Source organism: Candidatus Borkfalkia ceftriaxoniphila, from assembly GCF_004134775.1.
Classification (GTDB): domain Bacteria; phylum Bacillota; class Clostridia; order Christensenellales; family Borkfalkiaceae; genus Borkfalkia; species Borkfalkia ceftriaxoniphila.
Window position 1 is genome coordinate 1 of sequence record NZ_SDOZ01000005.1, and the last position, 57,091, is coordinate 57,091.

Below are 57,091 nucleotides of genomic sequence, written 5' to 3' on the forward strand. Positions count from 1 at the left end.
TATATTCCCACCCGTCGGGCAATTCAAAGTCTATTTCTTCGGTTATATCTTTGATTTCATTCCCGACCTTCTCATAATGGCGATTATCATCACCCTTAAAGATGACTGAATCGACTTTATCTTTTTTGATTTTACCTTCTTTAATAAGCTGTTGTTTTTCGGCACGGATGCGTTCGAGCAACACGGAAGCAGGCTCGTCGTTCGGATTTTGCGGGACGAGCTTGCCTTGAATGGCTAATTGAAGGATTGATTTTCTTAATTGTTCTGCTTTCATTCTTTATTCCCCAAAAGCGTCATAATTTCGGCAAGCACTCGGTCAATGTTCGCATCCAAACTTGCGCGTTTTTCACGATATTGTTGGATCAAATCCTGTGGAGCAAGAATTTCTTCCTCTTCGTGGGGGAATCCGCAAAGGTCGATATTGTAACCGAGCGCAGCAATCTCTTCAACCGTATATTTCTTTGCCTTCGGAGCATCATCAACAATAATTTCTTCACGGTTGTTCCACCATTCCATGGCAGGGGTGAAATGTTCCAGCTTCATCGGCTTAGTCTTGGAAAAATGCTTATACCCTTGAGGCATATCCAAACGGTAGAACCAAGTTTCTTTGGTCGGGCGAGTCTTATCGAAGAAAAGAATATTCGTTGTAATAGAAGTATAGGGGGCAAATACGCTGCCCGGCATGCGAATCACAGTATGCAAATTGAAGTCTGACAGTAACTTCTTTTTGATTGAAACTTTCGCATTATCCGTACCGAATAAAAAGCCGTCAGGTAAAATCACTGCAGCACGGCCGTTTTCTTTCAGCCGATACATAATGACCGACATAAAAAGATCGGCTGTTTCGCTGCTCGCCAAATCGGACGGAAAGTGATTTTTTACATCTGCCTTTTCATTCCCGCCATATGGGGGATTCATTAAAACGACATCAAATTTATCCTTGTCGGTATAATCTAAAATGTTCTGTAGCAATGAATTTCCATAGTAAATTTGCGGGGTATCGACATCATGCAAAAGCATATTGGTTACGCACAAAATATACGGGAATTGCTTCTTTTCAATGCCGTAAATAGAATTATAAATTTTTTCGACATCGTCCGTATTTTTCTTTTTCGTTTCCAGCTCTTTCAGCCAGCTTATCAAAAAGCCGCCTGTTCCGCAGGCAAAGTCCGCACAGTGTTCTCCGACCTGTGGATTGATCATTTTCGCCATAAAATCGGTAACTGCACGTGGCGTGTAAAATTCGCCCGACGAACCGGCGCTCTGCAATTCGCGCAGGATCGTTTCATAAATTTCGCCGAATGCATGGCTTTCTTCATAATCGCTTAAATCCAACTCATCAATTACGCTAATGACCTGACGAAGAAGAACGCCGTCTTTCATATAGGTGTTTGCATCTTCGAATGTGGTTTTAACGATTGCTTTTTTAATCGGAGTAGTGGGGTCGACTTGAATTCCTTTTATAAGAATATTACCGTTAGGATCTTTAATGTCCTTACCTTTCAGCACGGAGAATAAGATATTATTCACAAAGTTCATCAGCGCATCGCCGGTCATTCCTTTACCCGATTCTTCGTGCGCCCAATTTCGCCAACGGCAAGGCTCGGGAATAATAGACTGATATTTTTCATCTTCAAATTCCCAGTCCTGCTCCTTAGTGTCATAGACCTTTAAGAACAAAAGCCAAGCGATCTGTTCGATACGCTGTGCGTCGCCGTTGATACCTGCATCATTGCGCATAATATCGCGCAAACGTTTGATAAATCCTGAAATGTTACTCATTTGTTATGCCGCCTTATAAATTTCATTTTCGAGTTCTCTTACCGCCCGTATATAACCTTCTCTTCCTCCGAAGAGTTGAGCGATTTTTGCGGGCTTGCCAAACTTGACAAACGGATCGAGTTTGAGAATATCCATATCCTCAATTTCATAGATACCGCTATCTGCGTATTTTTCCAGCAATGCTTCAAGTATCGCCCGTGCTTCGCCACCGTATTTTGCAAATACGTTACGTTTTTTAACATTCTCGGCTCGTTCCCGCCGCGTCAAAGGTTTTTGATTAAAGGCAATGTGACAGATGAAATCAAAGTCATCAACATCACTCATACCTTCATTCGCTTTGACCTGTTCCAGGTCAATACCGTGTTCGCTGAACAATTCTTGAATTTTAGCCTTTTTCTCTTCTGCAGACCATTGCAAAATAAAATTGTCCAAAGAAGAGAATGTTCCATAGATATTTGCCTTTGTATAATCAATGATACTTTCTTGCCGCAATAGTTTTCCGTCCGTATCATAAACGGAAACCATTCGCTGCGAAACCGTTACTTTACAACCTCGACTATCAACCACATATTTGTGTTCAGGCTCTACAGGGGGTGTAGGCATGATGACCGGTTCGCCGTCAGGTTCTTTGGGGTCGACGTGGCGAAATTCTTCGTCTTGTTCAATCGGACCATCCCAATCGGGATCGGCGAACAATCTGGTTACGCCACGGAAATCCATAATTACAAAGTGCGTTTTCCCGTCTTCATAGCGTAATCTTGTACCGCGACCGATAATTTGCTTAAATTCTGTCATTGAACCGATCATTTCGTCAATGACGATCAGTTTTACCATTTTGCAGTCTGCGCCGGTAGAAAGGAGCTTTGAAGTAGTGGCAATCACCGGGTATTTGGCAGATGCGGAAATAAAATATTTCAACTTGCTCTTTCCATACTCGTCGCTACCTGTGATCCGCACGATATAATCCGGATTTTCGGCGCACATATCGGCGTTCAACTTTCGGAGAGCAACACGCATCCGTTCCGCCGCGTCTTCCGTTGCGCAGAATACAATCGTCTTTGCCATTCTGTCGGTCGCTTTGAGATAATTTGTAATCTCATTTGCGACCATGTCGATTCGATCTTGAATGATAATATTGTAATCGTAGTCGCTGTTATTGTAGATACGATCTTCGATTTCATACCCATATATATCGCATTGGCCTTTCCGAGGACGCCATTCATCGTCGATATCGGTTATTATGCGTATGACCTTGAATGGCGCAAGGAATCCGTCGTCAATGCCTTCTTTCAAACTATACTTATAAATCGGTTCGCCAAAGTAGTCAATGTTGGAAATATACGCCGTTTCCTTCGGCGTGGCAGTCATACCAATTTGCGTTGCGGAAGAAAAGTATTCCAACACTTTACGCCAACGGCTTTCTTCTTTTGCGCTGCCGCGGTGACACTCATCTACAATAATTAAATCGAAAAAGTCTTTGTCGAATAGTTGCTTATAGTGAGCAAGCGTTTCCTCGTCCGTTTCTTCTTCGGTTGTTTTATTCCCAACAAGTTGTTGGTAAAGAGAAAAATATACCTGATGAGAAGTAATTGTGGTGCGGTTATCCTTCGCAAAATTGATTTTGTGGATAACTTTTTCAAGCGGCTTAAAATCTCCGCTTATTGTCTGATCGACAAGATTATTACGGTCGGCAAGATAAAGTATCTTTTGTTTTATGCCACTCTGTAGCAGCCGATATACAATTTGAAATGCCGTGTAAGTTTTACCCGTGCCCGTTGCCATAACAAGCAAAATGCGATTTTGGTTTTTTGCTATCGCGTCCATCGTGCGATTTACGGCAACTTGCTGGTAATATCTAGGGGGATAGGTGCTTTGGCTGGTATAATACGGTTGGTTAATGAGAGTGCGCTCCGCTTCCGATAATCCTTGTCCATCGTTTATTTCTTTTTGATAGCGCGCAAACAATTCTTCTGGGGAGGGAAACTCGTCCAACGCAATTTCGCGTTCAACGCCGGTAATAAAATCAAATTCTTGGAATGCATCGCCGTTAGAGCTATATGCGAACTTGACGTCGAGCATTTGAGCATAGAGCATTGCCTGTTGCATGCCGAAAGATACGCTGTGGTTATTGTCCTTTGCTTCAACCACGGCGAGCGGATTGTTTTTGTTATAGTAGAGTATGTAGTCGGCTTTTTTAGGAGCTTCGCGGCTGACTTTATTTCCTCGTAGATTTACCTTACCGTCAGTAAAATTGACTTTAGTTTCCATAGTGATTTTATCCAGCCAGCCTTTTGCCAAAATCGCCGGTGTGATAAAATTCAATTTGATGTCTTCTTCAGTCATTTGTTTTTTATCTATAATGCCCATAGTGCTCTCCTATGTTCCTATAATTCTGTATTATCGGAAGTTGATGGGAAAATTATAATTATTTTCTTATAGGTATAATGGCAATAGCCTCTTCCGTATTTTGTTGTTTTTTCTTGTCAAAAGACTCAACTATAACAAAATCCACATTGTCTCCAACTTTAGACAAATCAGATTTTCCAAAGAAATTTTTATATTGAAAATAATACGGTTTATCGGCTTGTATAAAACCACCGCGGTGCCCTGGGAATATTTTTAGTATGCGGCCATGTTTTACGCCGACCTTATTATGTAAGATGGTTATCCAATGTTTTCTAATATCGACAAACCGAATTGGCGTCATTGCGCTGATTTTATTATTTAATGTTTGGCTTACGGTCCAATCGTTTTCTTCTCGTATTTGTCTGGCAAAATTATAATTTTCTTGAGCTAAATCTATTACCTGTATGCTAGTAAAAATATCGCCAATAGATTCGATCAACTTTACTTTCATTTTTTCAGGATCTTTTGTGCAGGCAGCGCGCAACATAAAAATTAGCGCCTGATTTGTTTCATTTTTTCTTAAATAGAATTTTCCAAGTTCATATAATAAAAACCATTTATCACTAATCACAATTAGTTTTTTTAATGTTATTATAGCATCATCAATATGCCCTAGATTGTCTAATGCTAAAGCAACTCTGCGTTCCAGCCAAATATTATTGTCATAATGAAAATTTTCTATTTCATCAATTGCTGTTGTACAACATAAAATACAATCTTCATATTGCTTATCACGAAATAATAAATCCGATTTTAACTGAAAATAGGTTTCTTTATCTGAAGCCGTTTCGCGTTCTTTGCCTGCATGATCCGTATATTGAGTGGGAATAGAGGACAAGTCCTCAGGATCTATCAAATTGATAATAGAAAGCATTTTACCATTATAACTTTTGTTTGTTTTGATTAAAACTCTTATCACTGATAATGCGCAATAGTTAAATGAAGGGAGTTGACTATCTTGTTCTGCGAATTCAATAATTTCATGAAGTAAAAATAATTTATCCAGGACTATATCTTCATATGGATAATCAGGTTTTCTTATGGACTTGACATATTTATCATTTATAACCCATGTGTATAGATTTAATATGTAGGAAAAAGGACGCTTTTGATATGAGGGTAGATTTTGATTGTGATATGTTTTATATATATAACTGCAAACATTTTCTGCCTCATCAAGTTCTCCTAACTTTTTTGAGCAATTTGCGTATTGATGAGCGTCCCAAAATTCCTGAGTATCGGAAAAATGTGCCCATAATTCCTTACATAAAGGCAGAGCTTCATTGTAATCTTCAATTGAAGGATTTCTATCACGAAGAAGAGACTTCGTTTTTTGTCGCAATTCAATTAAATTTTCCATAGATTAGTCCTTTTAATTAATAATCTTTTGTGTTGTTTTAAAATGCAGTTTAACAAAACATTTTAGTTTATCTATTCCACCCAAAAAATAAATTTTCTTTGCGGCTTCTTCAACGACGGGATTAACTCCTTTTGCAATTGGTATTTTAACAGTTTTTTCTATTTTATCTAACTCTTCTAAAAAACGAGCTCTTGCAAGAATTGATGCTGCAGCAACTCCTATGTCACGTTCTCCTTTTGGGGTCTGCAATAACTTAACTTGTTTCCCTTTTTCCATTAAAGCATTATTTATTATAGTTTCATCACCAAACTGATCTGCTATTGCATGCTCACACGTATTAAGAGCAAGTAAATTTTCGATTGCTCTAGCGTGTCCCCATCCGAGCACGCGATTTAAATTTTTTCCCATCTCTTCATATAAACTGTTATACCTTTCTGGTCCAATACATATTATTGAAAATTTATCTTTTCCTAATAATTCACGTATTTTTTGAGCCAATCCTAAATTTTTACTATCCGAATTATTTTTACTATCTCTAACACCTAACTCTGCAAGTATTTTTTCTTCATGTTTAGATACATATACTCCTGCAATAACTAAAGGGCCAAAATAATCCCCCTTGCCAGATTCATCCGTACCAATATGACAATCTAATATGGGAATTTCTTTAATCTCATTGTTGCTTGTTGAAACAGAGGATTTATGTACAAGCATTTGTTCTTCGGAATATCCATTTTTAATTATCACCTGGTAAGCCGTAGTAATAGCATCGCATACCGCTCCAATTTTCATTTCTGCTTGCTCAATAGTAATAAGATCTGAAATATCATTATTCCTGGCTGGATCTGAATGCATTTCCAAACAGCGAATTCCTTCCCATGCCGCAATTAATGATTTATTGATTGCCCCATCCCTTCGTATATCTTTAATATACTTTGAAAACTTTTCGCCTCTAAGCCAATTTCCGATATTAGCAATTTCTGGATTTTTTTGATATTCTTCTAATGTAAACGCCCGTTTATCCATCATCATTTTTAATATAAACCCCTCAAAGGCTTTAGCAACAGGGTAAACTATAGGATTATACACAGGAAGTTCAATAGAATTTTCTTTGATTGCTTGCAAAAGACCAAATGCCGTTACTATTTGTTTTTTATCTGTTAAAGATAGATAGTCATAAGCATCTGTTGATAACGCCTTTTTTGCTTTATCGCAATATTCGTCAAACCCAATAATTTGTTCAATTGCTTTTTGAGTTTCCGCTTGTTTTTCTTTCGCAACATAAGTCAAGGCTTCTTCTTTGTTAGAAATTGGAGCATAAATATTTATAATTTCTTTTATCTTATCTACAAGTAAAGAATCAAGCCCTTGTAGTAACAATTTTCCTGAGTTAAACTGAGTAACTGTTATATGATAATTTTCTTCTGTTACATCTAAAATATAAGTAATTGTATCTTTTTTTGCTGGTTTCTCTGTAGTAACAAATGAACTTATGATTGCTTGTTTAATATCTAAAAATTTATCAGAATGGACAGTAAAACTAGCATAGATAGGAATGGACTCAATTCGTTTTTCTTGCATACACAAGTTTTCTAGAAAAGCAATTATTTCAGTGGTTTCTTTTTCAACATAAATTTTTGAAGTTTTAGACTTACTACAATAAAGTATTATTGCAGCGCCATTTTGGAAAATAAATTTTGTTCCATGTTGAATTGATGTTTCTTTGAGAATAATAATACCCGCAGTACTCAAAGCATCCTTTAGTTTACTTATGCCAATTGCTTCTTCATAACAATATTCATACGTTTTTCCCATAATCATTCTCCTTATCTTAATAGCTATTTCTAGGTTCAAGCCTTTTAAGCATTTAATCCTTTCGTAATCTCCATAAAGAATTCCGTACTCCAAATGTTCAACTTGGTTTTATCTTTGATAAAGGGGATTACGTCTTGTTTGGCTTGTTCGTAGTCGATTGCGGCGAAGCGTTCGTTCAGCATGGAAATCAGAGCTTCGCAGGTAAGGTTAAAATCCTTATCGATAAATCCGGAGTCCACGAGCCTTGCCTTTAGGTGCGGCATATTGACCGCAACGTTTCGCGAGAGATAGAAAATATAGTCGTACAAGTCCCTGCCTTTGACACGGGTTTTCCACGCACGGCAGATGACGGCGTGGAGTTTGCCCGCAAACAGTGATGGCATATCGTACAGTTTTACTTGATAGGGCGACGGCAGCAATCGGTACTTGTTTTCAAACGTCGCAAAAGCAGGGGGATTAGTATCGACCTCGAACTTGATTTTAATTACCTCGGACGGATTGATTTTCGTCGCGTTCTGTTCGTCTTTGTAAACGCTTAAAATATGTTCCTTGGTGTTGCCTTTCAGGAAAGCCGATTTGATATTGGAGTCTGCTGTCTTGACCTTTTCTTCCACCTTGAAATTCAGTCCGACGGCATGCAGTTCGCTCTCCAAAACCGAGAAATATTTTTTCAGTTCAAAATCGGCGTCGGGCGCTATTAGCGAAAAGTCTAAGTCTTCGGAAAATCGGTCAAGTCCATAAAAGATACGTAATGCCGTTCCACCGTAAAACGCGGCGTCTTTGAAAAATCCTGCGCGTGAAAGTCCGCATAGTGCGACTTCCTGTATGACTTCGGTCAGTGCGTTCTTTTCGTCGCTTTGCGACTGCGTGGGATATAGGGCAAGCATTTGGCTTAAAATTGTCTGCATTTATTTTCCTCCGTCGATCAGCTTTGCAAGATATTTATGATTAGTCGATTTGTAAAGCGGCGCAAGCTGTCTGATGTCGTCCAAGTTCAACTGCCAAAAGTCGCTCTCATCGACGCGCAAATCGTCGAACAGTAACACCCGCATTGCCTTGATTGAACCTACGGGTGATATGGTGTACAGTTTGTCGCACAGCGCTTTTTCAGGCGTGGCGATCTGATAGGAATAACCGTTTTCTTCACGAATTTTCACGCCTAAATTGTAGACGGCGGCAGGGACGTCCCTGTATATGAATACGCCGAATGCGTTGTCGTACTGCTTTGCTTTGCCTTTACGGAACGTTGCGGACGTGTAAGTCCGGAAAATCGCTTCGGGAATCAGTGAACACATCGACAGCACATAATCGAAAGAAAGATAAGACGGACCGTAGATTGCGCCCGCAAGATATTTGCCGTCCGCACGCGCGTCGGTTTCGTATAACCCTCGCGTGATTTGCGTCAATCGCCCGGATTGTACTTCGCGGCGTATCTTCCCTTTCACGTCGGTGTAATCCTTGAATTGTAATGCTAAACTGTCAAACGTTAAAACCATTGTTTTCTCCTATTGGTTTTATTATATCAAACTTTTCGGCGAAAATCAATACCTTTGGGGAAATTTGTTATAAATATTTCGATAAAATGTAAGAATTGAGATGCTATCGGGATATTGACGCCTTTGCATTCGGTAAATTTAGGACAACGAACAATTTTTTCTTTGTTTTTGTTTTCCTAAAACACGCTGCAATCCAATCGGCTGATACTCATCAAGAACGCCCTGAAACTGTTCGAAACGGTCTAAAAAATCTAAAATGGTGGTAAATGGTAGTAAATGCGGCGAAAAACCGTTACTACCATTTTTCTTTGAATTGTGGTCAAATAATAAAAAAACGGCGGAAAGGCACAAGATATTGTGTCTTTTTCGCCGTTTTTATCTTTTTAGAACACTTTCTCTTTTTGCGGTAGAGCACGTCCTTGGTAAGGACGAGGTCGCGGGTTCAAATCCCGCTAACAGCTCCAAAAAGCGCCTATCGAACCGATAGGCGCTTTTTCATCTTACCATTAGTATAAAATACCGCGGGAAAAAAATTGTTTGAAAAGGTTGCCATTCCTCTTGTTTTATGGTAAAATGTAAACACTTACTTTTATAGTAACAGGAGGAAATTCATATGAATAAAAGTGATTTCATCGCAAAACTTGCCGAAGATACCGCTATGAAAAAGAGCGATGCGGAAAAGTTTCTGGACGCGTTCGTTGCGAACGTCAAAGAGATTCTGATCAGCGGCGACAAATTGCAACTCGTCGGGTTCGGCACGTTCGAGACGAAAGAGCGCAGCGAAAAAGAGGGCGTAAATCCTGCTACGGGTGAAAAGATTACCATTGCAGCCTGCAAAGTTCCCGCTTTCAAGCCCGGGAAAATTTTTAAAGAAGAACTCAATCGCTGAAACCTGTAAAAAAATGAAAAACCGCCGCAACGGTGGTTTTTTTCATGTGGCGGGAAAATGATTTGACAGAACCGTGACAAAAAAACTATAATATTGCCAAGGAAAACGCGCGCGGAATCGGCGCGGCGGGAGTATTTATGATCGAGCTCAAAAATGTGTGCTATTCCGTCAAGGACGAGAGGACGGGAGAAAAACAGACGATTCTGGAAAACGTAAATCTGACTTTTCCCGAAAAGAGCATTACCGTCATCACGGGCCCGAACGGGAGCGGTAAATCCACCCTCATCAAATTGCTGATGGGCATCGAAAAGCCGACTTCGGGTAAAATATATTTCGGAAACGAAGAAATTCAAAACAAAACTATTACCGAACGCGCGAAACTCGGCTTTACGATCGCATTTCAGCAGCCCGTACGTTTCAAGGGCATCACCGTAAAAAAACTTCTCGACGTTGCGAGCGGCAAAAAACTGACGCAGAACGAACTGTGCGACTGCCTCTCCGTTGTGGGGCTCTGCGCGCGCAATTATATCGACCGCACCGTAGACGGCACACTGTCGGGCGGGGAACTCAAACGCATCGAACTTGCCATGACCATCGCCAAGGGCGGCGAGGTGTTTTTGCTGGACGAGCCAGAAGCGGGCATCGATCTCTGGAGTTTCGAAGATCTCGTGACCTTATTCAAAAAATTGCACGACAAGACGGTCATCATCGTCAGCCATCAGAACCGTATTTTGGAAACCGCGGATAAAATAGTGCTGTTCGAGGGCGATAAAACTTTCCTCGAGGGCGGGCGCGACGAAATTTTATGCCGCATTACCGACCGTCCCAACGGATGCTGGAAAAACGTCAAGGAGGCTGACAATGGACAATCTCGATAAAGAACTGTTGGAAACCATTGCGGATCTGCACGGTATTCCCGAGGGAAGTTTCAATATCCGTAAAAACGGGCAGTTGTTGGCGCGCAATTCCACCGCAGACATCGAAATCGTTCCCAAAACGGATAAGGACGGCATTGATATCATCGTAAAGGCGGGCGTCACGAACAGATCTGTGCATATACCCGTATTGTTGACCGTTGGGGATTTCCATGACACCGTATACAACGATTTTTATATCGGCGAGGGAGCGGACGTGACTATCGTCGCGGGGTGCGGTATTCATAACGACAGCGCGTGCGCATCTGAACACGACGGCATCCACACCTTTTATCTTTCTGAAAATTCCAAAGTGCGCTATGTGGAAAAACATTACGCGTCGGGAAACGGTGAAGGAAAAAAGGTGTTCGATCCCGTGACCTATATTTTCTTGAAAGAAGGCGCGGAGTTCGTGATGGAATCCACGCAGTTGGGCGGCGTCACCTATACCGACCGCAAGACGGTTGCAACCGTAGGCAAAAAAGCGCGGCTCGTCGTCAAGGAGAAACTTCTCACAGACGGCGAAGAGGTGGCGAAAACTTCCTTCCGCGTTTTGTTGAAAGGGAGAGAGAGCAGCGCCGATATCGTCAGCCGCAGCGTAGCGAAGGGGAACAGTTCGCAGTTTTTCAAATCGGACATGGTGGGGAAAAACGCCTGTTTCGGGCATGTGGAATGCGACGGCATTCTTTTGGGCGGAGCGCGCATCGTTTCCACGCCGAAGATCGACGCGGTCAGCCCCGAAGCGAGCCTCGTACACGAGGCCGCCGTGGGCAAGATCGCGGGAGAACAACTTTTGAAACTGATGAGCCTGGGACTTTCCGAACAGGAAGCCGAGGACATGATCATTCAGGGTTTTTTGAATTAATCAATATATAAGCAGCCCCCGTACGGTAAACCACCGTGCGGGGGCTGCTTATAAAATCAGGAAATAGAATTTCGGATAAACCGAAATGAGGTGAGCGTTTTAAGGTTTGCGATGGCTTTTCAATATCGAAAAGAAAAGCGCTTCGTTCGCGTTGACGAGTAAATTTTCGGGAAAAGCGCATTCGCGGATCAATGCCTCTGCGTAGGTAAAATTTCCCACGTGCGCCGCGCCGTGACTGTCCGATCCCATAGCAACGACCACTTTATGCTTTTCGCACAACGCCAGAAGTTCGGCGTCGCGCTCTTTCGCGTTGCCGCGGTAGCCGCCGGGCGTCAGGGAAGCATTATTCAATTCGATCATCGTATTCGCGTCTGCGCAGGCTCTGACGAGTTCTTCGGCAAAAAGGGGATATTTTTCGTCGTCGGGATGTCCCACGATGTCTATTTTACCCGTGCGCACCGCCGCCACGAGCGCCGCCGTGTTTTCCTTCGCGCTCCTGGGCGCAAAGCAGGGCGGGTGCTGGCTCACAATGACGATATCCATTTCTTCCAGAATATCGCTTCGAAGCCCGAGCGTGCCTTCGGTATCGAGCACGTCCGCTTCGGTGCCGTAGAGGATGCGCACGCCGAAGCGCGTTTTTTCACAATATTTGAGATTGCGGAAATAACTTTCCTTTGCGGAGCCGGGAACGGAAGGCGAATGATCGGTGATCGCAAGGACGCTCAGTCCCGCCGTTTTTGCGGCGCGGGCAAGGTCCGTCGCGGTATCCGTCGTAAAATGACCGCTCGCGATGGTATGGGTATGTGTGTCGATCTTCGCTTTCATGATACTATTATAGCGCGTGTTTTCAGAAAAAACAACAATTTTACACACATTTCTCAAAAATAAATTCAGATAATCCACACAAGTCAACAAAAAATATTCAAAAAACCACAAATTTTTCACGTGAACCTATTGACAAGCGAAGCAATGTATCGTATAATAAAAACGAATGAAAAAGAGAGGAAGGGAAGTATTATGGCTAAGTATTATTCTGAAACGATAGCGATGAGAGACCGAATCGCGAGGCTGAAAGACGATCTCTTCAAAAAAATGCCCGAAATCGAATCCGCGCGAGCGCGTCTGATCACCGAATCCTATCGAATGACAGAGGGCGAACCGATGATCACCCGGCGTGCGAAGGCGTTTTTGCATATCTTGCAAAACATTCCCATCATCATCCGCGACGAGGAACTGGTCGTGGGCAGTACGACGCTGGCGCCGCGCGGGTGTCAGACCTATCCCGAGTTTTCCTATGAATGGCTGGAAGCGGAATTCGACACGGTAGCGACGCGTTCCGCCGACCCTTTCTATATTTCCGAAGACGCAAAACGCGAGATCGCGGAGGCGGACAAGTACTGGAAGGGCAAGACGACGAGCGAACTTGCCACTTCCTATATGTCGCCCGAGGCGATACGAGCCATCGACCACAATATCTTCACGCCCGGAAACTATTTCTATAACGGCGTGGGGCACGTGACCGTACATTACGACTGGATCCTCGCGGTCGGTTTTAAGGGGATCGCCGCGAAAGCGAAAAAGGCTTTGGAAGAGGCCGACTTCGGCGACGCCGATTATGCAAAGCGTTCGCACTTTTTAAACGCGGTCATCCTGAGTTGCGAGGCTGCGATCATCTATGCCGAGCGTTACAGCGATCTCGCAAGGAAAATGGCGGAAAAGGAAACGGACGCCGAGCGCAAGCGCGAACTTTTGCAGATTTCCGAAAACTGCGCGAACGTTCCCGCGAACGGCGCGAGATCGTTCTGGGAAGCGTGTCAGGCATTCTGGTTCGTACAGCAACTTTTGCAGATCGAATCGAGCGGTCATTCCATTTCGCCGGGAAGATTCGACCAATATATGTATCCATATTATAAAGCAGATCTCGAAAAGGGTGCGATCACGCGCGAATTCGCGCAGGAACTCATCGACTGTATATGGGTCAAACTCAACGATCTGAATAAATGCCGCGACGCCGCGAGCGCGGAAGGCTTTGCCGGGTACAGCCTGTTCCAGAACCTCATCGTGGGCGGACAGAATGCCGAAGGACTGGACGTCACAAACGATCTGTCTTTTATGTGCATCAGCGCGTCCATGCACGTGATGCTGCCGCAGCCGTCGCTCTCCATCCGCGTGTGGAACGGAAGCCCGCACGATCTGCTCATTCATGCGGCGACGCTTACCCGTACGGGCGTGGGACTTCCCGCGTACTATAACGACGAAGTCGTCATCCCTTCGCTGATGAGCCGCGGTCTGACTTTGCAGGACGCGCGCGAGTACAATATCATCGGCTGCGTCGAACCGCAGAAAGCGGGCAAGACGGAAGGTTGGCACGACGCGGCGTTTTTCAATATGTGCCGACCGCTTGAACTCGTGTTCTCCGACGGCATGGAGAACGGTGAACTCGTCGGTATACATACGGGCGACGTGGCGCAGATGACTACTTTCGAAGAATTCTACGACGCCTACAAAAAACAGATGAATTACGCGATCTCGCTGCTTGTCAACGCAGACAACGCCATCGACGTGGCGCACGCGGAGCGCTGCCCGCTGCCTTTCCTTTCGGGCATGATCGAGGATTGTATCGGGCGCGGCAAGACGGTGCAGGAAGGCGGCGCGATCTATAACTTTACGGGGCCGCAGGGCTTCGGCATCGCCAACATGGCGGACTCTCTGTACGTCATCAAAAAATTGGTGTTCGAGGAAAAGAAACTCACTCTCGCCCAGTTCCGCGAGGCGCTCGCCGAGAATTACGGCAAGGGACTGCCTGCCTCGAAGACGGCGCAGGTCGTTGCGGAAACGGTCAAAGAACTGCGCGCGGCGGGAAAACAGGTTTCTCCCGAAGAGATCGCCGCGGCGGTCGCTCAGTTGACGAAACCTACCGACAAATACGATAAACTTTTGGAAATGATCGAGGAAGTGCCGAAGTTCGGCAACGATATCGAGGAAGTGGACGCGTTCGCACGCGACGTGGCGTACACTTACACCCGCCCGCTGGAAACTTTCAAAAACCCGCGCGGCGGTATGTTCCAGGCGGGGCTGTACCCCGTTTCGGCAAACGTACCGCTCGGCGCGCAAACGGGCGCGACGCCCGACGGCAGGCTCGCGGGAAGACCCGTGGCGGACGGCGTTTCTCCCTCTGCGGGAAAGGACGTGCACGGTCCGACCGCGGCGGCGAATTCCGTTTCCAGGCTCGACCATTATATCGCGTCCAACGGCACGCTGTTCAATCAGAAGTTCCATCCGTCCGCTTTGAGCGGACGCGCGGGACTGGAAAATTTCGTGGCACTCATTCGCTCCTATTTCGATCAGAAAGGCAGCCATATGCAGTTCAACGTCGTTTCGCGCGAAACTTTGCTGGACGCGCAGAAGTATCCCGAAAAATACAAGCACCTCGTCGTGCGTGTCGCGGGATACAGCGCCCTCTTTACCACGCTGTCGCGCAGTTTGCAGGACGACATCATCAACCGTACCGAACAGGGATTGTAAATCATGGCTGAAAAATACTTGGACACGAAGGGACGGATCTTCGACATACAGAGATTTTCCATTCACGACGGAAAGGGGATACGCACCATCGTATTTTTAAAGGGATGCGTGCTCCGATGTAAATGGTGCTGTAATCCCGAATCGCAGGAATATCGGATCCAGACGATGACCGTACAGGGCAAGCCCAAGGTCATAGGGCAGGACGTGACCGTGCGCGAAGTGCTGGAAACGGTGGAAAAAGACCGCACGTACTACCGCCGCAGCGGCGGGGGGCTCACCTTATCCGGCGGCGAGAGCCTGTGCCAGCCCGATTTTTGCGAAGCGCTTTTGCACGGGGCGAAAGATCTGGGGCTGACGACCGCGATGGAGAGCATGGCGTGCGCAGAATATTCCGTCATCGAACGTATTCTCCCGTATCTCGACACCTATTTAATGGATATCAAACATACGGACCCGCAAAAGCATCGCGAATTCACGGGTAAGAGCAACGAACTGATGCTGGAAAACGCGAAAAAGGTCGCGGCGAGCGGCATGACCGAACTCATTATCCGCGTCCCCGTGATACCGACCTTTAACGCGACGGTCGGAGAGATTTCTTCCATCGCGGAATTTGCGGCGAAACTTCCCGGGGTGAAACGTCTGCATTTACTGCCGTATCACCGTTTGGGACAGGATAAATACGAAGGACTGGGAAGGGAATACGAACTCAAACATATTCTTCCGCCCGCAAACGAAACCATGCAGGAACTTCTGCGCGCGGCGCAGAGAGTATCGGGCCTGGATTGCCAGATCGGAGGTTGACATTGAAACTCGACGATATGTTAAACGACAAGAGCGGAAAACTGCGCATCGTACAGGAACTTGTTCCCGGCAAACAGATCACCATCGCGCACGTCATCGCCAATCCCGATAAAGTGCTGTATCAGAAACTCGGGCTCAACCCCGCCATCGATTACAGTAAATCCGCGATCGGTATCGTGACGGTCAGCCCTGCGGAAACGGCGATCATACTGGGAGATATCTCCATCAAAGCCGCGGGCATCGAACTCGGGTTCGTAGACCGTTTCAGCGGCACGCTCATCGTGACGGGTACCGTTTCCGAAGTCGAGGCGGCGCTCTCCGCGCTCATGGATTACGCCGAAAATATTCTGGGCTTTACCTGCTGCAAAATAACAAAGACGTAATATGCGCAAGATATTACTGATAGGACGCACGGGCGCGGGCAAGACCACGCTGACGCAGGCGCTGAAAGGGGAAAAACTCGACTATAAAAAAACGCAGTATATCAACTTTCAGGGCGCTCTCATCGATACGCCCGGCGAATATATCGAAACAAAGCATCTGGGCTACGCCATCGCCCTGTACGCCTACGAGGCGGACGTGGTGGGGCTGCTGATGTCGTCCACGGAACCCTTCTCGCTCTATCCGCCCAACGTGACGGGGATGGTCAACCGAGAAGTGGTGGGGATCGTGACCAAGATCGACGATCCCGAGGGCGATCCGGAACGCGCCGCCGCCTGGCTGAGGCTGACGGGCTGCGAAAAAATATTCTACGTTTCCTCCGTTTCGGGAGAGGGGATCGCCGAAATTTTCGACTATTTGAAGGAAGATGGCGACGTTCTTCCCTGGGAAACCGAAAATAAACAGTAATCAACAAAATCCCACAAAAATATTTTCATTATTTTGTATTAAAGTGTTGACTTGTGTGGGATTTGGTTGTATAATGTACATGAACAATAAATAAAAACCAATATTAGGAGAGGTAAAAATGGTAAACGAGTTCGAAATCAAAAAAGAGATTTGCGACATTGGCAAGCGTATCTACAACCGCGGCATGGTTGCTGCAAACGACGGTAATATTTCCGTTAAACTCAACGACCACGAATTTCTTTGCACCCCCACGGGCGTGAGCAAAGGTTTCATGACTCCCGAATACATCTGCAAAGTCGACGAAAACGGACAGGTCATTCAGGCGAATAAGGGATTCAAGCCTTCTTCCGAGATCAAAATGCATATGCGCGTTTACAAAGAGCGCCCCGACGTGCAATCGGTCGTGCACGCGCATCCCATGTATGCGACCGCTTTCGCGATCGCGGGCATTCCTTTGACGCAGCCCATCATGCCCGAAGCCGTCATCGCTCTGGGATGCGTTCCCATCGCGGAATACGGCACGCCTTCCACCGAGGAGATCCCCAACGCGGTTTCCAAATACCTGCAGTATTTCGACGCCGTCCTCTTGGAGAATCACGGCGCGCTCGCTTACTCCGACTCTCTTTTGAACGCTTATCATAAAATGGAATCCGTAGAATTCTACGCGCAGCTTCTTTTCCTTTCCAGACAACTCGGCGGCCCGAAGGAACTCTCCAAAGCGCAGGTCGAAAGACTGTATGAGATCCGCCGTCAGTTCGGCTTGAAGGGCAAGCACCCCGCCAACGTGTGCCTCAACGCGAAGGACGGCAAACCCAGTTGCCATTCGTGCGGCGGCTGTGCGAACACCGAAAAATCCTGTGCCGCTTCCGATGAGGACGTGGTTGCCGCGATCACCAAAAAGGTGATGAAGGAACTCGGCCTGTAAGCGTATGAATGAAAAAGAGATAGCCGCGGCGGTCGAAAAGATCGTCCGCTCGTCTCTTGCCGAACCGCAAAAAGAAGAGCACGTCTGCCGCTGCGGCAGTCACAAGATGACGCTGGAAAAGGCGAAAAAACTTGCCGAGGCCGTCCGTGAGCGCGCGCGCGAAATGGGCGTCAAGGCGGTCGTCGCCGTGGCGGACAAAGGCGGGAACCCCGTCCTCGTCGAGTCCATGGACGACGCGTATCTCGCCAGTTGGGATGTCGCTCTTCAAAAATCGTACACGGTCGTCGCTCTGAAAATGTCCACGCAAAAACTGGCGGCGCTTGCGGCGCCGGGCGGTTCTTTGTACGGCATACAGTTTACGAATCAGGGCAAAATCGTCATTTTCGGGGGCGGAGAACCTCTGGAGATCGACGGTAAGATCGTCGGCGGTTTGGGCGTCAGCGGCGGATCCGCAGAACAGGACACCGCGCTCGCCGCATTCGGCAGAGATAAATTTAAGGAGATTTCGGAATGTTGAACGAAAAAGCAGTTCAGGACATTGTGAAAGAAGTCGTAGCCAAGTTGAACCTCGGCGCGGAAGTCGAAACGGGAATGGGAATATTCACGGATATGAACGAAGCGATCGCGGCGGCAAAAAAGGCGCAGGCGATTTTGAAGAGAATGTCCATGGACCAAAGAGAAAAAATCATTTCCAACATTCGCAAAAAGACGCTGGAAAATGCTGAAACGCTCGCCCGTATGGGCGTAGAAGAAACCGGCATGGGAAATGTCGGACATAAAATTCTCAAACACCGTCTCGTGGCGGAAAAAACACCCGGGACGGAAGATATTCAGACGGTGGCATGGTCGGGAGACAGGGGATTGACTCTCATCGAAATGGGGCCCTTCGGCGTGATCGGCGCGATCACTCCCTGCACCAACCCGAGCGAAACCATTTTGTGCAACAGTATCGGCATGATCGCGGGCGGCAACACGGTCGTATTCAACCCGCACCCCGCCGCCATCAAGACCTCCAACTTCGCGGTACGCATGATCAACGAGGCGTCGCTTGAGGCGGGCGGTCCCGAAAATATCGCCTGCTCTTTGGTGAAACCTACCTTGCAGAGCAGCGAGATCATGATGAAACATAAAGATATTCCCCTGATCGCCGCGACAGGCGGTCCCGGCGTTGTGACCGCGGTGCTCTCATCGGGCAAGCGCGGCATCGGCGCGGGCGCGGGCAATCCTCCCGCACTCGTGGACGAAACGGCGGATATCCGCAAAGCGGCGGAAGACATCGTCAACGGCTGTACGTTCGACAACAACCTTCCCTGCATCGCGGAAAAGGAAGTCGTCGCCGTAGATTCCGTCGTGGAAGAACTCATGCACTATATGCTCACCGAGCAGGGCTGCTATCTCGCGAGCAAGGAAGAGCAGGATAAACTCGTCGCGACCGTTTTGACGCCCAAGGGGCTCAACCGTAAGTGCGTGGGAAGGAGCGCCAAGGCGCTGCTCGCCATGATCGGCGTGGACGTTCCCGACAGTATCCGCTGTATCATCTTTGAGGGAGAGAAAGAGCACCCGCTCATTTCCGAAGAGTTGATGATGCCCATTTTAGGCATCGTCCGCGCCAAGGATTTCGACGAAGCGGTCGAAAAAGCGGTATGGCTGGAACACGGCAACCGCCATTCGGCGCATATTCATTCCAAAAACGTAGATAATATCACGAAGTACGCGAAGGCGATCGATACGGCGATCCTCGTCAAAAACGGGCCTTCCTATTCCGCGATCGGGTTCGGCGGCGAAGGGTTCTGCACCTTTACGATCGCGAGCCGTACGGGCGAAGGCCTGACGTCTGCGGCTACGTTCACGAAGCGCCGCAGATGCGTCTTGTGCGACAGCCTATGTATCCGATAATGTAAGGAGAGTAAAATGGACGAAAAACAGTTGGCTGACATTGTCAGAAAAGTTCTGGAAGATATGACGGGCGGCGCGGCGAAATCCGCTCCCGCCGCAGCAAAGCCGAGCACGGCGTCCGCGGGTATTCCCAAGACAGCGCGCGTTGCCATGCTCGTCGAAAAAGAAAAATACGAGATCAAAGAATATCCGCTTCCCGCCGTCGGCGACGACGATATCCTCGTAAAAGTGGAAGGGTGCGGCATCTGCGGGACGGACGCGCACGAATTCAAGCGCGACCCGTTCAATCTCATTCCAGTCGTTCTCGGTCACGAGGGTACGGGCGAGATCGTCAAAATGGGCAAAAACGTCAAGAAGGACAGCGCGGGCAAAGATTTACATATCGGCGACAAAGTCGTGTCCTGCATGATCTTCAAAGACAATCCCGATATTACCATGTTCGATCTGAATAAGCAAAACGTGGGCGGCGCGGACGTGTACGGACTGCTCCCCGACGACGATATTCATTTCAACGGCTGGTTTGCCGATTACATTCTGATCCGCGGCGGCAGCACGGTATTCAACGTGAGCGATCTGGATCTGTATTCGAGAATCCTCATCGAGCCTTGCGCCGTTCTCATCCATGCGGTGGAACGCGCCAAGACGACGGGTATCCTGCGTTTCAACAGCCGCGTCGTCGTGCAGGGCTGCGGCCCGATCGGGCTGATCTGTATTGCGGTGCTGCGCACCATGGGCGTGGAGAATATCACCGCGGTGGACGGAGAACAGAAGCGCCTCGATTTCGCCAAAGAAATGGGCGCGAACAAATCCGTCAATTTCAAAGATCATAAGGGGATCGAAAACCTCGCGAAAGCGGTGGAAGAGAGTTTCGGCGGACATCCCGCGGATTTCGCTTTCCAATGCACGGGTTCGCCCGTCGCGCATTCCAATATCTATAAGTTCATCCGCAACGGCGGAGGCCTGTGCGAGTTGGGATTCTTCATCAACGGCGGCGACGCGACCATCAATCCCCATTTCGATATCTGCGCCAAAGAGATCACGACGGTCGGTTCCTGGGTCTATACCCTGCGCGACTACGCGACCACTTTCGATTTCTTGAAACGCGCCAACGGCATCGGACTTCCGATGTCCAAACTGATCACGCATACGTACCCGCTCGAAGAGATCAACGAAGGGCACAGAACAAACCTGAAAATGGAAGGTTTGAAGATCGCGATCATCAACAAATAAGCAGGTGTGATTTATGGCAAAAGCTGTCGGAATACTCGAAGTTTTCGGTTTGGTCGCGGGATTCGTCGCGGCGGACGCGGGCTGCAAAGCGGCTGACGTCGCGATCGAAAATTTCGATAAAAACAAACCCGGTAACGCGGACGCGCTTCCCGTGCCCCTCATCGTTTCCATCAAATTCCGTGGCGACGTTGCGGCGGTGGAAGCGGCGGTAGAGGCGGGAGCCGCTGCCGCGGAGCGCGTGTCGGGCGTAGTCAGCAGACATATTATTCCAAATCCCGAAGGGGATACCGAGAAGATGTTGAAGATCAACGCTCTCGATAAAAACTGAAAATATTTATAAAATCAGAATCATTTTAGGAGGATATACAAAATGGCTAAGGAAGCATTGGGCATGATTGAAACCAGAGGCTTGACGGCGGCGATCGAAGCGGCGGATGCAATGGTAAAAGCAGCGGAGGTCACCTTGATCGGCACCGAGAAGATCGGCAGTGGATTGGTCAGCGTGATGGTCAGAGGCGACGTAGGCGCCGTCAATGCGGCCGTGCAGGCGGGCGCTGCGAACGCCGCGAAACTCGGCGAGTTGGTAGCGACCCACGTAATTCCCCGTCCCCATCAGGACGTAGAAAAGATCCTTCCCAAACTTTAATCATTGGCGAAGCCGGAGGATATCATGGAAAGATCACTCGGATTCATCGAAATATCCGGCGTAACCGCGGCGATCGACGCTCTCGACATCATGTGCAAAACGGCGGATGTCGAACTTGTGAGCTGGGAAAGAAAACTCGGCGGCAGATTGGTCACTCTCATCGTGAGAGGGAACGTATCCGCCGTGACCGAAGCGGTAGAAGCTGCTGCGGCGCACGCGATCAAAAAGCCCGTCGCAAAAGCGGTCATCGCAAATCCGCATTCGGAAACGGAACGCATCGTTAAACTTTCGGCTTCCCGTCTCGAAAAGAAAGCGGGAAAAGCGGAACCGATGAAACACGACACTTGATTTCATAGGTAATTCGGGCAGACAGCCCATTTACGAATAAATTTGTTTAAATCTCTGAAGGAGGAGAAAGAAATGTCACTCGAAGCATTAGGTATGGTTGAAACGAGAGGTTTGGTAGCCGCAATCGAGGCTGCCGATGCTATGCTCAAAGCCGCGAACGTTACGCTGGTCGGCACCGAGAAGATCGGTAGCGGATTGGTCAGCGTGATGGTCAGGGGCGACGTCGGCGCCGTGAACGCTGCCGTGCAGGCAGGCGCTGCGAACGCGTCCAAACTCGGCGAGTTGGTAGCAACCCACGTAATTCCCCGTCCCCATTCCGACGTCGAGAAAATTCTTCCCCAGCTTAACAAATAAGTTACGGAAAATTCTCGGGTGTCAGCCTTGTAATTCACGTCCCGCCGTACGGCGGGACGGATACATTGCTTTTTGAATGTAACTGTTCTGTCGGAAAGCGGCAGGATATGGCTTTTGTTGCCCTTTTTTTCGGGCAGCGGTTTGTTATTTGAGGAAAATTTACCGAAAGGGGCGTTATCGTGGAAGAAAAGACCATTGAGCTGATCACAAAACTTGCGTTGCAGGCATTGGAAGAACAGCAAAACCATACGAACGGTTTTATGGTACCCGTCGGGGTATCCGCAAGGCACGTGCATCTTACCAAAGAACACGTGGAAGCGCTGTTCGGCGCGGGGCACACTTTACATAAGAAAAAAGATCTGATGGGCGGCCAGTTCGCCGCGGAAGAGTGCGTCACCATCGTCGGGCTAAAACTTCGCGCCATTGAAAACGTGCGCGTACTCGGACCTTGCCGCAGTAAATCGCAGGTGGAGATATCCGCCACAGACGCTTTGAAACTGGGAGTGAAAGCGCCCATCCGCGAATCGGGAAATATCGCAGGCAGCGCACCTATCGCTTTGGTAGGCCCCAAGGGCGCTATTTACCTGAACGAGGGCTGCATCATCGCGAAACGGCATATTCATATGTCCCCGAAAGACGCCGAAGCCGCAGGCGTCAAAGACGGCGACGTCGTATCCGTCAAGGCGGATAACGAGCGCGGCACCGTGTTCAACCACGTACAGATCCGCGTGCACGACAGTTTTACGCTGGAAATGCACATCGATACGGACGAGGCGAACGCGTCAAAAATCGTGACCGGCAGTACGGTCAGAATCATTTAACGGTCAGAGGTGTAAGAATGATCATCGGAAAGGTCGTCGGAAGCGTGGTATCCACGCGTAAATGTGACAATTTAGTCGGTAATAAATTCATGATCGTAGAGCCTATTCCGAGTTTGAAAGTGGACAACAGGATTGTCGCGATCGATAAAATCGGCGCCGGGATCGGCGAATACGTTCTCGTCGCGCAAGGGAGCGCCGCCCGTGTGGGCTGCGGTATACCCGATGCGCCCGTCGACGCGGCTATCGTAGGCATTTTGGACGAAGGGCAGAATTTGGAGTAATTACTTATGGAGATAAAAGAGCTTGCGGACTTGCTGCAAAAAAACGGCGTAGTCGGTGCGGGCGGAGCGGGGTTTCCCACGTACGCCAAGCTGGATAAACGGGCGGAAACAATTCTGATGAATTGTGCGGAGTGCGAACCTCTGTTAAAACTGCACCGCCAATTACTGGAAAAACACGCAGATGAGATCGTTTCGGCGTTCCATCTCGTCATGGAAACGGTGGGCGCGAAAGAAGCGATCATCGGCATTAAAAAAGAATATAAGAAAACCATCGAAGCCTTGAAGGGCGTCATTCCCAACTATTCGGGCGTACGGCTCGGATTGTTGGACGAAGTGTACCCCGCGGGCGACGAGGTCGTTTTGATATACGAAGTCACGGGCAAAGTCGTTCGTCCCGGCGGACTTCCCATCGAGAGCGGCGTCATCGTGTTCAACGTAGAGACGCTGTACAATCTTTCCCGCGCAATGCATAAGAGCGAACCCGTCGTCGATAAACTCGTCAGCGTGGTGGCGGAAGTCAACCGCCCCGTGACGCTCCGTATGCCCCTCGGCGCGACCGTGGAGGACGCGGTGCGGTTGGCGGGCGGCGCGAAAATCAAAAATCCCGTCTATTTCGTGGGCGGTCCCATGATGGGCAACATCATGCCCGGGTCTACGCCCATTACCAAGACGACGAATGCGATCCTTGTGCTTCCCGAAAATCATTATCTTGTCGAGCGCAAGCGGGCGAAACCCGAGATCATGTTGAAAAGGGCAGCGGCAAGTTGCTGCCAGTGCAGTATGTGTACGGATCTTTGCCCCCGCCATATGCTCGGGCATCCCATTCAGCCGCATCTCTTTATGCGCGCGGCGACCTGCAAGGACGTGCAGGATCCTTCGATTTTCGTCGATACGTTCTTTTGTTGCTCGTGCGGGCTGTGTGAACTGTATTCCTGTTTCCAGGGACTTTCTCCCAGAACGCTGATGGCGGAATATAAGAACGGACTGCGCGCGGCAGGCGTCAAACCGCCCGTCGTACAGGCTGCGCCCGTTCCCAGGGAAAGGGAACTGAGAAAAGCGCCCATGAAGCGTCTGATGGCGCGGCTCGATCTCGTGAAATACAACGTTCCCGCGCCGCTCGAAGATAAATGCGTGGGAGTGAAGAGCGTTAAAATTCCTCTGCGTCAGCACATCGGCGCGCCCGCCGTAGCGGCAGTGAAGGACGGGGACGTCGTCAAGCGCGGGCAGACGATCGCGGAACCTGCGAACGGGCTGAGCGTGGCGATCCACGCCTCGATCTGCGGCAGAGTGCGCGAAGCGAACGCGAACTACATAATTATTGACAGTACGGAGAATCAAGCATGAGTAAAGCAATCGGAATGGCGGAATTCAAGACGGTCTCCGCGGGTATCACCGCGGCGGACGCAATGGTAAAGACCGCCGACGTTGAAATCATTGAGGCGGAAACTGTCTGCCCCGGTAAATACATAGTCATTCTCACGGGCGAACTTTCCGCCGTGAACGCCTCCGTGGAAACGGCGAAGACCTTGCACGCGACGCATTTGATCGACAGTTTCGTGCTCGGCAATCCCGCCGAAGAGATCTTTCCCGCGATCTACGGCGCTTCGCACGTGGAAGTCGTCAATTCTCTCGGCATCATCGAGACGTACGACGCGGCTGCGATCATCGTCGCTGCGGATGAAGCGGCTAAGACTGCGGACGTTTCTTTGATCGAGATCCGCCTTGCCCGCGGTATGTGCGGAAAAAGTTATCTCTTATTGACGGGCGAAGTCGCGGCAGTGGAAGCGGCGATTAAGCGCGCGCAGAAATCCGTGGAGCCTCGCGGCATGTTCCTCGACAGTTCGGTGATCGCGCGGCCCGATCAGAAACTGATCAGCCAGATCTTATAAATTGCTTTGCAAATTCGGTGAACGTTTCCCGAATTTGCGGTTTTTAAAAGACATACGCCGCGTTTGTGTGCGGCGGTAAGGGGAGGGGTGTGCGTGCTCGCGATTGAAAGAAGAAACAGGATTTTGACGATATTACGGGAAGAAAGGCACGTTGTCGTAAGCGAACTCGCCAAAGTATTCGACGTTTCCGAAGAAACTATTAGGCGCGATCTGGATAAACTGGAAAAAGAAGGGCACGTCGTCAAGACGTACGGCGGCGCCGTCATCAGTGAGGGTAGTGAGGCGGAACTTCCCTACGTGATCCGCAAAAAAGCGAACGTGGAAGCGAAACAAAAGATCGCCGACCTCGCCGCAGATCTCATCATGGACGGCGATACGCTCATACTCGACGCGAGTTCGACCGCCGTATTCATTGCGCAGAAGATCAAAAGCAAAAAGGAGATCACGCTCATTACCAATTCCATCGAAGTGCTGATGGAACTTTCCGACGTTACGGGCTGGAAAATTCTTTCGACGGGCGGAACGCTCAAAGAGCGCTCCTGCGCGTTGGTCGGCAGCGAGGCGGAAGAGAGTTTATCGCGTTTTCACGTGGACAAAGCGTTTATTTCCTGTAAGGGGGTCGATCCCCGTCACGGGTTCTCAGACAGCAGCGATATGCACGCGGCGGTCAAGCGCAAAATGCTGCAAGCCGCATCGCAGATCTTTTTTGCGGTCGATTCCTCTAAATTCGATAAAATTTCTTTCACTTCCGTCAGCGGATTTTCGGGCGTGGACGCCGTCATCACCGAGCGCGCACCGGACGCCGCGTGGAGCGAACTGTTCGCCGCAAACGGCGTGGAATGCCTGTATCCGGAAGGAGTTGAAAAATGAGCAAAACGCGCGTGATCTGTTTCGCCAATAACAAGGGCGGCAGCGGTAAATCGACCACCTGCTCGAATGTCGGCTATTTTATGGCGGAGGCGGGCAAAAAAGTTTTATTGATCGACGGCGATATGCAGTTGAACCTTTCGCTTGCCTTTTTTGACGAAGAACGCGTTCTCGAAATCGCGGGCGGCGAAAAAAATCTGTATCAGGCGATCCGCAAACAGGCGGATCTGACCGATTACACTTTCCGCACCGACTATGAAAATCTCGATATCATTCCTTCGTCCACATTGATGAGCGCGATCGAATTCGAACTCTTTTCCAAGTGGCAGAGAGAATATATCTTAAAAAAGAGCCTGGAAAAATTGAAAAATTCGGGCTTGTACGACTACATATTGATTGACTCGCCGCCGACTTTGGGTGGCTGGGTGATGAATATTCTGGCGGCGTCCGACTATCTCATCATACCCGTAGAGGCGAGCCCCTGGGGGTTGTTCGGGCTTTCTAACATGTTCGAATTTTTGTCCGACGTGAAGGAAGTGGCTCCCGATCTGACCGTGGCGGGCATTGCCGTTACCAAAGTGGACGGACGCAAAAATTATTTCAAACAGACGATGGAAACTTTAAAGCAACTGCCCGCGCGCGTGTTCGAAACGTTTATCCATCTGGACAGCAACATCGAATGGGCGCAGGACAACAGTAAACCTGTGGGAAAATACCGCAGAAGTTCGCGCAGCAGCAAGGAATATCTTGCGCTCGCCGAGGAGGTCTTAAAAGTATGTCGTTAGGAAACGCAAGCATCAAGCGCGCCACGGGCGCCATCGGCAAGACGGGTGAAAAGAGCAAAAAGGCGGCCTTTACCGCCAACCGTTCGCTCATCGAACTGGAAATTTCAAAAATCAAGTTCGAAAGGTCTGCGTACGACCTCGCCGAATTGAAAAAATCCGTTAAGAAGTACGGGATCCTGCATCCCGTGTTCGTTCTGCGCGAAGGGGAAGAGTTTATTCTTCTTTCTGGCAAAGCGAGAATGACGGCTGCCGCCGAACTGAGAATGGAGAGCGTTCCCGCGGTGGTGCTGGATATGGAAGGCAGCGGCGTTTCTGCCGCCAAAAAAGAACTTCTGCTCAAAAAAGCGGCGCCTGTACAGCCGAGCATCTCGGACGAGATCGCCGCGAGCGAAGATATTCACGAAGAAAAATTCAACGCGATCAAAGGGATAGGCTCCGATCTGCCCGAGTACCTCTTATAACCGATAGGAAGAAAGCATGAAGAGTTTTGACATTAAGACAAAAATCTATTTCGGCGACAATGCGATGGATCGCGTCCGCGAGATTCCGTACAGCCGGATATTGATCATCACCGATAAATTCTTTTCGGGGAGCAGCATGCTTCGCATCGTAACGCAACCGCTTTCCGAAACCAATAAGGAATTTCGTATATTTAACGACGTGGTTCCCGATCCTCCCGTGGAAAAGATCGTAAACGGCGTCAAAGTCGTGCTCGATTATAAACCCGACTGCCTGATCGCGGTAGGGGGCGGCTCGGTCATCGATTCCGCCAAAGCGATCCGCGAATTTGCCGTAAAGATGGAAACGGGTCTGAATATCGCCCTCATAGCCATACCCACGACGAGCGGTACGGGTTCGGAAGTCACGGCTTTTTCCGTCATTACCGATACCGCCAATCATATGAAATATCCGCTCGTGTCCGACAGCATGCTGCCCGACGAGGCGATCTTGGACGAAGAACTCGTAAAAAGCGTTCCCCCGAACGTGACCGCCGATACGGGCATGGACGTTTTGACGCATGCCATCGAAGCATATACGAGCATCAACAACAACGAATTTTCCGCGGCGCTTGCCGAAAAATCCGTCGAGATTTGCGGCGCGTTTCTGATGCGCGCCTATCTGGACGGGAACGACTGGCATGCCCGCCGTAAAATGCACGTGGCGTCCTGTTTGGCGGGATTGGCTTTCAATTCCGCGTCTTTGGGGCTTAACCACGGCATGGCGCATCAGTTGGGCGCGAATTTCCATATTCCGCACGGCCGCGCGAATGCAATGCTTTTGCCGCACGTCATCGAATACAACAGCGGCATCAACGTACATTCGAGAATGCAGAAACAATATCCCAAGCAGGTGGAAAAATACGTTTCGCTCGCCCGCCTTCTGGGACTTCAGAACTTCAACACGATCACAACGGTGCGCGCGCTCGTCAACTGGGTACAATTTATGGATAAGGAAATGAATATTCCTCTGTCTATCTCTCAGATGGGAAACATCACCGAGAGCGAATACCGCGAAAAAATTCCAGCCATGGCGGACGCTGCGCTTGCAGACGCCTGCACGGCGACCAATCCCAAAGTGCCTACCAAAGCGGACGTCATCGAAATATACGAAGACCTTTGGTAAAAGTAAACGTTAAGGAGAGAACGGTATGAAAGTGTTAGCCTTCGATTTCGGCGCATCCAGCGGAAGGGCGATCCTCGGAGAGTTTGACGGCAAGAAGATCGAACTGAAAGAGATCCATCGCTTTTTGAACGAACCCGTGGAGATCAACGGCGCCCTGTATTGGGACATCCTGCGTCTGTATCACGAACTGAAACAGGGCATTTTAAAGGCGGACCGCCTCGGCGGTGCCGACAGTATGGGCATTGATACCTGGGGCGTGGACATCGGCTTTATCGGCAAAGACGGACAACTTCTTGCGAATCCTTTCCATTACAGAAGCCCGCACACCGAACACGCTGTCGAGGAATTGGAAAGCAAGATGAGCCGCGAGGAACTCTTCGCGGAGGCTGGATTGGCTTTTCAAAAGTTCAATACGCTGTGCCAACTCGTCGTCATGCAGAAAAACGGCAACGTCGCGTTGGAAAACGCCGAAAGCGCGCTGTTTATTCCCGACTTATTCACTTATTTTCTGACGGGCAAAAAAATCTGCGAGTTTTCCATTGCTAGTACTTCGCAGTTGATCGTTCCGGGAAAAAATCAGTTCAGCGAAAAAATCTTTCAGACGTTCGGGCTTAAAAATATTTTCCCCGAAATCGTATCGCCCGGAAAGATCGTCGGCGACGTCAAAGAAGACGTCAAAAACGAACTGGATCTTCGTCACGATCTGAAAGTCATCGCCACGTGCGGGCATGACACTGCCTCCGCCTACCTCGCCGTTCCCAAGGATAGCGAAAATTCCGTATTTTTATCGAGTGGTACCTGGTCTTTGCTCGGCATGGAACTCGACGAGCCGATTTTGAGCAAAGAGGCCATGGATGCAGGCTATACCAACGAGGGCGGGCTGAATAATTCCATTCGTTTTCTGAAAAATATCATGGGACTCTGGATCATCCAGGAATGCAAACGCACCTGGGATAAAGAGGGCAACGTCATGTCATTTGCCGAGATCGCGGACGGCGCGTCCAAGATCGAACCCTGTAAATTCTTGATCAATCCCGATGCGGACGAATTCTATTCGCCGCACGATATGCCCGATAAAATCGTCAATTTCTGCAAAAAGACGGGGGGAAACGTTCCTTCGAATCCTTTCGAGATCGCGCGCTGCGTGTACGATTCGCTCGCGCTCGCTTACAAACACAACGTTCTTGCGCTCGAAAAGATCACGGGCAAAAAAGTCGACGTGTTACATATCGTCGGAGGCGGCAGCAACAATACCATGCTGAACGTCGCGACCGCCAATGCGCTCGGGATCCGCGTGACCGCGGGCCCCGGGGAAGGGACCGCTCTCGGCAATATTTTGTGTCAACTCATTGCACTCGGCAAGGTGAAGGACGCAAAAGAAGCGCGCGAGATCGTCAAAAATTCTACCGAAATCAAAGAGTTTTTGCCTTCCGATTGCGCGGTTTATGAAAATGCTTACAAATTGTTTCTTACAATACTCTAACTGCAAAACGAAAGCGGCGGCGCTGTAAAGCGTCCGCCGCTTTCGTTATATAAAAAAGGAGCCGTTTTTACGGCTCCTTTTTTATTTATCGTTTACTTTTTCCTGTTGTCGGTAAGCGTGCGGCGTCATGTTTTCCACGTTTTTAAACGTTTTGATAAAAGAATTAATCTCCACATATCCTGCGCGTAAGGCAATTTCGCCGATGGGAAGTTCGGTCGTCCTTAACAGTTCTTTGGAAAAATCAATGCGCTTTTGAATGATATATTTCAAAGGCGAAACGCCACTATATTCCTTGAAAAGGTGCGTCAGATAAAAGCGGCTGATATACAGACTGCTGCAAATGTCGTCTATACTTCTGATATCGGCGTAATTTTCGTCGATAAATTTTTTCGCCTGCATATACGATTCGTTGGTCTTGAAATAGTTCTTATCTCCGTAGGCGAGAATGCGGAGTATATGGCTCAGAATCGCTTTGACAAGGCTGTCGGAAATGTCGTCGTAATAATAGAGTTTTCGTTCGGCTTCCGAAACCAATTGCGAAAAATAAAATTCCAGCACGGGCGCCGTATTTCCCGTATGTATGACAGGGGACGCGCTTTTTTCCAAAAGATAATTTTCGGGAAGGTTTTCCAACTTTATCTTATGTACGCCGAAAAAATAAAAGGACAAATCGTTTCCCGATTCATAATGAACTACATGCGGGTTGTAAACGAGAATATCGCCGGCATTGATCTCTAAATTACTCCCTTGGAAGTGCACGGTACCGTTCCCCGAACGGACGTAGAGTATTTCGCAAAATTCATGCTCATGAGGCTGTTCGTTCCAGTTTACCGTCCGTTTCAACTCGCCCGCATATAAAATTTTCGGCCGCAATATCTGCGCGCTGCTCTTGTTGAACATTAGGTGTTTTCTGATTTCGCTGTTCTTACGATGGATCATGTTACTCATGGAAATATTATATCATATCCTTTTGTTAAAATCTATACTTTTATGAAAAAATCATACTTTTTTGCTCTTATTTTTCAGCAAAAACGAGTGTTGAAAAGCGGTATTTTTTATGATACTATTAAATCAGTAATACAAGGGGTGGAAACAGAGATGGAACAGGAATTTCTTCTTGAAATGAACGGTATCGACAAGCGTTTCCTCGGCGTTCACGCTCTCAAAGGCGTCAATCTCAATCTGAAAAGAGGAGAGGTATTGGCGCTTGTCGGCGAGAACGGCGCGGGAAAGTCCACGTTGATGAAAGTCCTGACCGGGATTCATCAGCCGGACGGCGGCTCGATGACGTTCGAAGGGAAACCCTATTCGGTTCGCAATATCCGCGAATCGCTGGAACTGGGTATCGGGATGATTCATCAGGAACTGAATATGATGAACCACCTGACGGTAGCGCAAAATATTTTTATCGGTCGGGAAAGCATGGTTGCAGATTTCTGGATCAACGACGGCGCCATGATCAAAAAGGCGCGCGAACTTTTCGACTATATCGGTATCAATATCGATCCTACTGTAAAACTCGGTTCCCTGACGGTAGGGAAACAGCAGATGGTGGAAATTGCAAAAGCAGTATCGCATAATACGAAATTGTTGATATTGGACGAGCCTACGGCGGCGCTTACGCAGTCGGAAATTGAGGAATTGTTCAAGATCATGGGCGATCTGAAAGCCAAAGGGATCGGAATGATCTATATTTCTCACCGCATGGACGAGATCAAGCGTATATCCGACAGGGTCACCGTCATGCGTGACGGCGAATATGTGGGCACGGAAGATACGGATAAACTCACAAAAGATCAGATCATCCAAATGATGATCGGGCGCGTAGTCTACGAGGATCCCAAACAAAAGAGCAACGTTGCGGACGATGCCGAGGTGGTGCTGGAAGTCAAAAATCTTTGCAGCGGCAATACCATTAAAAACGTAAGTTTTAAACTGAGAAAAGGTGAGATCCTCGGCTTTTCGGGCTTAATGGGAGCGGGAAGGACGGAAGTCGCCCGTGCGGTTTTTGGGGCGGATCCTTTCGACGCCGGCGAGATTTTTATAAAGGGACAGCGCGTACATATCAAGACGCCCGCCGATGCAGTCAGGCACGGAATCGGTTATCTTTCCGAAGACAGGAAGCGCTACGGTCTGATGCTCATTAAATCGGTTGCGGAAAACACGGCGCTCGCATCCCTGGACCGCTATATCAAATACGGATTTATCAGCGACAGAAAAATGAAGAATGAGGCGCGTGACATGAACGCGAAACTGCGCACGAAAACGCCGTCGATGGATCAACTGTTGAAAAATCTTTCAGGCGGCAATCAGCAAAAAGTCATCATTGCCCGCTGGCTGATCAAAAACAGCGATATTCTGATTTTCGACGAACCGACACGCGGAATCGATGTAGGCGCGAAAAGCGAGATTTACGCTTTGATGTCCGAACTTGCGGCGCAGGGGAAATCGATCATTATGATTTCTTCGGAACTGGTAGAAATTTTGCGTATGTCCGATCGGGTACTCGTCATGTGCGAAGGCAGAAAAACGGGCGAACTCGATATTTCGGAAGCCAATCAGGAAAACATCATGCAATTATCGACAATGAGGGAGGAAGTAAGTTATGGCAAAGAAATCAGTTAGCGAATACACGGTCGCCTTGAACCTGCGAGGAAGAACCCGCCAGTTCGGGGTAAAATCCGTCAATAATTTGAAATCCAGCGGCAAACAAAGTTTTATGATCATTTTGGTCACGTTGGTGCTCTTTGCTCTTTTTACGGTTATCAATAGTAGTTATGCAAGCACCGATAATTTGCTTGCGATGGTCAAGTCTTTGGTTCCTTACGCGATTTTAGGTTTAGGCGTAACTTTCGTGATTGCCACAGGCGGTATCGATTTGTCCATCGGCACGGTTTTGATTGCCTCGTCGGTGATGGCGGGTACGATCTGCCGCACTACGACTTCCGTCACGGCGGCATTGGCGGTAACCATACCGTTAATGGTAATCTTCGGTCTGCTATTCGGTATCTTGAACGGATTTTTGGTAGCTAAATTGAAATTGCCTCCGTTCATTGCAACGCTTGGTACGATGATGTTATCCCGTGGCGTTTCGGCAGTTTTAGCAAATATCGTCAACAAAACTTCATCCGCAATCAAATATCCGTCTACAGGTTGGTTCCAAAGTGTTTTTACAAACTTAAACGGTTTTCCTATCGGTATTATCTGGCTTTTAGCGCTAACCTTGGTGTGTATGTATCTAATGTATAAATGCAAGGTCGGAAGATATATTCTTGCAATCGGTAGTAATGAGGAAGCGGCGCGGCTTTCGGGTATTAACGTAGATTTTTATAAAATGATCGCTTATGCGATTGCGGGCTTATTTGCCGGTATAGCGGCGCTTTTTTACACGGCGGCAAATCCGTCATTGTCGCTCGCTAGCGGCAACGGTATGGAACTAGATGCGATTGCAGGCGTCTATATCGGCGGAACGAGTACGACCGGAGGCATCGCTTCCATCGTCGGAACGATCTTCGGCGCGATGATCTTGGTCGTCATTCGTCAAGGTTTAAATTTCACGTTGGCAGTATTCAACAGCGGTGTCAGTTCTACGTTCATCACCTATGCGGTGACCGGTATCATCGTCGTGTTTGCCGTGTTGATGGATATCTTCAAAAATAAAGCGGCGAATAAGGTCAAGATCAATGAATCTGCGTCAAAATGCAAATCGAGGTTCCGCGAAGTTGTGGAAGAACTTCGCGTGAAACAAGATTACATCTTATCCGATAAACGGCTATCTCCGGAAGATAAAAAATCAAAATGTGCTGCGATCGATGTGCAGATCGCCGAATTGAAAGAAGTTTTCGTAGAGGAGTATGCAAAGTGCAAGGTAGCGGATCAGGAAAATTCTCAGCGTTTGAAAGAGAGCCGAATGAAAGCAAAGGAGGCTGCGAAAGCGGAAAAATTGAACAAAATTAAATAATAACGCGAAAGCGATATTAAAAAATCCTTAAGGAGGAAAACATGAAGAAATTTTTCAAAAGGGTGTTGTGCGCTGTCTTCGCTATGGCATTGGTCGGCGCGCTGGTAGTAGGAATGGTCGGCTGCGGCGAAGCAAAGCAAACCATCGCTGTCGTTGCGAAAGGCGAAACGCACGCTTTCTGGCAGAGCGTAAAGAACGGTGCGCAAGCCGCAGGCGAAAAATACGGTTATGCGATCACATTCCGCGGGCCTACGGCAGAGTCGGAAGAGCATGTAAACACTCAGCGTGAAATGGTCACGCAAGCGCTCAATAACAAGAATACCAAAGCTTTGGTATTGGCGACGATCGGGCTGGGATTCAAAGACGAATTGGTATCGGCTTTCGATAAAGGAATCCCCGTTGTTGAATTCGACAGCGGTCTGTACAGCAACGGAGCAGATATTACAAAGGATAAAGATCCCACAGTTTCGTCGGTTGCCTCCGATAACTATGCTGCGGCTGGCGTAGCGGCAGAAAATTTATACAAGACAATCAAACCCGAAATTGAAAAAGCCACCGCTTCCGATAAGTATTATGTTTGGATAATTCAGCACGATAGTTCGGCGACTGGCGTAGACAGAGCAAAAGGTTTCGAAGACAAGATTAAAGAATTGGTCGAAAAAGATAACTTATCTGATCGTTTCCAGACAAAAATTGACGTAAAAGCAAACAATACAGGCGAGTATAAAGGCTCTTTACAAGCAGCACAGACCGAAGGCGCCGATGCGATATTTATGTGCAATGAAGGCGTTGTGAACGAGTGCTATCCCGAAGTTGCCGACAACGTTGCAAAATACAAAGATATGGTTTTCTGCGGATTTGATGCGGGTACCAACCAAATAGAATGGATCAAAGGAAAAGTTGCAGGTGCGGCTAAATTGGTCGGCTCCGTGGCGCAGGATTCATACCAGATCGGTTATCAAGCAGTTGAACAGGCTGTGTTCGCAGTCGAAAAGAAAAATGTTACAAAAGAAGTCGGTATCCCCGGAACTTGGTATGATTCGACGAATATTGATGAAATGATTGCGAAAAACATCGTGTACGAAGGTTAAAGTTTAAAATAAATTTTCTTTAATCTCCAATTAAAGATTTAATAAGCGGGGTTTTCCCCCGGAAAACCCCGCTTATATAAAATCTAACAGAATCAAGAGGGAATGAATATGTTGAAAGGCGTTCCGAAAATTTTATCGCCGGAGTTGTTGAAAATTTTGTCAGAGATGGGACACGGCGACGAAATCGTCATTGCAGATGGGAATTTTCCTTCCGAAAACTACGGAAACAGAGTTGTGAGAGCAGACGGGCATGGCGGGGCGGAGATCCTCGATGCCGTTTTGAGCATGATCCCGCTCGACACTTATGCGGATTGCAATTTCATGCTCATGCAGGTCGTGCCGGGAGATAGGGTAAAACCGACGATCTGGGAAGATTATAAAAAGATCGCGAACGAAAAAGACGGTCACGTAAAATTGGGCAGTTTAGAGCGGTTCGCGTTTTATGAAAGGGCAAAACAAGCGTATGCCGTCATCGCGACGGGCGAAAGCGCTATTTATGCAAATATAATTTTAAAAAAAGGAGTGATTCAGTAATATGAAACCGAAGATCGGAATTCGGCCGACCATTGACGGAAGATGGTTCGGTATCCGCGAAAGTCTGGAAGAACAGACCATGAATATGGCAAAAAATGCAAAGAAACTGATAGAAGAAAACGTCTTTTATTCGGACGGAACGCCCGCGCAGGTCGTCATCAGCGAATGCACGATCGGCGGAGGCGCCGAGGCTGCGCGCTGCGCCGATCAGTTTTCCAAAGAAAACGTGACCGCGACTCTGACGGTGACGCCTTGCTGGTGCTACGGCAGCGAAACAATGGATTTGGACCCGCTTACGACGAAAGCGGTTTGGGGATTCAACGGCACGGAGCGCCCCGGCGCCGTATATTTAGCGGCGGTCATGGCCGCGCATGCGCAGAGGGGACTTCCCGCATTCGCGATCTACGGACAGGACGTACAGGACGCCGACATGACGGGCATTACACCCGACGTGGAGGAGAAGATCATCCGCTTTGCCCGCTGCGCGCTCGCCGTCGGACAGATGCGCAATAAGGCGTACGTGAATATCGGTTCCATCGCTATGGGGATCGGCGGCAGTTTCTGCGATGCGAACGCATTGCAAAAATATTTCGGGATCCGCGCCGAGTGGGTGGATATGAGCGAGATCCTGCGCCGCATGGATCTGGGGATCTACGATAAAAAAGAATACGAAAAAGAACTGAAATGGATCAAAGCAAACTGCAAAGAGGGTAAGGATTGGAACGGCGAGGCATTCGGTTTCAAAGACTTTACCAAAGAAGAGCGCGAGGCGCAGTGGGAATTTGTCGCGAAAATGACGCTCATCGTCAAAGACATCATGCTTGGCAATCCCAAATTGGACGAGATCGGCTGGCATGAAGAGGCGCTCGGCAGAAACGCGATCCTGGGCGGTTTCCAGGGGCAGCGGATGTGGACGGATTATAAGCCCAACGGCGACTTTACCGAGGCGATTTTGAACAGCACGTTCGACTGGAACGGAAAGCGCGAACCGATCACGCTGGCGACGGAAAACGACGGCTGCAACGGTCTTGCGATGCTCTTCGGGAAATTATTGACGGGCCGCACCTCGATCTTTGCGGACGTGAGGACGTTTTGGAGCCCCGCCGCCGTCGAGCGCGTTACGGGTTGGAAACCCGAGGGACTTGCGGAAAACGGGTTTATGCACCTTATCAACAGCGGCGCCGCCGCCCTTGACGGTACGGGCGCAAGTAAAGATGAAAACGGAAATTCCGTCATGAAAGAGTGGTGGAACGTGACCGAGAAAGATATCGACGCGATGCTCGCGGCAACCGAGTTTTCCAGTGCGAACCGCGGTTACTTCCGCGGAGGCGGCTATTCTTCTTCCTTCTCGACGCAGGGGGAAATGCCCGTCACGATGGTACGAATCAATCTTGTGGACGGTATCGGCTACGTGATGCAACTCGCGGAAGGCTGGACGGTGGAACTTCCCGAACAGGTCAATCATAAACTCTTGTACCGTACGGACAGAACGTGGCCTTCTACCTGGTTCGTGCCTCGTCTTAACGATACGAACGCTTTTTCCAGCGTCTACAACGTCATGGCGAACTGGGGCGCAAATCACGGCGCGTTCGTCTACGGTCATGTGGGGAAAGACCTGATCACGCTCGCCAGTATGCTGCGCATCCCCGTATCTCTTCATAACGTAGCGGAAAAGGACATCTACCGTCCGCACGCTTGGAGCGCGTTCGGTACCAAAGATGCGGAAGGGGCGGATTTCAGAGCCTGCGCTCACTATAGGGAACTGTATAAGTAACCCATTTCTAACACCCTTGGGAAAGGCGCGGTTTCAGCCGCGCCTTTTCGCTTTTTCGGCACAAACGGAAACAGAAGGCGCATAGATATGTAAAGAGGAAATTCTACAAAGGAGAAACGTTTTGGAGTGGTTTTCATCTTTACAACCCTGGCTGCAATCGCTGCTGGCAACGATCTTTACATACGGCATGACGGCGGCAGGCGCCGCGCTCGTATTCTTTTCTAAAAAATTCAATCAAAGAGTTTTAACGGTTATGATGGGACTTGCGGGCGGCATTATGATCGCCGCAAGTTTTTTTTCTCTTCTGATGCCTGCGATAGAAAATTGTGAAAGCACGGGACGCAGTCCCGCGCCCATACTGACCATCGGTTTTTTGGCGGGCGGCGCTTTCATCGTGGTATCGGATATCGTAATGAATCGTATGAACACTTTTAAAAACGCGCGGAGCAAGAGCGGCTTTCTATTGACCGCCGCCGTGACTCTGCATAATATTCCCGAAGGGCTCGCCGTGGGCGTGGCGTTCGGCTCGGTCGTCGCGGGCACGCAGTCCTCGCTGATTGCGGCAGTCATGCTCGCTGTCGGCATCGGAATTCAAAATTTCCCCGAAGGGCTGTGCATTTCGCTGCCGCTGAGAAATCAGGGCATGTCGATCGGAAAAGCCTTTTTTATCGGTCAGATGTCGGGCGCGGTCGAGATCGTGGCGGGCATTATCGGCGTATTTGCGGTAGCCGCCGTTTCCGCGCTGCTGCCCTGGGCGCTTGCTTTTTCCGCGGGGGCAATGATCGCCGTCGTCTGTTCCGAACTGATTCCCGCAAGTTTTGCCGAATCGAAATCTTCGGCTTCCATCGGCGTGATGCTCGGTTTTGCGCTCATGATGTTTTTGGACGTGTTTTTGGGCTGAGGGTATAAAATTTCTGCGGAAATGCAATACTTGTGTATGATATGGAACAGAAAAAAAAGACCGTCAAAGCAGAACAGACCGAAACTTCCTTTCGGGAAGCGTTAAAGGAAAAGTTTCCCGAATCCGAAAGCGAACGAAAACTCGCCGTTATCGTGGGTGCCTCGTCGGGTATAGGATACGAAACGGCAATCAAACTCATCGGCAGAAATTACCGTATCGTCAATATTTCCCGCACGACGTGCCGCCTCGAACAGGTCGCGAATTACCTTGCGGACGTATCCGAGGCCGACGATATGGAAAAGGGGATACTGGAGATCGGCGCTGCTATGAAAAATATCGACGCGCTCGTATACTGCGCGGGATTTTCGATGGCTGCGCCCATTGAAAAGGCTGAATCGGAAGACGTCCGTTATCTCTTCGAAGTCAACTTTTTCGGGGCGCTGCGCGCGATACAGGCGGCCGTTCCCTTTATGAAAGAAAACGGCGGCAGGATCGTTCTCGTAAGTTCGATGGGGGGCATCCTTCCCATTGCGTTTGACTGTTTTTACAGTTGTTCCAAGGCGGCTTTGAATATGCTCGCCAAGAGCGCGAATTCCGAGTTGGGAGAATTCAATATCCGTGCGACGGCGGTCCTTCCCGGCGGCACGGCGACGACTTTTACCTTTAAGAGAAAAGTGTATGGCGCCGCCGCCTGCGGGGAATACGCATCGAGGGTGGAGCAGGCGGCGTCTTCTCTTGCGGATATGGAACAGGACGGCATGAGTGCGGGAGAGGTCGCAAAGGTGATCGTCGGTTGTCTGGAAAACAAGAACCCGCCCGTCGTCGTGCACTGCGGGGCGATGAATAAAATGTATGCGGCCGCAGAGAGAATCTTACCGAATAAAGCGACGCTTTATCTCAATGATCGCAAATATTTTTCCTGATACGAAGTACTTTGCGTGACATAAATGAAAAGAACAGGGCTTTTGACAAGCCCTGTTCTCTTTTTTGTCATACGATCAGGTTGACCAACCTGTCGGGCACGATAATCACTTTTTTGACGACTTTGCCTTCTAAAAGGGGGCGTATCGCGTCGCTCTGCATCACCGCGTGCTGAATATCTTCTTTGCTCATATCTTTCGAGAGCATCATTTTGGTCTTCATTTTGCTGTTGATCTGAATGGCGTATTCCGTTTCGTCCCGAACGAGCGCGCTTTCGTCGCATACGGGGAATGCCTGGTCGAATACTGAATATCTGAAGCCGCACTGTTCCCAAAGTTCTTCGGCAAAATGCGGGGCGAAAGGAGCGAGCAAAAGCAACAGATCTTTGGAAGTTTCTTTGAGCAGGGGCACGTTTTTGACTTGATTGTTGTCGTATTTGAAGAGCGCGTTCACAAGTTCCATCAACCGCGCGACCGCTGTGTTAAAGGAGAAATTCTCCATATCTTTGGTGATCTGTTTGATCGCGTAATTCTTCGCGTAGGCGAGTTCTTTTTCATCGGCGCCGTAGGGGGCTTCTTTGCCCGCTTTCATGTCGCGTATCTTCAAAACGATGCGTTCCACTCTGTCGAGAAATTTTGCGACCGATTTGATGCCGTCGTCGTTCCATGGTCCGCCCTCCGTATAGGAAAAGCCGAACATCAGATACATTCTGAAAACGTCCGAACCGTAAGCGTTCACGAACTCGTCGGGGGAAACCACGTTACCTTTGGATTTGCTCATGCGGTTGCCGTCGGGACCGAGGATCACGCCCTGATGCACGAGCGATTTGAAAGGCTCATCGAAATTCAGATAACCCATATCGCGCAGCGCTTTGGTAAAGAAGCGGGCGTACAAAAGGTGCATGCAGGCGTGTTCCGCGCCGCCCACGTACTTATCGACGGGAAGCATCTTGTTGACGATCTCGGGATCGAAGGGCATCTTTGTGTTGTGCGCGTCGGGATAGCGAAGATAATACCAACTCGAACAGACGAACGTGTCCAGGGTGTCGGGATCCCGCTGCGCGTCGCCGCCGCAGTGCGGGCATTTGACGTGCATGAATTCTTCGCTCTTTGCAAGCGGCGATTTGCCGTCGGGGTTAAATTCCACGTTATAGGGAAGTTTGACGGGCAGATCTTTATAGGGCACGGGCACGATCCCGCATTTCGGGCAGTGCACGACGGGAATGGGCGCGCCCCAGTAGCGTTGCCGGGAAACCAGCCAGTCGCGGAGACGGTAGTTGACTTTTTTCTGTCCTTTGCCCTGTTTGGCGAGATAATTGGCGATCTCGTTTCTCGCGTCCTCGCCGAAACGCCCGTCGAATTGCAGGCTGTTGACGCAGATGCCGTCCTCGCAGAAGGGGAGCACCGTTTCGCCCGCTTTGTTTTCGATGACTTTTGTGACGGGAAGATTATATTTCTGCGCGAAAGCGAAATCTCTCTCGTCGTGCGCGGGAACGCCCATCACCGCGCCCGTACCGTAGGAATACAGCACGTAATCGGCGGCGAAAATCGGCACTTTTTTGCCGTTGATGGGGTTGATCGCGTAATGTCCGATAAATACGCCCGTCTTTTCGCGGGTAGAGGACAAGCGCTCGATCTCGTTCGCCTTTGCGGTTTCCGCAACGTACGCTTCGACCGCCTCTCTCTGTTCGTCGGAAACGAGTTTTTTCACGAGGGGGTGTTCGGGCGCTAAAACGACGTAGGAAACGCCGAATATGGTGTCGCAGCGGGTGGTGAACACGTTGAACTTGTCGCCGCTCTCGCATTCGAACTGGACTTCGCAGCCCACAGATTTGCCGATCCAGTTTTTCTGCATCAGTTTGGTCTTTTCGGGCCAATCGACGGTATCGAGCCCCTGCAAGAGTTCTTCCGCATAATCGGTGATCTTAAAAAACCATTGCGTAAGATTCTTTCTGACGACGGGGGAGTTGCAGCGTTCGCAGCAGCCGTCCACGACCTGTTCGTTGGCGAGCACGGTATTGCAGTCGGGGCACCAGTTCACGGGCGCCTCCTTGCGGTACGCGAGGCCGTTTTCATACAGTTTCAAAAACATCCACTGCGTCCATTTGTAATAATCTTCGTCGCAGGTCTTGACCTCCGCAGACCAATCAAACATGGCGCCGATGGCTTTTAGTTGTTTTTCCATGGTCTCGATATTCTTTTCCGTGGAATCTTTGGGATGGATCTTCGTCTTGATCGCATAGTTTTCGGCAGGCAGCCCGAACGCGTCGAAGCCCATCGGCTGAAACACTTCAAAACCCTGCATTTTCTTGAATCTGGCATAACTATCGCTCGGGCCGTAATTATACCAGTGCCCGATATGCAGTTTCGCGCCGGAAGGGTACGAAAACATTTCCAGAACGTAGTATTTTTTATCCGCGTTCTTTTTGTTGAAAACATTTTCTTTGGATTTCTCCCAGCGCTGCTGCCATTTGCTTTCGACGGATTTCATATCCATAATAAAAAAACATCCTCCAAGCGCACAAAGCGCATCAATTTTTCTTCTTAACGCATCGGTAGACGAGGTAGGTCAAAGGCCCGATGACGGGAATCAGCAAAATCACGAGATTCCACGGCAGAATGCCTTTTACGAGTCCCTTGTCTTTGAGGAGCAGATAGACCGTAAATATTGCCAGAAAATAGTGGACGACCAATAATATGATCAGCGCAAGCAAAAGCGGCTTCATAAATTCGGTTTCCTCCCCGTCGGTTTTCATTTGATTATATATTGTTTTGCTTTTTTAGTCAAGTTTAAGAGCGCTTTTTGCCGAAAAAATTAAAAATCCGCGCAGAATCGGTTTTTGATGCAAATAAAAAGAGGGTTAGTGCATAGACTATAATTATGGTAAAAATAACCGTTTCAGAAAGCAATTCGAAAAATTTGAACGTGGCTTATATTTACAATTCCATGACGCGCTATTTGAGCATCTGCGGCGCCGATGCGGACATCACCTTCGACGATTCGCGCACCAACCTCGTGATGACGGCGGAAAACCGCTTTCATTCTTACCTTCGCAAATTTACCGAAGAGAGGGTGGCTGAATCCGTCGCCATCGGCTATAAGTACGCGCTGTTTCAGAAGAATATCCGACCTTCGGGTTTATCCGAAACGGACAGGGAAGTACTTCTTTGCGCGCTCGTGAGCGCGGATTTCGACGAGGATAAACGATATGTCGCCGAGCGGCTCAAAGATATCCGCGTCTATTCCATCGACGGTTTTTTTAATTTCCGTCTGCAGGCGCTCAAAGAAAAATGGGCGGGCATCATCGACTGCATCCCGTGCTGCTTTACCGAGCGCGATCTGAAAGATTTCCTCGATTATATTCTTTCCGAGCGCGAGCCTTCGATCGTGCATTTCAAGGACGGGGAACTCTATGACGCAGACTACGTGCGACTTAAACGCGCGGCGCTCATCGACGGGGGCCTGGACGACTTTTCCATCGTGCGGGAAGTGCTTTTGAGCGGCGCGACGGAAGTGGAGTGTCTGACCAATCCGCCGCCCGTCTTATGCGACGTGCTCAAAAAATATTTCGGAAGCCGCACCGCGTTCCGTTTCAGTTGAAAAATTTTAAAAAGATCCGCGAAATATCTTGACAAACCGCGCGAAAGCGCGTAAAATCATACTATATTCAATTTGCTTAAAAAGACAAGTAGCGGCTTTACACACGGAACCAAGAGAGCGGGATCTCGGCTGAAAATCCCGTTTCCGTCAAGGCGCGCGAAACCGCTTTGTATGCAACGGGCGCGGCGCCGCACTGCCGCAGGAAAGAGGCCGAAAATTTTTTCGGCAATTAAGGTGGAACCGCGCAATTTCAGCGTCCTTAAACGTTTTTGTTTAAGGACGTTTTTTTATTCGGTACGGAGGTAAAATTTATGGAAATCACATTGAAAAACGGAGACAAAAAACATTTCGACAAGGCGGCGTCCTGCAAGGATATCGCGCTTTCCATCAGCGAGGGGCTTGCCCGCGCGGCGGTCTGCGCGAAGGTGGACGGCACGCTCGTGGACCTGAGCGCCGTCGTCGATCGCGACTGCGAATTCGAGATCGTCACGCTCAAAGATAAAGAGGGGCTGGAAGTGTATCGTCACACTGCGTCGCATGTGCTCGCGCAGGCGGTCAAAGCGATCTTCCCTACCTGTAAACTTGCGATCGGGCCGACCATCGAAAACGGATTTTATTACGATATCGATTTTACCACGCCCATCTCGCAGGAGGACCTCGGCAAGATCGAAGAGGAAATGAAAAAGATCATCAAGAGCAATTTTGCCCTGGAACGCTTTACGCTGCCCCGCGCGGAGGCGATCAAACTCATGACCAAATATTCGGAAAAGTATAAGGTCGAACTCATTAAAGACCTTCCCGAGGACGCGGAGATCTCTTTCTACAAACAGGGGAGTTTCACCGACCTCTGCCGCGGGCCGCATCTTCCGAGCACGGGCAAGATCAAGGCGTTTAAACTCACCAGTATTGCGGGCGCTTACTGGCGCGGCAACGAAAAAAATAAAATGCTCACGCGTATCTACGGCACCGCTTTTGCGAAAAAGGACGAGATGGACGCGTATTTCACCATGCTGGAAGAGGCGAAGAAACGCGACCATACGAAACTCGGCAAAGAATTGGGACTGTTCGCGCTCCTGAACGAGGGGAAAGGCTTTCCTTTCTTTTTGCCCAAAGGCATGGTGCTGAAAAACCTTCTCATTGACTATTGGCGCCAACTGCACCTCCGCGAAGGATATGTGGAAGTGAGTACGCCCGTCATTCTGAACAGGAGCCTTTGGGAAACTTCCGGACATTGGGACCATTACAAGGACAATATGTACACCACGAAGATCGACGGGGAGGACTGCGCGATCAAACCGATGAACTGTCCCGGCGGTATGCTCGTATACAAACTTACGCCGCACAGTTATAAAGATCTTCCCATCCGCATGGGCGAACTCGGACTTGTGCACCGCCACGAAAAGAGCGGGCAGTTGCACGGGCTCATGCGCGTGCGCTGTTTCACGCAGGATGACGCGCATATTTTCATGCTGCCCTCCCAGATCAAGGACGAGATCAAGGGCGTAGTCAAACTCATCAACGAAGTTTATACGCTGTTCGGCTTTAAATATCATGTGGAATTGTCCACCCGTCCCGCGGACAGCATGGGTACGGAAGAAGACTGGAACAAGGCCACGGAGGCGCTTTCCGACGCGCTGAAAGACATGAATCTTCCCTTTGTCGTCAACGAGGGCGATGGCGCGTTCTACGGCCCGAAGATCGATTTCCATCTGGAAGATTCCATCGGCAGAACGTGGCAGTGCGGCACCATTCAGTTGGATTTCCAGATGCCGCAGCGTTTCGAACTCGAATACACGGGCGAGGACGGACAGAAATACCGCCCGATCATGATCCATCGCGTGGTGTTCGGTTCCATCGAACGTTTTATCGGGATTCTGATCGAGCATTTCGCGGGCAAGTTCCCCGTATGGCTCGCGCCCGTGCAGGTCAAGATTTTGCCCGTTTCCGACAAATCTCTCGGGTATGCCAGACAGTTGGAAAGCGAGATGCGCGCGCAGGGCATCCGCGTGGAGACCGACAGCCGCAACGAAAAAATCGGCTACAAGATCCGCGAGGCGCAGTTGGAAAAACTTCCGTATATGCTCATCGTGGGGGATAAAGAGCGCGAAGAGGGAACCGTTTCCGTGCGCAAGCGCGACGAAGGGGATATCGGCGCCCTCACAAAGAAAGACTTTATCGCGCGCGTTTTGCAGGAAAACGCCGATAAAACGATCTTTTAAAAAAACTGTTCAAAACGATTGACAAAAAAAAGCGTTTCTGTTAAAATAATCTAAGAAAGCAGAAGTTACTTCTCGCCTTACGGCAATTGCGTTGTAAGTGCTCAAATTATTACAGAATACAGGCGCATATTGCGTACTTTTAGGTAATTTGAAGCGGGTTGTGACTTACGACCCGCTTTTTTTATCAAAATTATTTCAATAAGGAAGGTACATCAATATCAAAGACCAGCATCAAATCAACTCGGATATTCGCGACGCGGAAGTGAGAGTAATCGGTGGGGACGGGCAGCAGCTCGGTATCATGAGTTCTTCGGCTGCGCTCAGGCTTGCGGAGGAGAGCGAAATGGATTTAGTCAAGATCTCGCCTACGGCAAATCCGCCCGTATGCAAGATCATGGATTACGGCAAATTCAAGTTCGAACTCGCCAAAAAAGAAAAGGAATCGCGAAAAAATCAGAAGATGGTTGAACTGAAAGAAGTTCAACTTTCCATGACGATCGACACAAACGATTTGAATGTAAAGGCCCGCCAGGCGCAAAAGTTTTTGGACGGCGGAAACAAAGTGAAGGTTGCCATCAAAATGCGCGGCAGACAGAACGCGCACGCGGTACTCGGCTTTGAGGTTATGAATAAATTTTTCGACATCTTAAACGGCGCCGTTATGGACAAAAAACCCGCGGTAGAGGGAAGAACCATAACCATGTTTTTGTCGCCGTCTAAGCAATAAAACAGTCATCACGACGTCCGCAAAAGTCAAGGACAAGCATTTTGCGGAAAAAATAATTTTCGGAGGATACAACTATGCCTAAACAGAAAACACACAGCGGCTCTAAAAAACGTTTCGACGTGACCGGCAGCGGCAAGGTCAAGAGAGCACAGTCCGGCAAAAATCACAAGACGGGCGATAAACCCAGAAAGAGAAAGAGAAATTTGCGTCAGACGGCTTTCGTCAACGAAACGATGGAATCGAATGTTAAGAATCTGATTCCTTACAAGAAATAAGTATAAGGAGATAGTATCATGCGTATTAAAAGAGGTGTAAACGCGGTTAAAAAGCGCAGAAAAATATTCAAATTATCCAAAGGATATTTCGGTTCCAAGAGTAAATCGTACAGGATCGCCCGCGAAGCGGTGATGAAATCTTTGATGTATGCCTACGTCGGCAGAAAGAACAGAAAAAGAGATTTCCGCCAACTCTGGATCGCGCGTATCAACGCGGCTGCTCGCCTGAACGGGCTTTCTTACAGCAAGTTCATGCACGGTTTGAAGGTTGCCGGTATCAATTTGAACAGAAAAGTCCTCGCTGACATCGCGGTCAACGACGCGGCAGGTTTTGCCGCTCTTGCCGAGAAAGCGAAGGCTGCCAACGCTTAATCGATAAAAAGCCTTCTTACGTCAGTTAGGAAGGCTTTTTGCATAGTATAAATATGATTACGTCGAAAAGCAACCCGACCGTAAAGAGAGTCAACTCTTTAAAAGAGAAAAAATATCGCGCCGAATACGGCGAATACATCGTAGAGGGCATAAAGCAGATCCGCGAAGCGGTCGCCGCAGGGCAAAAGATCGTTTCCATCTATTATTCGCCGCGCTATCGGGGAGAACTGACCGAACACGAACGGTCTGTACCCGTTTCGGACGAGGTGTTCGGAAAACTTTCCGAAGAAGTATCGCCGCAGGGGATACTCGCCGTGCTCGAAATACCCGAAAACGCGCCCGCAGCCCCGCAGGGCAACGCGCTGTTTCTGGACGGCATTTCCGATCCCGGAAACCTGGGCACGATCATCCGCACCGCAAACGGGGCGGGCTACGCCGATATTTATCTGAAAAACTGCACGGACCCGTACGCGCCCAAGTGTGTCCGTTCGGCAATGAGCGGACTCTTTTTCGTTCGCCTGCATTTTTTGAGCGAAAACGTTTATCCGTTTTTGGATGGGATTCCTTTCATTTGCGCGGATATGGGCGGAGAAAACGTGTATTCTTTTCGGCCGCCGCAAAAATTCGTGCTCGTTATCGGAAACGAGGCGAACGGCGTGAGCGAGGAAATGCGGAAAGTCTGCGAATATACGGTCAGTATCCCGATGCGGGAATGCTGCGAGAGCCTGAACGCGGGCGTTTCGGCGGGTATTTTGATGTATCATTTAAAGTACGCGAACAAGATCAATTAAACAGGAGGAACAGTCATGTCGGGACATAGCAAATGGCACAATATACAGGCGAAAAAAGGAAAGACGGACGCGGCGCGCGCCCGCGTATTTACCAAACTCGGAAGAGAGATTTCCGTTGCGGCGAAGGGCAACCCCAACCCCGATACCAACAGCAAACTGGCGGACGCGATCGCCAAGGCGAAAGCGAATAATATGCCCAACGACAACATCACCCGCTGTATAAAAAAGGCTGCGGGCGAATTGGGCGCCGTGAATTATGAAAATCTTACCTACGAGGGATACGGCGTCGGCGGCAGCGCTTTGATCATCACAACCCTGACCGATAATAAAAACAGAACGGTGGGCGATATCCGCAGCACGCTTTCCAAGTGCGGCGGTATGCTCGGCAACAGCGGCTGCGTTTCCTATATGTTCGACAACAAGGGATTGTTGGTGGTGGAAAAGACGCTGGATATGGACGAGGATACCATCACCGAATACGCCATCGAGGCGGGCGCGGACGATATCGTGTCGCAGGATGACGTGTTCGAGATTTTTACCGACCCCTTGAATTTTTCCGAAGTGCGCAAATTTTTGGTGGAAAAGGGCGTCGAGTTTCTGGAAGCGGATATCCGCATGATCCCGCAGAACAAGATCACGCTGACCGACGAAAATGTGGAAATCTTTTTGAAATTATTGGATAAACTGGACGAACTGGACGACGTGCAGGACGTCTATCATAACGTGGATTTGCCCGAGGAAGAGGACGAAGATTGATTTTTCCCGATTGGCAAAGTACTATGCGTGACACAAACCGTAAAAACGAGGTGATTTTATGACGGTACGGGAAACTTGCCTGAAAGCAAAAGAAAACAGCGGCGTTATCGCGACGGCTTGCGAAAAGGACATGAATGCCATGCTCGCCGCGGCCGCCGTCGCGCTGCGCGCGAACGCCGAATATATTATCGGCGAAAATAAAAAGGACGTTGACTCCTGTACCCGCGGCGAACAGTTTAAAGACCGCCTGATGCTGGACGAAAAGCGCATCGACGGCATCGCGCGGGGATTGGAAAAACTGACCGAGATCGAATGCCCCGTAGGAGAAATTTTAGAGGAGCGCACGCTGTACAACGGTTTGAAATTGCAGCGCGTGCGCGTGCCTATGGGCGTTCTCGGCATCATTTACGAGGCGCGCCCCAACGTCACGGCGGACGCGATCGCCCTCGCGATCAAGAGCGGAAACGCAGTCGTACTGCGCGGCAGCAAGGACGCGTATCTTTCCAACGCCGCGGTCACGAAAGTAATCAAGGACGCGATTGGAAATATCGGATACAATGCCGAATTTATTCAGTTGATCGAGGACGTTTCGCATGAGGGAGCAGCGGAACTGATGCGTATGAACGGCGTCGTGGACGTTCTGATCCCGCGCGGCAGCGCGGCGCTGATTCAGAACGCCGTGCAGAACGCAACCGTACCCATCATCGAGACGGGTACGGGAAACTGCCACGTTTATATGGAGAATTCCGCCGACCTTTCCATGGCGCTGCCCATTCTGATCAATTCCAAGACGCAGCGCACGTCGGTGTGCAACGCCTGCGAAAGCCTGCTTTTGGATGAGGATTTCGCAAAGAAACATTTGGCTGAGATCGTCGCCGCTTTGAAAGAAAAGGGCGTTGAGATCGTAGCGTGCGGCCGCAGCCGTAAAATCGTGCCCGAATTACAGGCGGCGAGCGAAGAGGACTTCTATACGGAATTTCTGGATATGAAAATTTCAATACGCATCGTGGACGGCGTGGACGACGCGATCGCTTGCGTCAACCGTTACGGCACGCACCATTCGGATACCATCGTCACCAACGACGAGCGCGCGGCGGAAAAGTTTTTGCAGGGGGTAGACAGCGCGGCGGTGTACTGGAACGCGAGCACGCGCTTTACCGACGGTTTCGAATTCGGGCTCGGCGCCGAGATGGGGATCTCCACGCAAAAACTTCACGCGCGTGGCCCTATGGGATTAAAAGAGTTGACTTCCTATAAATACGTGGTGCGCGGAAACGGTCAGATCCGCGGATAATTTTACCAGCGGAAAAATTTTCGGAGCCGCATATTCTCGGACAAGGTGCAGATAATAATATTGTCAGCAGCGGTAAAACAATCGGTTGTGAAGAGATAAGTAATGATAGATTGAATCAATGGTTTTTATTGTTTTACAGTTGCTTGCATATATATTGTTGCACGGAAAATAGTTTCGAGAAATGATATACATTTTGAATTACCTTTGCATGATTTAAATTTTTGTAACGTAATTTGCAGAGATAATTGAGATTGTATCGAGTGTCCGAATATATAAAAAGTGTGACGAAAAAAGAGGGAAGACGTAGAGAAATTTATGGATTTCCTCTCTTTTTTTATGCAAATTTTTTTGCGCGATTGTGTTTACAAGCCAATTATTTTGTGCTACAATATTTGCAATTTCATTTTGGAGGTGCGAATGGCAAAAAAGAGCAAAGCGCAGAAACAAGTGGAAAAAACCGTAAAAAAGACGCATAAAGCGACCGTCGTTTTGGCGGTTCTATTTTTGCTCATCGGTATAGCCGCGGGCGTCGGCGCGTCATGGTTTTTGACGAAAGACGATACGTTCGAACTCAACGGCGAAAAGGTGATCCGTCTGACGGTGGGCGATACGTACGAGGAACAGGGCGCGAAAGCGATCTCCTTCGGGAAAGATATTTCTTCCAAGGTTCAGATCTCGGGCGACAAACCCGATCTTGCCGTCGCAGGCGAGTATCAGATCGTCTATAAAGTCGATGATTTCCGTTATAAAGATTATCAACTTGTGAGAAGAGTGGTCGTAGAGGACGCGGGAGGAGAAACCAATGGCTAAAAAACAAAAAACGTTTTCTCTCACCATAGCGGCGTGCCTGCTCGCGTTCGTGATCGGCGCGGTGGCGGGTTTCGCCATGTGGACGGTCTATAAAAATCCCAAGGGCGGCGACGTGTACGTCAGCGGCGATCTGCAAATTCATTTTATGGAACTCGGAAACAACTACACGGGCGACAGTATCTACATAAAGGCGGGCGAAACGGATATTCTCATCGACGCGGGTTCCCGCGCGAACAGCACCGATGCGACTTCGGAATATATTGACCGATACTGTACGGACGGTACGCTCGAATATGTCGTCGCGACACACGCTGACCAGGATCATATCGCGGGCTTTGCCGGGAGCAGTTCCTCGCCGAGCATGTTCGAACGCTACAAATGCGAAACGATCATCGATTTTGCACTCACGAACAAGACCACGCAGGTCTATCAGAATTACGTGAAAAAGCGCGATGCCGCGGTCGCACAGGGCGCGAAACATTACAACGCCCTGCAATGTTATAAGGGAGAAAACGGCGCGCAGCGCGTGTACGAACTTTCCGACGGCATTAAAATGGAAATTTTATATCAGGAATTCTACGAAAACAAGTCGAGCGATGAAAACAATTATTCCGTGTGCCTTATGTTCAATCAGGGCGACAAGCATTTTCTCTTTACGGGAGATCTCGAAGAGGACGGTGAGATTTCGCTCGTCGAATCCAACGAACTTCCCAAAGTCGAACTGTTCAAGGCGGGACACCACGGCTCGAAAACTTCGTCCAACGACGTTTTGCTGAAAGTCATAGAGCCCGAGATCGTATGCGTCTGCTGCTGTGCGGGCAGTGTGGAGTACACGCAGAATTTTGAAAACACTTTCCCCACGCAGGCGATGATAGACCGCGTTTCGCTGTATACCGACCGTGTGTACGTGACGACCGTGGGCGAGGTCGTATATAACGCGGATAAGGAAAAATACGAAGATAACGGTTTCGGTCCGCTCAACGGGAACATCGTAGTTACCTCGAATAAAAGCGGCGTAAACGTGCAGTGTTCGCACGATAACGCGGTCCTGAAAGACACGAAATGGTTCAAAGATAACCGAACGATGCCGAGCGCGTGGTCGTAAAAGCGTAAAATAAGCAGGAATGACGAAAAATATCGCCTACCTGCTTTTTTTATACGTAAAATTCTTGATAAATCGCCCGAAAAGTATTAAAATAGATATGTTATTCAGTAGTATTAGGAGATTTATTTTGATTCGAAACGATTTAAGAAACGTTGCCATCATCGCACACGTGGACCACGGCAAAACGACGCTCGTTGATCAGATGCTGAAACAGAGCGGCACGTTCAGAGAAAATCAGGTCGTGCAGGAAAGAGTCATGGACTCGAATGATCTGGAAAAAGAAAGAGGCATCACCATTCTCGCAAAAAACACGTCCGTCAACTATCACGGCGTGAAGATCAATATCATCGATACTCCCGGGCACGCCGATTTCGGCGGTGAAGTGGAGCGCGTGCTGAAAATGGTCAACGGCGTTCTCATTCTCGTGGACGCGGCGGAAGGCCCCATGCCGCAGACGCGTTTCGTCATGCAGAAAGCGCTGGAAATGAACCATAAACTGATCATCGTCGTCAATAAGGTGGACAGGCCCGACGCGCGTATCGCGGAAGTCGAGGACGAAATTTTAGAACTTCTGATCGATCTGAATGCTTCGGACGACCAACTGGAAAGCCCCATTCTCTTCTGTTCGGGCCGCGCGGGCACCGCGTCGCGTTACGCCGACAAAGACGGCAAAGATCTCACCCCGCTGTTCGATACCATTTTAAACCACGTGCCGCCCATGGAAGTGAACGAGCGCGCGCCTTTGCAGATCCTCGTGTCTTCCATCGATTACAACGAATACGTGGGGCGCATCGGCGTAGGGCGTATCGAGCGCGGCACCGCCGTCGCCAACCAGGAGATCACGGTCTGCAATTATAACGATTTTACCATGAAAAAGCGCGGTAAACTCGTCAACCTGTACCAGATAGAGGGACTGAGCCGTACGCCCGTACAGTCGGCTGCGGCGGGCGATATCGTCTGTTTTTCGGGACTGGAAGGCATCAACATCGGCGATACCATCTGCGCGAACGACTGTGTGGAGGCGGTCAAATTCGTCAAGATCAGCGAACCGACCGTGGAGATGACGTTTTCCGTAAACGATTCTCCCTTTGCGGGCAAAGAGGGGAAATTCGTCACCAGCCGCCATCTGCGCGAAAGGCTGTACCGCGAACTTTTAAAGGACGTTTCCCTGAAAGTGGAAGATACCGACACCGCGGAGGCGTTCAAGGTGAGCGGCCGCGGCGAAATGCACCTTTCCATTCTCATCGAGACCATGCGCCGCGAGGGGTATGAGTTTCAGGTGAGCACGCCCAAGGTCCTGTTCAAGACCATCGACGGGCATCTCTATGAGCCTGTGGAGCGACTGATTGTGGACGTCCCCGAGGACAGCACCGGTCCCGTGTTCCAGAGCATGGGCGAGCGCAAAGGGGAACTCGTGCACATGGGCGCGGTGGGTTCCCGTATGCGCCTGGAATTTATCATCCCCGCGCGCGGACTGTTCGGCTATAAGAGCGACTTTCTCACTTCGACGAAGGGCGAAGGCGTCATGAACTCCATATTCTACGAATATCAGCCGTATAAGGGCGAGTTAAAGCGCCGCGACACAGGCTCTCTCGTCGCGTTTGAAACGGGCGAGGCGGTTTCTTACGGGCTGTTCAACGCGCAGGACAGAGGCGTTCTGTTCGTCGATCCGGGCACGCAGGTCTATGAAGGGATGGTCGTGGGTGTTTCCCCCAAATCCGACGACATCAACGTAAACGTCTGCAAGAAAAAGCATATGACGAATACCCGCGCTTCGGGCAGCGACGACGCGATGCGGCTCAACTCGCCCAAAAAGATGAGCCTGGAAGAATGCCTCGAATTTTTGAACGACGACGAATTATTGGAAGTGACGCCCCGGACGCTGCGGATCCGCAAGCGGATTTTGGACAGCGAACTTCGCGCCAAAGCCAAGGCGCGCGAGAAAAAGGCATAATTCTTTGTTTTTCGGCATAGAATAACCCGACAAGACTTCGGGGGTATTTTATGGAAGAAAAGACGCAAACAGTTACGATCGAACAGCAGAAAAAGATTACGATGACGAGCGTGGAGAGCGTGGATTCTTTTTCTACGCAGCAGATCACGCTCACCGTCGAAGGCGGACGGGCGGTGATCACGGGCGACGCGCTCAAAATCGTCAATTTTTCCAAAACCAACGGAAATTTCGCTGCGGAAGGGAAAATTTCGGGACTGAAATATCTCGGCAAGCGCGACAAACTCGCCAAAAGGCTGTTCCGCTGATGGAAGATACCGTCAATCAGATCTATATTCTGATCGTATGCCTGTTTTCGGGCATACTCGGCGGCGTTTTGTACGAGCCTTTTTATCTGTTCCGACGGCTGATAAACAAACGCGCCGCGGGAATCATCGCGGATATTCTCTTTTTTCTGTTATTCGCGGGAATTTTCGTTCTGTTGTCCGTCATATACGATTTCCCCGCAACGCGGCCGTATATGCTTATGGGTGCGCTCGGCGGACTCCTGCTGTACCTCGTAAGTTTACACAGAATACTTGCTTTTTTGACAGAAAAGTTGTATAATAGCGCCAAGAAACTAATCTTGCGTATTAAGCGCAATTTTTCGGGAAAAAGGAATGAAAGAAGAAAAGTTTAAAAAAATCGTCGTCGCCGCTACGGTCACCGCCGTGACGCTGCTGTTTATTTTAATCGTATTCTGGGTGTACCAACTGATTTCCGTTTCCGTGCGCAACCGCGAGATCCAAAAGTTGCAAGACGAGATCGCCTATTATCAGGAACTGATCGAAAGCGGAAACTTGAGCATCGACGAAGTGTATACCGCGCGTTGGTGGATCGAAAAGCGCGCGCTTGAACTCGGCATGAAGTATCCCGGATATTCAGCGGAATGAGGATGATTTAAATATGAAATGTTCGGTCATTGATATCGGTTCGAATTCCGTCCGCCTGTTGTTATGGGCGGACGGAAAAACTTTATATAAGAAACTGTGCACCACGCGCCTGGGTGAAGGTCTGTCGAAAAGCGGCGTTCTGACGGGGGAAGCGATCACGCGCACGGCAAACGCCGTGGCGCGCTTTTGCGAAGAGGCGAAGACAGAGGGGGCGGAACGCATATTTGCGTTTGCGACCGCGGCGGTCCGCCGCGCTTTCAACGGCTCCCGGTTCGTCGCCGCTGTGAAAGAGATCTGCGGACTGGACGTGGACGTGCTGTCAGGCGAACGCGAGGCGGAGATCGGCTTTCTGGGCGCGCTCGGCGGCAACGACGGCGGCGTTCTGGATATCGGCGGGGCGAGTACGGAGATCCTCGTCGGGCAAAGCGGGCGCATTCTCTATGCAAAGAGCCTGGATATCGGCGCGGTTCGTTTAAAAGACTTGTGCGGCGAGGATAAAGGAAAACTTTTGACCGTCATCGACGAAAAGATCTCGCCTTTTGCAAGCGTGCCGCAATGTCCGATGTTCGCCATCGGCGGCACCGCGACCACGCTCGTTTCCCTGCATAAAAAAATGAAAGTCTACGAGCCGTCGGCGGTGCACGGCAGCGTTTTGACGCAAGAAGAAGTTCGGGCGCTCGCGGACAAACTTTTGTCGTGCACGCAGGATGAACGGCTCGCGATGGACGGCATGGAAAAGGGGCGGGCGGACGTTATCGGCGGCGGCGCGCTTTTGATGAGCCGCGTCATGGAAAAGATCGGCGCACGGCAAATTACCGTGAGCGTGCGCGACAATCTCGAAGGCTATTTGATCGGCAAAAAGGAGCGGGGCGAACTATGAGAAAACTGCATACCGCGTATAAAGTTTTCGACGCGGCCGCCGCGATCTGTATCGCCGTTCTGATCGTATGGGCGGCTTATGCGAAATTCGGCGGGGAATTCGGATCCGTACTCATCGCCGCGAGCCTCGTGCTCGGAGGGCTCGTATGTAGTTTTCTCTGCGACGTGTTGCACGAGGCAGGGCATCTGCTGTTCGGGAAAATCTGCAATTTTTCCTTCAACAGCGTGCGCGTCGGGTTTGTGAAGATCTACAAAAAAGACGGGTATATCCGCGTCACGGCAAAGGAACTTCCCGAATCCGTCGCGGGCGCGACGGAGATGCTGCCGCGTAATTCCGAAAAGTTGTATCCCCGTTTTTTATGGACGGTCGCGGGCGGGCTGCTCTTTTCTTTTCTTGCGTTTGCCGCGCTGTTTGCCTGTTTCCTTTTTTACCGCAGGCTCCCGTTTGCCGTCTTTGCGCTGACCTGCACAGGGCTGCCTTATGCCTTTCATCTTTTTTTCTATAATCTCCTGCCGCTCGACAACGACAGTCTTTTTACGGACGGCGCCATTTTCTGGGGGCTTTTGCACAGGGACGCTTCTTACCGCACGGCAGTCAATATCCTCGCCGTCGAGGGCTATCTGAACGAGGGGCTCGCGCCCGCGGAGATCGATGCCGAACTATATTTCGGTCTGCCGCAGTTGCCTGAGGACGATATCAACTTTATCATCCTTACGTCCTATCGGCTGATGTACTATCTCGACGCGGACGACAAGGCCAAGGCGGTCGCCGCCTGCGAACGGTTGGAAAGCCTGATGGAATACGTTCCCGAGTATTACGAGAAAGATATCGCGTCGGACATACTCTTTTGCGAATGTTCTCTGAAAAGGGACGCGGCGCTCGCGGAAAGTATGTATCCCGCGCTCGCAACGCATCTGTTGCGGGAAGACACGCTCGCGTCGCACCGCATTCTGGCCGCCTATGAACTGTACGTGAACGGCGACAAGACTGCCGCGCTCTCGCACGTGAACGAGGCGCAGAAGAAGGCGGAAACGCATCAGATCCCGGGACTCGTAAAATACGAAAAAAAGTTGCTCGCCCGTATCCGCGGCGATATAGTAAGATAAAAAAAGAGAGGAGTCGTTTAAAACGCCTCTTCTCTTTTTTTAACAGAGTTTGGACATTGTTCCGCTGCAATCGGGACACATATCGCTTTGCGCATTCATGCATTCCTTGCAGACGTACGCGCCGCATTCGTAGCATACGTACATGTCGTTGGGTTCGACCTGTTTTTGGCATTTTCCGCATAATAATTTCATAAAAGAAACCTCCCGTTCCCGTTTGAAACAAGTATTGGCAAATTTTTCTTTTTTATTCCCCGAAAAAAGTTTTTTGCGGATTGTCAAAATGTAGTGGTTTATGTCAAGCGTTTGCCTTTCGCGGCTTGTGCGGCTGATTTCGCGCCTTAAAACGCATCGCTGAAAATTTATTTATACAAAACGAACGCAAAACGCTTTATTTTAAACGCAAAATATGGTATAATAATACCAATAAAATCCGCAAGTGAAAGCACTTGTTTTCAGGAGAAACAACATATGTCAGAAAAAGTGCAAGGCGAATACGGCGAGGAGCAGATACAGGTTCTGGAAGGTCTGGACCCGGTACGCAAACGCCCCGGAATGTATATCGGTTCTACCGATGAACGGGGACTTCATCACCTCGTGCAGGAAATCGTCGATAACTCCATAGACGAAGCGTTGGCGGGCTACTGCGATACCATCCGCTGCGTGATCAATAAGGACGGCTCCTGCTCCGTGCAGGATAACGGCCGCGGTATCCCTACGGGTATTCACCCCAAAGAGGGTGTATCTTCCGTCGAACTCGTATTGACCAAACTCCACGCGGGCGGCAAATTCGGCGGCGGGGGCTATAAGATCTCGGGTGGTTTGCACGGCGTCGGTCTGTCAGTCGTCAACGCGCTCTCCGAATGGCTGGAAGTGGAAGTCTATCAGAACGGAAATATTTATAAGCAAATTTTTAATCGCGGCATACCGCAGAAAGCGCTTTCGATCGTCGGTCAAACGGACATTACGGGGACAAAGGTCACGTTCTATCCCGACGAGGAAATTTTCGAAACGCTCATTTTCAATTACGAAAATCTGAAAGTGCGTCTGCGCGAGTTGGCGTATTTGAATAAAGGACTGACTATTTCCATCCGCGACGAGCGGGAAGAAAAACCCAAGTTCGACGAGTTCTGCTACGAGGGCGGCATTCTGCACTTCGTGGAAGACATGAACAAAAATAAAGAGGTTCTCTTCGGCGAGCCCGTCTATTTCGAAGAGGAACAGGGCGACAGCGCGATCGAAGT

At 49.4% G+C, this 57,091-nt stretch carries 59 protein-coding genes and 1 pseudogene (1 of these 60 cut by a window edge); 48 read left to right on the plus strand and 12 right to left on the minus strand.

The features are described from left to right. From ESZ91_RS10695 to ESZ91_RS10725, 7 genes and pseudogenes are all read right to left on the minus strand, one after another. Nucleotides 1-274 (minus strand): annotated as a pseudogene (locus tag ESZ91_RS10695) (restriction endonuclease subunit S); the annotation flags it as partial. Continuing rightward, nucleotides 271-1,782, minus strand: coding sequence for a class I SAM-dependent DNA methyltransferase (locus ESZ91_RS10700; RefSeq protein ID WP_129227123.1), 1,512 nt, complete (start codon nt 1,780-1,782; stop codon nt 271-273). The gene ESZ91_RS10700 and the pseudogene ESZ91_RS10695, both read right to left, overlap by 4 nt. A 3-nt stretch (nt 1,783-1,785) precedes the next feature. After that, nucleotides 1,786-4,149: an EcoAI/FtnUII family type I restriction enzme subunit R gene (gene hsdR / locus ESZ91_RS10705; protein WP_129227126.1), complete on the minus strand. Its 2,364-nt coding sequence runs from the start codon at nt 4,147-4,149 to the stop codon at nt 1,786-1,788. Between the two features lie 58 nt (nt 4,150-4,207). Continuing rightward, complete coding sequence (locus ESZ91_RS10710; protein ID WP_129227128.1) at nt 4,208-5,548, minus strand: tetratricopeptide repeat protein; 1,341 nt, start codon at nt 5,546-5,548, stop codon at nt 4,208-4,210. Nucleotides 5,549-5,560: 12 nt separating this feature from the next. After that, nucleotides 5,561-7,363 (minus strand): ribonuclease HIII, encoded by a 1,803-nt coding sequence (rnhC, locus tag ESZ91_RS11680; RefSeq protein WP_161971150.1) that lies wholly within the window; start codon nt 7,361-7,363, stop codon nt 5,561-5,563. 44 nt (nt 7,364-7,407) lie between these two features. Beyond that, nucleotides 7,408-8,271, minus strand: coding sequence for a nucleotidyl transferase AbiEii/AbiGii toxin family protein (locus tag ESZ91_RS10720; RefSeq protein WP_129227130.1), 864 nt, complete (start codon nt 8,269-8,271; stop codon nt 7,408-7,410). Further along, entirely contained in the window at nt 8,272-8,859 is a 588-nt protein-coding gene (locus tag ESZ91_RS10725; RefSeq protein WP_129227132.1) for a type IV toxin-antitoxin system AbiEi family antitoxin domain-containing protein, read from the minus strand. A 613-nt stretch (nt 8,860-9,472) separates the two neighbouring features. Here ESZ91_RS10725 and ESZ91_RS10735 point away from each other — a divergent pair. From ESZ91_RS10735 to ESZ91_RS10745, 3 genes are all read left to right on the plus strand, one after another. Further along, nucleotides 9,473-9,748: an HU family DNA-binding protein gene (locus ESZ91_RS10735; RefSeq protein ID WP_129227134.1), complete on the plus strand. Its 276-nt coding sequence runs from the start codon at nt 9,473-9,475 to the stop codon at nt 9,746-9,748. A 137-nt stretch (nt 9,749-9,885) separates the two neighbouring features. Continuing rightward, nucleotides 9,886-10,626, plus strand: a complete 741-nt coding sequence (locus ESZ91_RS10740; protein WP_129227136.1) for an ATP-binding cassette domain-containing protein — start codon at nt 9,886-9,888, stop codon at nt 10,624-10,626. Continuing rightward, the gene (locus tag ESZ91_RS10745; protein ID WP_129227138.1) at nt 10,610-11,527 is read left to right on the plus strand and encodes a SufB/SufD family protein; all 918 of its coding nucleotides are present in this window, start codon (nt 10,610-10,612) and stop codon (nt 11,525-11,527) included. Before ESZ91_RS10740 ends, ESZ91_RS10745 begins: the two co-directional genes overlap by 17 nt. A gap of 99 nt (nt 11,528-11,626) precedes the next feature. On the opposite strand, the gene ESZ91_RS10750 is transcribed toward ESZ91_RS10745, so the two are convergent. After that, nucleotides 11,627-12,352, minus strand: coding sequence for a phosphatase (locus tag ESZ91_RS10750; protein WP_129227140.1), 726 nt, complete (start codon nt 12,350-12,352; stop codon nt 11,627-11,629). Between the two features lie 192 nt (nt 12,353-12,544). On the opposite strand from ESZ91_RS10750, the gene ESZ91_RS10755 reads away from it, so the two are divergent. The 21 genes from ESZ91_RS10755 to ESZ91_RS10855 all read left to right on the plus strand — a co-directional run bounded on the left by ESZ91_RS10755 (nt 12,545) and on the right by ESZ91_RS10855 (nt 29,850). After that, on the plus strand, nt 12,545-15,052 hold the full coding sequence (locus ESZ91_RS10755; protein ID WP_129227142.1) for a glycyl radical protein: 2,508 nt from the start codon (nt 12,545-12,547) through the stop codon (nt 15,050-15,052). Nucleotides 15,053-15,055: 3 nt separating this feature from the next. Further along, nucleotides 15,056-15,853, plus strand: a complete 798-nt coding sequence (locus ESZ91_RS10760) for a glycyl-radical enzyme activating protein (RefSeq protein WP_129227144.1) — start codon at nt 15,056-15,058, stop codon at nt 15,851-15,853. Nucleotides 15,854-15,870: 17 nt separating this feature from the next. Beyond that, nucleotides 15,871-16,236: a BMC domain-containing protein gene (locus tag ESZ91_RS10765; protein ID WP_177814721.1), complete on the plus strand. Its 366-nt coding sequence runs from the start codon at nt 15,871-15,873 to the stop codon at nt 16,234-16,236. 1 nt (nt 16,237) lies between these two features. Next, nucleotides 16,238-16,702: a EutP/PduV family microcompartment system protein gene (locus tag ESZ91_RS10770; protein WP_129227148.1), complete on the plus strand. Its 465-nt coding sequence runs from the start codon at nt 16,238-16,240 to the stop codon at nt 16,700-16,702. A gap of 118 nt (nt 16,703-16,820) precedes the next feature. After that, nucleotides 16,821-17,627 carry a class II aldolase/adducin family protein gene (locus ESZ91_RS10775; RefSeq protein ID WP_129227150.1) on the plus strand — a complete coding sequence of 269 codons (807 nt, stop codon included), beginning with the start codon at nt 16,821-16,823 and terminating at the stop codon, nt 17,625-17,627. A 4-nt stretch (nt 17,628-17,631) separates the two neighbouring features. Next, on the plus strand, nt 17,632-18,144 hold the full coding sequence (locus tag ESZ91_RS10780) for a GlcG/HbpS family heme-binding protein (RefSeq protein WP_129227152.1): 513 nt from the start codon (nt 17,632-17,634) through the stop codon (nt 18,142-18,144). Continuing rightward, on the plus strand, nt 18,138-19,523 hold the full coding sequence (locus ESZ91_RS10785) for an aldehyde dehydrogenase family protein (protein ID WP_129227154.1): 1,386 nt from the start codon (nt 18,138-18,140) through the stop codon (nt 19,521-19,523). The genes ESZ91_RS10780 and ESZ91_RS10785 overlap by 7 nt, the downstream gene beginning before the upstream one ends. A 15-nt stretch (nt 19,524-19,538) precedes the next feature. Next, nucleotides 19,539-20,753 carry a zinc-dependent alcohol dehydrogenase gene (locus ESZ91_RS10790; protein WP_129227156.1) on the plus strand — a complete coding sequence of 405 codons (1,215 nt, stop codon included), beginning with the start codon at nt 19,539-19,541 and terminating at the stop codon, nt 20,751-20,753. Between the two features lie 13 nt (nt 20,754-20,766). Beyond that, complete coding sequence (locus tag ESZ91_RS10795; protein ID WP_129227158.1) at nt 20,767-21,081, plus strand: BMC domain-containing protein; 315 nt, start codon at nt 20,767-20,769, stop codon at nt 21,079-21,081. Nucleotides 21,082-21,123: 42 nt separating this feature from the next. Beyond that, nucleotides 21,124-21,399, plus strand: coding sequence for a BMC domain-containing protein (locus ESZ91_RS10800; RefSeq protein WP_129227160.1), 276 nt, complete (start codon nt 21,124-21,126; stop codon nt 21,397-21,399). A 24-nt stretch (nt 21,400-21,423) separates the two neighbouring features. Next, nucleotides 21,424-21,747 (plus strand): BMC domain-containing protein, encoded by a 324-nt coding sequence (locus ESZ91_RS10805; RefSeq protein ID WP_129227162.1) that lies wholly within the window; start codon nt 21,424-21,426, stop codon nt 21,745-21,747. A 72-nt stretch (nt 21,748-21,819) separates the two neighbouring features. After that, a complete protein-coding gene (locus ESZ91_RS10810) occupies nt 21,820-22,101 on the plus strand; it encodes a BMC domain-containing protein (RefSeq protein WP_129227164.1) in 282 nt (93 codons plus the stop codon). Between the two features lie 179 nt (nt 22,102-22,280). After that, a complete protein-coding gene (gene pduL / locus ESZ91_RS10815) occupies nt 22,281-22,922 on the plus strand; it encodes a phosphate propanoyltransferase (RefSeq protein ID WP_129227166.1) in 642 nt (213 codons plus the stop codon). A 17-nt stretch (nt 22,923-22,939) separates the two neighbouring features. Further along, nucleotides 22,940-23,203 (plus strand): EutN/CcmL family microcompartment protein, encoded by a 264-nt coding sequence (locus ESZ91_RS10820; protein ID WP_129227168.1) that lies wholly within the window; start codon nt 22,940-22,942, stop codon nt 23,201-23,203. 6 nt (nt 23,204-23,209) lie between these two features. Next, nucleotides 23,210-24,547, plus strand: coding sequence for a 4Fe-4S dicluster domain-containing protein (locus ESZ91_RS10825; RefSeq protein ID WP_129227170.1), 1,338 nt, complete (start codon nt 23,210-23,212; stop codon nt 24,545-24,547). Beyond that, nucleotides 24,544-25,092 (plus strand): BMC domain-containing protein, encoded by a 549-nt coding sequence (locus tag ESZ91_RS10830; protein ID WP_129227172.1) that lies wholly within the window; start codon nt 24,544-24,546, stop codon nt 25,090-25,092. The genes ESZ91_RS10825 and ESZ91_RS10830 overlap by 4 nt, the downstream gene beginning before the upstream one ends. A 93-nt stretch (nt 25,093-25,185) precedes the next feature. After that, nucleotides 25,186-25,962: a DeoR/GlpR family DNA-binding transcription regulator gene (locus ESZ91_RS10835; RefSeq protein WP_129227174.1), complete on the plus strand. Its 777-nt coding sequence runs from the start codon at nt 25,186-25,188 to the stop codon at nt 25,960-25,962. Beyond that, complete coding sequence (locus ESZ91_RS10840; protein WP_129227176.1) at nt 25,959-26,744, plus strand: ParA family protein; 786 nt, start codon at nt 25,959-25,961, stop codon at nt 26,742-26,744. Before ESZ91_RS10835 ends, ESZ91_RS10840 begins: the two co-directional genes overlap by 4 nt. Next, on the plus strand, nt 26,735-27,205 hold the full coding sequence (locus tag ESZ91_RS10845; RefSeq protein WP_129227178.1) for a ParB N-terminal domain-containing protein: 471 nt from the start codon (nt 26,735-26,737) through the stop codon (nt 27,203-27,205). Before ESZ91_RS10840 ends, ESZ91_RS10845 begins: the two co-directional genes overlap by 10 nt. A gap of 16 nt (nt 27,206-27,221) precedes the next feature. Continuing rightward, complete coding sequence (locus ESZ91_RS10850; RefSeq protein ID WP_129227180.1) at nt 27,222-28,367, plus strand: 1-propanol dehydrogenase PduQ; 1,146 nt, start codon at nt 27,222-27,224, stop codon at nt 28,365-28,367. 25 nt (nt 28,368-28,392) lie between these two features. Continuing rightward, nucleotides 28,393-29,850: a rhamnulokinase gene (locus ESZ91_RS10855; protein ID WP_129227182.1), complete on the plus strand. Its 1,458-nt coding sequence runs from the start codon at nt 28,393-28,395 to the stop codon at nt 29,848-29,850. Nucleotides 29,851-29,931: 81 nt separating this feature from the next. Here ESZ91_RS10855 and ESZ91_RS10860 read toward each other — a convergent pair whose 3' ends face one another. Continuing rightward, nucleotides 29,932-30,798 carry an AraC family transcriptional regulator gene (locus ESZ91_RS10860; protein WP_129227184.1) on the minus strand — a complete coding sequence of 289 codons (867 nt, stop codon included), beginning with the start codon at nt 30,796-30,798 and terminating at the stop codon, nt 29,932-29,934. Nucleotides 30,799-30,948: 150 nt separating this feature from the next. On the opposite strand from ESZ91_RS10860, the gene ESZ91_RS10865 reads away from it, so the two are divergent. The 7 genes from ESZ91_RS10865 to ESZ91_RS10895 all read left to right on the plus strand — a co-directional run bounded on the left by ESZ91_RS10865 (nt 30,949) and on the right by ESZ91_RS10895 (nt 39,034). After that, entirely contained in the window at nt 30,949-32,475 is a 1,527-nt protein-coding gene (locus ESZ91_RS10865; RefSeq protein WP_129227187.1) for a sugar ABC transporter ATP-binding protein, read from the plus strand. After that, a complete protein-coding gene (locus ESZ91_RS10870) occupies nt 32,456-33,811 on the plus strand; it encodes an ABC transporter permease (protein WP_129227189.1) in 1,356 nt (451 codons plus the stop codon). Before ESZ91_RS10865 ends, ESZ91_RS10870 begins: the two co-directional genes overlap by 20 nt. Nucleotides 33,812-33,852: 41 nt before the next feature. After that, nucleotides 33,853-34,902, plus strand: coding sequence for a substrate-binding domain-containing protein (locus ESZ91_RS10875; protein WP_129227191.1), 1,050 nt, complete (start codon nt 33,853-33,855; stop codon nt 34,900-34,902). Nucleotides 34,903-35,010: 108 nt separating this feature from the next. Then, nucleotides 35,011-35,436, plus strand: a complete 426-nt coding sequence (locus ESZ91_RS10880; protein WP_129227193.1) for an RbsD/FucU family protein — start codon at nt 35,011-35,013, stop codon at nt 35,434-35,436. 1 nt (nt 35,437) lies between these two features. Beyond that, on the plus strand, nt 35,438-37,210 hold the full coding sequence (locus ESZ91_RS10885) for an L-fucose isomerase (RefSeq protein WP_129227196.1): 1,773 nt from the start codon (nt 35,438-35,440) through the stop codon (nt 37,208-37,210). 121 nt (nt 37,211-37,331) lie between these two features. Next, nucleotides 37,332-38,111, plus strand: a complete 780-nt coding sequence (locus ESZ91_RS10890; protein ID WP_129227198.1) for a ZIP family metal transporter — start codon at nt 37,332-37,334, stop codon at nt 38,109-38,111. 41 nt (nt 38,112-38,152) lie between these two features. Further along, nucleotides 38,153-39,034: an SDR family NAD(P)-dependent oxidoreductase gene (locus ESZ91_RS10895; RefSeq protein ID WP_129227200.1), complete on the plus strand. Its 882-nt coding sequence runs from the start codon at nt 38,153-38,155 to the stop codon at nt 39,032-39,034. 67 nt (nt 39,035-39,101) lie between these two features. Here the strand turns inward: ESZ91_RS10895 and leuS are convergent, their stop codons facing one another. Continuing rightward, entirely contained in the window at nt 39,102-41,528 is a 2,427-nt protein-coding gene (gene leuS / locus ESZ91_RS10900) for a leucine--tRNA ligase (protein WP_129227202.1), read from the minus strand. Nucleotides 41,529-41,562: 34 nt separating this feature from the next. Further along, complete coding sequence (locus tag ESZ91_RS10905; RefSeq protein ID WP_129227204.1) at nt 41,563-41,757, minus strand: hypothetical protein; 195 nt, start codon at nt 41,755-41,757, stop codon at nt 41,563-41,565. Between the two features lie 155 nt (nt 41,758-41,912). On the opposite strand from ESZ91_RS10905, the gene ESZ91_RS10910 reads away from it, so the two are divergent. The 16 genes from ESZ91_RS10910 to ESZ91_RS10985 all read left to right on the plus strand — a co-directional run bounded on the left by ESZ91_RS10910 (nt 41,913) and on the right by ESZ91_RS10985 (nt 55,850). After that, on the plus strand, nt 41,913-42,632 hold the full coding sequence (locus tag ESZ91_RS10910; RefSeq protein WP_129227206.1) for a hypothetical protein: 720 nt from the start codon (nt 41,913-41,915) through the stop codon (nt 42,630-42,632). 311 nt (nt 42,633-42,943) lie between these two features. After that, a complete protein-coding gene (gene thrS / locus ESZ91_RS10915; protein WP_129227208.1) occupies nt 42,944-44,851 on the plus strand; it encodes a threonine--tRNA ligase in 1,908 nt (635 codons plus the stop codon). Between the two features lie 211 nt (nt 44,852-45,062). Beyond that, on the plus strand, nt 45,063-45,578 hold the full coding sequence (gene infC / locus ESZ91_RS10920) for a translation initiation factor IF-3 (RefSeq protein WP_129227210.1): 516 nt from the start codon (nt 45,063-45,065) through the stop codon (nt 45,576-45,578). Nucleotides 45,579-45,652: 74 nt separating this feature from the next. Then, nucleotides 45,653-45,853 carry a 50S ribosomal protein L35 gene (gene rpmI, locus ESZ91_RS10925; RefSeq protein WP_129227212.1) on the plus strand — a complete coding sequence of 67 codons (201 nt, stop codon included), beginning with the start codon at nt 45,653-45,655 and terminating at the stop codon, nt 45,851-45,853. A gap of 15 nt (nt 45,854-45,868) precedes the next feature. Continuing rightward, nucleotides 45,869-46,225, plus strand: a complete 357-nt coding sequence (gene rplT, locus ESZ91_RS10930) for a 50S ribosomal protein L20 (protein ID WP_129227215.1) — start codon at nt 45,869-45,871, stop codon at nt 46,223-46,225. A gap of 53 nt (nt 46,226-46,278) precedes the next feature. After that, a complete protein-coding gene (locus ESZ91_RS10935) occupies nt 46,279-47,016 on the plus strand; it encodes a TrmH family RNA methyltransferase (protein ID WP_129227217.1) in 738 nt (245 codons plus the stop codon). A gap of 15 nt (nt 47,017-47,031) precedes the next feature. Beyond that, nucleotides 47,032-47,772: a YebC/PmpR family DNA-binding transcriptional regulator gene (locus ESZ91_RS10940; RefSeq protein WP_129227219.1), complete on the plus strand. Its 741-nt coding sequence runs from the start codon at nt 47,032-47,034 to the stop codon at nt 47,770-47,772. Between the two features lie 58 nt (nt 47,773-47,830). After that, nucleotides 47,831-49,066, plus strand: a complete 1,236-nt coding sequence (locus tag ESZ91_RS10945) for a glutamate-5-semialdehyde dehydrogenase (RefSeq protein WP_129227222.1) — start codon at nt 47,831-47,833, stop codon at nt 49,064-49,066. 417 nt (nt 49,067-49,483) lie between these two features. After that, a complete protein-coding gene (locus ESZ91_RS10950) occupies nt 49,484-49,876 on the plus strand; it encodes an immunoglobulin-like domain-containing protein (RefSeq protein WP_161971151.1) in 393 nt (130 codons plus the stop codon). Further along, a complete protein-coding gene (locus ESZ91_RS10955; RefSeq protein WP_129227226.1) occupies nt 49,869-50,981 on the plus strand; it encodes a ComEC/Rec2 family competence protein in 1,113 nt (370 codons plus the stop codon). Before ESZ91_RS10950 ends, ESZ91_RS10955 begins: the two co-directional genes overlap by 8 nt. A 127-nt stretch (nt 50,982-51,108) precedes the next feature. Beyond that, nucleotides 51,109-52,935 carry a translational GTPase TypA gene (gene typA, locus ESZ91_RS10960; protein ID WP_129227228.1) on the plus strand — a complete coding sequence of 609 codons (1,827 nt, stop codon included), beginning with the start codon at nt 51,109-51,111 and terminating at the stop codon, nt 52,933-52,935. A gap of 50 nt (nt 52,936-52,985) precedes the next feature. Further along, a complete protein-coding gene (locus ESZ91_RS10965; RefSeq protein ID WP_129227230.1) occupies nt 52,986-53,240 on the plus strand; it encodes a YabP/YqfC family sporulation protein in 255 nt (84 codons plus the stop codon). After that, the gene (gene yabQ, locus ESZ91_RS10970; protein ID WP_129227232.1) at nt 53,240-53,611 is read left to right on the plus strand and encodes a spore cortex biosynthesis protein YabQ; all 372 of its coding nucleotides are present in this window, start codon (nt 53,240-53,242) and stop codon (nt 53,609-53,611) included. The genes ESZ91_RS10965 and yabQ overlap by 1 nt, the downstream gene beginning before the upstream one ends. After that, nucleotides 53,592-53,864, plus strand: coding sequence for a hypothetical protein (locus tag ESZ91_RS10975; RefSeq protein WP_129227234.1), 273 nt, complete (start codon nt 53,592-53,594; stop codon nt 53,862-53,864). Before yabQ ends, ESZ91_RS10975 begins: the two co-directional genes overlap by 20 nt. 13 nt (nt 53,865-53,877) lie before the next feature. Then, nucleotides 53,878-54,744 carry a Ppx/GppA phosphatase family protein gene (locus ESZ91_RS10980; RefSeq protein WP_129227236.1) on the plus strand — a complete coding sequence of 289 codons (867 nt, stop codon included), beginning with the start codon at nt 53,878-53,880 and terminating at the stop codon, nt 54,742-54,744. Continuing rightward, nucleotides 54,741-55,850, plus strand: coding sequence for a zinc metalloprotease (locus tag ESZ91_RS10985; RefSeq protein WP_129227238.1), 1,110 nt, complete (start codon nt 54,741-54,743; stop codon nt 55,848-55,850). The genes ESZ91_RS10980 and ESZ91_RS10985 overlap by 4 nt, the downstream gene beginning before the upstream one ends. 39 nt (nt 55,851-55,889) lie before the next feature. Here the strand turns inward: ESZ91_RS10985 and ESZ91_RS11615 are convergent, their stop codons facing one another. Beyond that, nucleotides 55,890-56,042 carry a DUF1272 domain-containing protein gene (locus ESZ91_RS11615; protein WP_154071827.1) on the minus strand — a complete coding sequence of 51 codons (153 nt, stop codon included), beginning with the start codon at nt 56,040-56,042 and terminating at the stop codon, nt 55,890-55,892. Between the two features lie 276 nt (nt 56,043-56,318). On the opposite strand from ESZ91_RS11615, the gene gyrB reads away from it, so the two are divergent. Next, a protein-coding gene (gene gyrB, locus ESZ91_RS10990) for a DNA topoisomerase (ATP-hydrolyzing) subunit B (RefSeq protein ID WP_129227241.1) crosses the window boundary here: on the plus strand, nt 56,319-57,091 show its 5' portion. 1,135 nt of this gene lie beyond the right edge of the window; the window shows 773 of its 1,908 coding nt (coding positions 1-773); the start codon lies at nt 56,319-56,321; the stop codon falls past the right edge of the window.

Excerpts from the sequence above, each read along its gene's own strand:
- ESZ91_RS10700 (WP_129227123.1), bottom strand. The coding sequence starts at position 1,782 with ATGAGTAACATTTCAGGATTTATCAAACGTTTGCGCGATATTATGCGC.
- hsdR (WP_129227126.1), bottom strand. The coding sequence starts at position 4,149 with ATGGGCATTATAGATAAAAAACAAATGACTGAAGAAGACATCAAATTG.
- ESZ91_RS10710 (WP_129227128.1), bottom strand. The coding sequence starts at position 5,548 with ATGGAAAATTTAATTGAATTGCGACAAAAAACGAAGTCTCTTCTTCGT.
- rnhC (WP_161971150.1), bottom strand. The coding sequence starts at position 7,363 with ATGGGAAAAACGTATGAATATTGTTATGAAGAAGCAATTGGCATAAGT.
- ESZ91_RS10720 (WP_129227130.1), bottom strand. The coding sequence starts at position 8,271 with ATGCAGACAATTTTAAGCCAAATGCTTGCCCTATATCCCACGCAGTCG.
- ESZ91_RS10725 (WP_129227132.1), bottom strand. The coding sequence starts at position 8,859 with ATGGTTTTAACGTTTGACAGTTTAGCATTACAATTCAAGGATTACACC.
- ESZ91_RS10735 (WP_129227134.1), top strand. The coding sequence starts at position 9,473 with ATGAATAAAAGTGATTTCATCGCAAAACTTGCCGAAGATACCGCTATG.
- ESZ91_RS10740 (WP_129227136.1), top strand. The coding sequence starts at position 9,886 with ATGATCGAGCTCAAAAATGTGTGCTATTCCGTCAAGGACGAGAGGACG.
- ESZ91_RS10745 (WP_129227138.1), top strand. The coding sequence starts at position 10,610 with ATGGACAATCTCGATAAAGAACTGTTGGAAACCATTGCGGATCTGCAC.
- ESZ91_RS10750 (WP_129227140.1), bottom strand. The coding sequence starts at position 12,352 with ATGAAAGCGAAGATCGACACACATACCCATACCATCGCGAGCGGTCAT.
- ESZ91_RS10755 (WP_129227142.1), top strand. The coding sequence starts at position 12,545 with ATGGCTAAGTATTATTCTGAAACGATAGCGATGAGAGACCGAATCGCG.
- ESZ91_RS10760 (WP_129227144.1), top strand. The coding sequence starts at position 15,056 with ATGGCTGAAAAATACTTGGACACGAAGGGACGGATCTTCGACATACAG.
- ESZ91_RS10765 (WP_177814721.1), top strand. The coding sequence starts at position 15,871 with ATGTTAAACGACAAGAGCGGAAAACTGCGCATCGTACAGGAACTTGTT.
- ESZ91_RS10770 (WP_129227148.1), top strand. The coding sequence starts at position 16,238 with ATGCGCAAGATATTACTGATAGGACGCACGGGCGCGGGCAAGACCACG.
- ESZ91_RS10775 (WP_129227150.1), top strand. The coding sequence starts at position 16,821 with ATGGTAAACGAGTTCGAAATCAAAAAAGAGATTTGCGACATTGGCAAG.
- ESZ91_RS10780 (WP_129227152.1), top strand. The coding sequence starts at position 17,632 with ATGAATGAAAAAGAGATAGCCGCGGCGGTCGAAAAGATCGTCCGCTCG.
- ESZ91_RS10785 (WP_129227154.1), top strand. The coding sequence starts at position 18,138 with ATGTTGAACGAAAAAGCAGTTCAGGACATTGTGAAAGAAGTCGTAGCC.
- ESZ91_RS10790 (WP_129227156.1), top strand. The coding sequence starts at position 19,539 with ATGGACGAAAAACAGTTGGCTGACATTGTCAGAAAAGTTCTGGAAGAT.
- ESZ91_RS10795 (WP_129227158.1), top strand. The coding sequence starts at position 20,767 with ATGGCAAAAGCTGTCGGAATACTCGAAGTTTTCGGTTTGGTCGCGGGA.
- ESZ91_RS10800 (WP_129227160.1), top strand. The coding sequence starts at position 21,124 with ATGGCTAAGGAAGCATTGGGCATGATTGAAACCAGAGGCTTGACGGCG.
- ESZ91_RS10805 (WP_129227162.1), top strand. The coding sequence starts at position 21,424 with ATGGAAAGATCACTCGGATTCATCGAAATATCCGGCGTAACCGCGGCG.
- ESZ91_RS10810 (WP_129227164.1), top strand. The coding sequence starts at position 21,820 with ATGTCACTCGAAGCATTAGGTATGGTTGAAACGAGAGGTTTGGTAGCC.
- ESZ91_RS10820 (WP_129227168.1), top strand. The coding sequence starts at position 22,940 with ATGATCATCGGAAAGGTCGTCGGAAGCGTGGTATCCACGCGTAAATGT.
- ESZ91_RS10825 (WP_129227170.1), top strand. The coding sequence starts at position 23,210 with ATGGAGATAAAAGAGCTTGCGGACTTGCTGCAAAAAAACGGCGTAGTC.
- ESZ91_RS10830 (WP_129227172.1), top strand. The coding sequence starts at position 24,544 with ATGAGTAAAGCAATCGGAATGGCGGAATTCAAGACGGTCTCCGCGGGT.
- ESZ91_RS10840 (WP_129227176.1), top strand. The coding sequence starts at position 25,959 with ATGAGCAAAACGCGCGTGATCTGTTTCGCCAATAACAAGGGCGGCAGC.
- ESZ91_RS10845 (WP_129227178.1), top strand. The coding sequence starts at position 26,735 with ATGTCGTTAGGAAACGCAAGCATCAAGCGCGCCACGGGCGCCATCGGC.
- ESZ91_RS10850 (WP_129227180.1), top strand. The coding sequence starts at position 27,222 with ATGAAGAGTTTTGACATTAAGACAAAAATCTATTTCGGCGACAATGCG.
- ESZ91_RS10855 (WP_129227182.1), top strand. The coding sequence starts at position 28,393 with ATGAAAGTGTTAGCCTTCGATTTCGGCGCATCCAGCGGAAGGGCGATC.
- ESZ91_RS10860 (WP_129227184.1), bottom strand. The coding sequence starts at position 30,798 with ATGAGTAACATGATCCATCGTAAGAACAGCGAAATCAGAAAACACCTA.
- ESZ91_RS10865 (WP_129227187.1), top strand. The coding sequence starts at position 30,949 with ATGGAACAGGAATTTCTTCTTGAAATGAACGGTATCGACAAGCGTTTC.
- ESZ91_RS10870 (WP_129227189.1), top strand. The coding sequence starts at position 32,456 with ATGGCAAAGAAATCAGTTAGCGAATACACGGTCGCCTTGAACCTGCGA.
- ESZ91_RS10875 (WP_129227191.1), top strand. The coding sequence starts at position 33,853 with ATGAAGAAATTTTTCAAAAGGGTGTTGTGCGCTGTCTTCGCTATGGCA.
- ESZ91_RS10880 (WP_129227193.1), top strand. The coding sequence starts at position 35,011 with ATGTTGAAAGGCGTTCCGAAAATTTTATCGCCGGAGTTGTTGAAAATT.
- ESZ91_RS10885 (WP_129227196.1), top strand. The coding sequence starts at position 35,438 with ATGAAACCGAAGATCGGAATTCGGCCGACCATTGACGGAAGATGGTTC.
- ESZ91_RS10895 (WP_129227200.1), top strand. The coding sequence starts at position 38,153 with ATGGAACAGAAAAAAAAGACCGTCAAAGCAGAACAGACCGAAACTTCC.
- leuS (WP_129227202.1), bottom strand. The coding sequence starts at position 41,528 with ATGGATATGAAATCCGTCGAAAGCAAATGGCAGCAGCGCTGGGAGAAA.
- ESZ91_RS10905 (WP_129227204.1), bottom strand. The coding sequence starts at position 41,757 with ATGAAGCCGCTTTTGCTTGCGCTGATCATATTATTGGTCGTCCACTAT.
- ESZ91_RS10910 (WP_129227206.1), top strand. The coding sequence starts at position 41,913 with ATGGTAAAAATAACCGTTTCAGAAAGCAATTCGAAAAATTTGAACGTG.
- thrS (WP_129227208.1), top strand. The coding sequence starts at position 42,944 with ATGGAAATCACATTGAAAAACGGAGACAAAAAACATTTCGACAAGGCG.
- rpmI (WP_129227212.1), top strand. The coding sequence starts at position 45,653 with ATGCCTAAACAGAAAACACACAGCGGCTCTAAAAAACGTTTCGACGTG.
- ESZ91_RS10935 (WP_129227217.1), top strand. The coding sequence starts at position 46,279 with ATGATTACGTCGAAAAGCAACCCGACCGTAAAGAGAGTCAACTCTTTA.
- ESZ91_RS10940 (WP_129227219.1), top strand. The coding sequence starts at position 47,032 with ATGTCGGGACATAGCAAATGGCACAATATACAGGCGAAAAAAGGAAAG.
- ESZ91_RS10945 (WP_129227222.1), top strand. The coding sequence starts at position 47,831 with ATGACGGTACGGGAAACTTGCCTGAAAGCAAAAGAAAACAGCGGCGTT.
- ESZ91_RS10950 (WP_161971151.1), top strand. The coding sequence starts at position 49,484 with ATGGCAAAAAAGAGCAAAGCGCAGAAACAAGTGGAAAAAACCGTAAAA.
- ESZ91_RS10955 (WP_129227226.1), top strand. The coding sequence starts at position 49,869 with ATGGCTAAAAAACAAAAAACGTTTTCTCTCACCATAGCGGCGTGCCTG.
- ESZ91_RS10965 (WP_129227230.1), top strand. The coding sequence starts at position 52,986 with ATGGAAGAAAAGACGCAAACAGTTACGATCGAACAGCAGAAAAAGATT.
- yabQ (WP_129227232.1), top strand. The coding sequence starts at position 53,240 with ATGGAAGATACCGTCAATCAGATCTATATTCTGATCGTATGCCTGTTT.
- ESZ91_RS10975 (WP_129227234.1), top strand. The coding sequence starts at position 53,592 with ATGAAAGAAGAAAAGTTTAAAAAAATCGTCGTCGCCGCTACGGTCACC.
- ESZ91_RS10980 (WP_129227236.1), top strand. The coding sequence starts at position 53,878 with ATGAAATGTTCGGTCATTGATATCGGTTCGAATTCCGTCCGCCTGTTG.
- ESZ91_RS10985 (WP_129227238.1), top strand. The coding sequence starts at position 54,741 with ATGAGAAAACTGCATACCGCGTATAAAGTTTTCGACGCGGCCGCCGCG.
- ESZ91_RS11615 (WP_154071827.1), bottom strand. The coding sequence starts at position 56,042 with ATGAAATTATTATGCGGAAAATGCCAAAAACAGGTCGAACCCAACGAC.